Here is a 55,753-nt window from a genome sequence, read left to right on the forward strand (position 1 = left end):
CAGCCAGCGGCGGCCCGCCGGCGTCCACCACTGGGCGCGCTCGTAGCCGGCATCCTCGACGAACTCGAGGAACTGCGCGTTGCTGACCGGCGCGGCGTCCATCTCGAAGGCGGGCACGTAGGTGGACTGCGGCGGCAGCTCGTCGGGCAGCGCGAAGCCGTCCGGCTCGGCCCAGCCCTGCACGAAGCGCCCGCCGGGAAACTGCAGCGTGCCGCCGTGCGGCACCGACAGCGAAGGCAGCGCCACCGCGGGTTCCACCGGCGCCACGCCGAGCGCCTGCAGCAAGGCGGCGATGGCCTCGCCCTGGCGGTCTTCGTGGAACAGCGCGCGGCGCCAGGCGTAGAGCGTGGCGTCGCTGTCGTCGGGCAGCACCGCGAGGCGGCGCAGCGCGGCGTCGAGCACGTCGGCGGCATAGCGCTTGACCACCGCCACGTCGGGCAGCGCGGCTTCCCAGCGCGCCTCGGGGCCGATGCGCTCGGGATCGAACCACGCATCGGCACCGTCCAGCAGCGAGGGCGCGCCGGCCACCTGCAGCGGCAGCCCGCCGTGCTCGCGCACGCGCCAGTCGCGCAGGCACCACCATTCGGCATGCCAGGCGACATGGCCCAGGGTCCACAACGGCGGATCGGCGAACGCCTCGCGCGGCACCTCCCAGCCCCGGCGGGTCTGGCCGAAGGCAGCGAGCCAGGCCAGCGTGCGGCTGCGCGCATCCACCAGCGCCTGCGCCAGGCCTTCGCGCGGCAGCCGGCGGGCGTCGGCCCAGGCAGTCTTGCCGCCGTTGAAATGCAGATCGGGAAGCATGGAAAAGCCGCTCATCGCAAACCCTGCCGGTGTGTGGGATCAGCCACGGTTGCACGGCCTCCGCGCAGGCGGCGCGCGCCTGCCCGGCGCGCCGCTCCGCTGCCGGAGGGGGACGCGGGCATTATGACACCCGCGCGCCCGGTACCCGGCGCGGCTCAGGCGCGCGCGTGGAACACCGCGAACCAGCCGCGCGGGTCGGTCCACCAGACCGGATCGTGGAAGCCGGCGTCCCGCAGCAGCTCGGCGAAACCATGCGGGTGGTACTTGTAGGAATCCTCGGTGTGGATCGCCTCGCCCGCGCGGAACGCGCGGCTGCCTTCGGCCCAGCGCACCGTGACGTCGCGCTCGGCGCGCAGGTGCATCTGGATGCGCGAGCCCGCGCGGTCGAAGCTGGCGGCATGGCGCCAGTCCTCGAGCGCGAAGTCGCTGCCGACGATGCGGTTCAGGTTGCGCAGCACGTTGCGATTGAACGCGGCGGTCACGCCCAGCGCGTCGTCGTAGGCGGCCACCAGCGCGGGCTCGTCCTTGAGCAGGTCCACGCCGATCAGCACGCCGTCGCCGCGGCCCGCGGCCGCGTGCAGCTGCTGCAGCAGGGCCCGCGCCTGGGCCGGCGCGAAGTTGCCGATGCTGGAGCCGGGGTAGAAGAACAGCCGGCGCCCGTGCCTGACCTCGGGCGGCAGGTCCAGCGGCGCGCACAGGTCGGCGCCCAGGCCCAGCATGGGAATCTGCGGATGCTGCTGCTGCAGGCAGAACAGGGTGCCGCGCAGGAACTCCACCGAGATGTCGAGCGCGACGTACTGCGAAGGCTGCAGACTGCCGAACAGCCGCGCCGCCTTCTGGCAGTTGCCGGCGCCGAGGTCGATCAGCACGCTGCCGCTGCCGGCGCGCGCCGCCATCGCCGGCGCGAAGGCGGCAAAGACCGCGGCTTCGGTGCGGGTCGGGTAATACTCCGGCAGGTCGGTGATGGCCTCGAACAGGCGCGAGCCGAGCACGTCGTAGAAGAACTTGGGGCTGATGCTGGCGGCCTCGGCCAGCAGGCCGCGCGTGATCTCGCCGCGCAGCGCGCCGTTGTCTTCGTGGTACTGCTGGATGAAGTCCAGGCGCGGCACCGGATTGGACAGGGCGATGCCGTGGGCGGCGGCCTGGCTGCCGTTGGGTCTCAAGGATGCGTTGGGGGTGCGCTTGGCCTGGGGGTGATCGTGTCGTGGATGCAGCGGGGTCGGGACAGCCGGCATGACGTTTCCTTATTGGTCTGTGGGCGATGCGTAAAACCCCCGGCCCGCACGTCACGGCATGCGCGGGACCGGCATGGAACGCGCCTCCGGTGACGTCTGGGGCGCATCGGCCGATGCCGGTCTTCTAGGATAGGACGCAAACCGCGGCCGGCGGCGTAAAAATGCCCGGGCCGCGGGCCACCGCGCCCGCATGTGCGCCGGCGCGCATATTTATTTACCGCACGGCCATCCGGGCTTCGTTTATAATCCGCGTCAGCGTATCGCCAAGGGGGCAGCCCCACGGCGGCACGTCCCTCAAAGGGGAGTAGCTCCGGGGCCCAGCCCTTAGCACAATCGTCATTCCGAGACCTGTCCCCGACAGCCTCCGGTTGTGCTGACCGCCAACGCAAATCGATGCACAATGGCGGTCGAGCAAGACCTTTGCAACCTGGTTTCATGGTTTGCAAAGGCGCCCCCAAAGCTCCCGAACTTCATGTCTCCAGGCGAACCCTGCGCAAGCGCAACCTTTGCTTACGGCTATTCGTTTTTCGAGGAGAGTTCATGGAATGGTTCACCGATCTGTTCACGATGCAGTTCCTGACGGCGCTGCTGTCCATCGTCGTCATTGACCTGGTGCTCGCGGGCGACAACGCCATCGTGATCGCGCTGGCGGCGCGCAACCTGCCGTCCCACCTGCAGAAGAAGGCCATCATCTGGGGGACCGTCGGCGCGGTGGTGGTGCGCTCGGCGATGACCATCGGCGTGGTCTGGCTGCTCAAGATTCCCGGCCTGCTGCTGATCGGCGGCCTGGCCCTGGTGTGGATCGCCTACCGGCTGCTGTCCGACGACGGCGACGGCGACGAACACGGCGCCGGCGCCACCACGCTGGTGGGCGCCATGAAGACCATCATCATCGCCGACGCGGTGATGGGCGTGGACAACGTGCTGGCCGTGGCCGGCGCCGCGCACGGCAGCTTCCTGCTGGTGGTGCTGGGCCTGCTGATCAGCATCCCGATCGTGGTGTGGGGCTCGAGCCTGGTGCTCAAGCTGATGAGCCGCTTCCCCGCGATCATCTACGCGGGCGCCGGCGTGCTGGCCTTCACCGCGGTCAAGATGATCGTCAGCGAACCGCTGGTCAAGGCCTTCTTCGACGCCAACGCGGTGGTCTACTACGGCCTGTTCGTGCTGATCATCGGCGGCGTGCTGGGCGCGGGCTACCTCAAGCAGAAGCGCCGCGCGCCCGAGACGGCGCACCAGTGACGGCGCGCGCGCGCCACCCCGGGTGACACCGGGCGGCGCCGGACGACACAGACGGGGAACGGGCCGCCACGAGGCGGCCCGTTTTTTTGCTTTGCGATAAAATGCCAACCCTCCGGCTGCCGCGCGCGTCCCGCCGCGCGGATGGCCGTTCCACGCGGAATGCCGCTGCCGCATCACTTTCCCCAACACCCGCGCCGATGAAACAGTACCTCGACTTCATGCGCCATGTGCAAGAGCATGGCACCGAAAAGGCCGACCGCACCGGCACCGGCACGCGCTCCGTGTTCGGCTACCAGATGCGCTTCGACCTGCGCGAAGGCTTTCCGGTGGTGACCACCAAGAAGCTGCACATCAAGTCGATCGTCCACGAGCTGCTGTGGTTCCTGCAGGGCTCGACCAACATCAAGTACCTGAAGGACAACGGCGTCAGCATCTGGGACGAGTGGGCCGACGAGAACGGCGAGCTGGGCCCGGTCTACGGCTCGCAGTGGCGCGCGTGGCCCACGCCGGACGGCCGCCACGTCGACCAGATCAGCGACCTAATCGCGCAGATCCGCAGCAACCCCGATTCGCGCCGGCTGATCGTGTCGGCCTGGAACGTGGGCGAGATCCCGCAGATGAAGCTGCCGCCGTGCCACGCGTTCTTCCAGTTCTACGTGGCCGAGGGCCGCCTGTCGTGCCAGCTCTACCAGCGCAGCGCCGACATCTTCCTCGGCGTGCCGTTCAACATCGCCAGCTACGCGCTGCTGACGCACATGATCGCGCAGCAGACCGGGCTGGACGTGGGCGACTTCGTCTGGACCGGCGGCGACTGCCATATCTACAGCAACCACGCCGAGCAGGTGCGCACCCAGCTCGCGCGCGAACCGATGGCGCTGCCGCGGCTGAAGATCCTGCGCAAGCCCGACAGCATCTTCGGCTACAAGTACGAGGACTTCGCGCTGGACGGCTACGAGTCGCACCCGGCCATCAAGGCGCCGGTGGCCGTATGACGCTGCTGACGCTGATCGTGGCCAAGGCCCGCAACAACGTGATCGGCCGCGACAACGCGCTGCCGTGGCGCCTGCCCGAGGATCTCGCGCACTTCAAGCGCACCACGATGGGCGCGCCCATCATCATGGGCCGCAAGACGTGGGAGTCGATCGGCAGGCCGCTGCCGGGCCGCCGCAACATCGTGGTGAGCCGCAACCGCGACCTGCGCATCGACGGCTGCGACGTGGCGGGCTCGCTCGAAGAAGCCCAGCGGCTGTGCGCGGGCGCGGCGCAGGTGTTCCTGATCGGCGGCGCGCAGTTGTACGCCGAGGCGCTGCCCAGCGCCGACCGGCTGGTGGTGACGGAGATCGACGCGGACGTCGAGGGCGACGCGCACTTCCCGCTGATCGACCCGCGCCGGTGGCTGGCCACCAGCCGCGAGACGCACCGCTCCGAGGCCAACGGCTTCGACTACGCGTTCGTGACCTACGAGCGCCCGCCGTCCGGCGAAGAATAGGAAACCAACAGGAAACCGGCAGCCGGAAACGAAAAAACCGCGCGGCGGCCCTGGCAACAGGCCGCCGCGCGGTCGTTTGAAGCACCCCGGCTCAGTTGCCGGCGATGGTCATCTGCTCGATCAGGATCGAGCCGGTTTCCTTGGTGCCGCGCACCAGCGCGTCGGCGCCGACGGCGACGATCTGCCTGAACATCTCGGCCATGCTGCCGGCGATCGTGATCTCCTCCACCGGGAACTGGATCACGCCGTTTTCCACCCAGTAGCCCGAGGCGCCGCGCGAGTAGTCGCCGGTGACGTAGTTCACGCCCTGCCCCATCAGCTCCGTGACCAGCAGGCCGGTGCCGAGCTTGCGCAGCATGCCGGCGAAATCGTCCGCGGGCGTGGTCAGCTTGCTCGACAGCGTCAGGTTGTGCGAGCCGCCGGCGTTGCCGGTGGTCTTCATGCCCAGCTTGCGCGCCGAATAAGTGGACAGGAAATAGCCTTCCACCACGCCGCCGCGCACCACGTCGCGCGCGTGGGTACGCACGCCTTCCTCGTCGAACGGCGCGCTGCCCATCGCGCCGGGCAGGTGCGGCTGCTCGTGGATGTGGATGTGCGGGGCGAACACGGCCTTGCCGAGCGTGTCGTGGAGGAAGGTGGACTTGCGGTACAGCGCACCGCCCGACACCGCCTGCACGAAGGCGCCGAGCAGGCCGGCGGCCAGCGGCGCCTCGAACAGCACCGGGCAGCGCCGCGTGGAGAGCTTGCGCGAGTTCAGGCGGGCCAGCGCGCGCTCGGCGGCGTAGCGGCCGATGTCCTCGGGCGCGGCCAGCGCGCCGGGCGCGCGCTTGGACGAGTACCAGTCGTCGCGCTGCATGCCGCTGCCGGTGCCGGCGATGGGCGCGCACGAGATGAAGTGGCGCGAGTACGGGTAGCCGCCCATGAAGCCGCGCGAGGTGGCCAGCACGAACTGCGAATGCTGCGCCGACACGCTGGCGCCGTCGCTGTTGCGGATGCGCGGCGAGACCGCGAACGCGGCCGCCTCGGCCCGGCACGCCAGTTCGATGGCCTGCGCGGCGTCGATGTCCCACGGGTGGAACAGGTCGAGGTCGCGCGGGTTGCGCTCGAGCAGCTCTTCCTCGGCCAGCCCGGCGCAATCGTCCTCGGCCGTGAAGCGGGCGATGTTGTAGGCGGCCTCGGCGGTGGCGCGCAGCGCCGCCGGCGAGAAATCCGAGGTGCTGGCATTGCCGCGCCGCTTGCCGATCATCACCGTGACGCCGACCACCTTGTCGCGGTTCTGCTCGATGGTCTCGACCGCGCCCTTGCGCACGGTGACCGACAATCCGCTGCCTTCCGAGATCTCGGTGGCCGCGTCGGTGGCCCCCAGCTCGCGTGCCACCCGCAGCACATCGGCGGCCATCGCGCTGAGCTGGGCCTGGGTATAGGTGAAATGGGCGGTCTGGTCTGCGGATTGATCCATTGTGGGCGCGGTCATCAAAAGTCCAAACAAGAATCATAGCAAGATAAAATGGTCCCCATGACGCGAAACTCCCGCACCTCCCCCCGGAATGCCTCCGGCTTCCCCGGCCAGTTCGCCCCCGAACCGGACGAAGACGACCTGCCCAAGAGCAAGTCGCAGAAAAAACGCGACATGCTCGCCCTGCAGGACCTCGGCGTTGAGCTCGAAGCGCTGCCCCGCGACCGCCTGGCGCGCGTGCCCATGCCCGAAGCGCTGGCCGACGCCATCCGCGACGCGCGCCGCATCACCAACCACGAAGGCAAGCGCCGCCAGATGCAGTTCGTCGGCAAGGTCATGCGCAAGCTCGACGACGCCGAGGTGGAAGCCATCCAGCGCGTGCTGGAGGCCTTCAAGGGCGCCAGCAAGGCCGAGACGGCCCGGCTGCACCTGGTCGAGCGCTGGCGCGAGCTGCTGCTGGCCGACGACGCCGCGCTGACGAAATTCCTCGCCGAGCACCCCGCCACCGACGTGCAGGCGCTGCGCAACATCATCCGCAATGCCCGCAAGGAACGCGAGATGAACAAGCCGCCGCGCTATTTCCGCGAGCTGTTCCAGGCCGTCAAGAATGTGCTGGACGGCACCCGCGCCGCCGCCGGCGAGGACGAGGCGGCCGACGCCGGCGCCCACGACGCCGCCGACGCCAACGACGACTGATGCCGCAACCGACCACCCCGGAGCCGACATGACCCAGCCCGCGACCACCCATCCCATTGCCCGCAAGCATCCGGACGAGCTGCTGGTCGGCCTGGTCTCGATCTCCGACCGCGCCTCGGCCGGCACCTACCAGGACGAAGGCATCCCGGCGCTGCGCGACTGGTTCGGGCGCGCCCTGACCTCGCCCTGGCAGACCGTCGAGCGGCTGATCCCGGACGAGCAGCCGCTGATCTCGCGCACGCTCATCGAGCTGGTAGACGTGGCCGGCTGCGACCTGGTGCTGACCACCGGCGGCACCGGCCCGTCGCGCCGCGACGTCACGCCGGAGGCCACACTGGCGGTGGGCACCAAGGAAATGCCGGGCTTCGGCGAGCAGATGCGCCAGATCAGCCTGCATTTCGTGCCGACCGCGATCCTCTCGCGCCAGGTGGCGGTGATCCGCGAGACCGCCAGCCGCGCCGCGCTGATCGTCAACCTGCCGGGCCAGCCGCGCGCCATCCGCGAGACGCTCGAAGGCCTGCGCGGCGAGGACGGCAAGACCATCGTGCAGGGCATCTTTGCCGCGATCCCCTATTGCGTGGACCTGATCGGCGGGCCGTACATCGAGACCGATGCGGCGGTGGCGCCGTCATGGCGCCCCAAGAACGCCGTGCGCGCCAAACCCGCGGCCTGATGCACGCGGCCCGATACACGCGGCCCGATGCGCGCGGCCTGAAGCGCGCGGTCTGAAGCGACGCCGCCCCGGCCTCAGCGCAGGCCGAGGTAAAGCCCCAGCGGCACGAACACCACCGCGCCGATATTGCCGAGCAGCACGATCGAGGCCACCTGGTCGGGCTCCTGGCGGAAATGGTCCGCCACCAGGAAATTGAGCACCGCCGGCGGCAGCGAGGCGAACACGAACAGCAGCCCGCGCTGCAGCTGGCTCAGCGGCACCACCTGCACCAGCAGCAGCGCGCAGGCGATGCCCGTGAGCGGGCACACCGCGGCGCCGATCACGCCCATGCTCCAGTTGCGCAGGCTCACGTCCTTCATGCGCACGCCCAGCGCGAACAGCATCAGCGGCACGGTGGCGTCGCCCAGCAGCTTGACCGACTCCAGCACCGGCTCTGGCAGCGCGAACCACGGCCGCGCCAGCGACAGCCCCACGCCGGCCACGGTGGCCAGCACCATCGGGTTACGCGCGATCTGCGCGATCCGCGCGTGGCGGTTGACGATCTTCATGCCGATGGTGAAGTGCATCAGGTTGGACGCCGCGAACAGCGCCACCGCCGGCGCCAGCCCCACCGGCCCGAACGCGAACACCGACAGCGGCAGGCCCATGTTGCCGGAGTTGTTGAACATCATCGGCGGCACGAAGGTGCGCGGGTCCACCCGCATCGCGCGCGCGGCCAGCCACGCCAGCAGGCCCGAGCCCAGCACCACCGCCACCGCGCAGCCGAGCAGCGCGAGCTGGTCGGCCAGCACGAAGTCCTTGCTGACGAAGGCCGACACCACCAGCAGCGGCGCGATCACGTCGAGCGTGGCGCGGTTGATGCCCGCCATGTCGGGATGCGCGCGGCGCCCGTACAGCCAGCCCACCAGGATGATCAGGATGACGGGGGTGATGATCGAGACGATGCGCGCGAACATGGCTGGGCGATGAGTGGGCTGCGGGGGACCGCGGTAATGGAACGAGGCGCCCCGCGGGGCGCCTCGTGCGTGGCATGGAGCCGGCGTGTCAGGCGTGCCCGCGCGTCAGGCCGCGGGCGCCGCCGGGGCGGCGGGGGCTGCCGGCGCGTCGGCGGCAGCAGCGTCGGCGGCGGCCGGATGGCGGATGAAGTGCGTGCGGTAGTAGCGCAGCTCCTCCACCGACTCCAGGATGTCGGCCAGCGCCGTGTGCAGCTGGCGCTTGACGAAGCCCTTGTGGATGGCCGGCTCCCAGCGCTTGCACAATTCCTTGAGCGTCGACACGTCGAGGTTGCGATAGTGGAAGAACGCCTCCAGCTTGGGCATGTAGCGCGCCATGAAGCGGCGGTCCTGGCAGATCGAGTTGCCGCACATGGGCGACTTGCCGGCCGGCACCCAGCGCTTGACGAAGGCCAGCAGCTCGGCCTCGGCCTGCGCTTCGGTCAGGGTCGAGGCCTTGACCTTGTCGATCAGGCCGGAGCGGCCGTGGGTGCCCTTGTTCCAGTTGTCCATGCCGTCGAGCACGGCGTCTTCCTGGTGGATCACCAGCACCGGGCCTTCGGCCAGGATGTTGAGCTCCGAGTCGGTCACGACGAGCGCGACCTCGATGATGCGGTCCTGGTCCGGCAGCAGGCCGGTCATCTCCATGTCGAGCCAGATCAGGTTGTTTTCGCTCTTGACGGATTTGGCGCCGGCGCCGGCGTGGGTGTTTTGGCTGGTCATCTGGACTGCTATCGAAGGAGGGGCGGGAAAGGGCGCGCCCGGCCCCGGACGAGGAACACGGGGCGACAGGCACGAACAACTTATAATTCTCGCATATCCGCCGCCGCGGCCGCTCTGCGGCGCGGCGCGCAACGCTTCACACGACAAGGCCCCGCCCGATGTTCACGTATCTGTTCCTCGCCGCACTGATGCTGATGGTGCTGACCAAGCTCTGGCTGGCCGCGCGCCAGGTGCGCCATGTGGCGCGGCACCGCCACGCGGTGCCCGGCCGCTTCGCCGACACCATCACGCTGGACTCGCACCAGAAGGCGGCCGACTACACCATCGCTCGCACCCGGCTGTCGATGCTCGAGGTGCTGGCCGGCGCCGCGCTGCTGATCGTGCTGACCATGCTGGGCGGGCTGCAGTGGCTCAACCTGTTCTGGCTCGACGCCTTCGGGCCCGGCTACCGCTACGGCGTCGCGCTGATCGCCAGCGTGGCCGTGCTCGGCGGCCTGGTCGACCTGCCCTTCTCGCTCTACGGGCAGTTCGTCATCGAGCAGCGCTTCGGCTTCAACCGCATGACGTGGCAGTTGTACGTCGTGGACATGCTCAAGATGGCCGGCGTCGGCATCGCGCTGGGCCTGCCCCTGCTGCTGGCGGTGCTGTGGCTGATGGAGCATATGGGCCAGTTCTGGTGGGCATGGACGTGGCTCACCTGGATGGCCTTCACGATCTTCGTGCAGATGATCGCGCCGTCGGTCATCATGCCGCTGTTCAACCGCTTCGAGCCGCTGGCCAACGCCACGCTGGAAGCGCGCATCACGCGCCTGCTGCAGAAGTGCGGCTTCCGCAGCCGCGGCCTGTTCGTGATGGACGGCAGCAAGCGCAGCGCCCACGGCAACGCCTACTTCACCGGCTTCGGCGCGGCCAAGCGCATCGTCTTCTTCGACACGCTGATGGAGCGCCTCGCCGACGACGAGATCGAAGCGGTGCTGGCGCACGAGCTCGGCCACTTCAAGCGCCGCCACATCCTCAAGGGCATGCTGGTCAGCTTCGCGCTGAGCCTGGCCTTCCTCGCGTTGCTGGGCTGGCTGGCCGGGCGCACGTGGTTCTACACCGGCCTGGGCGTGCTGCCCAACCTCGGCGCCAGCAACCATGCGCTGGCGCTGGTGCTGTTCTTCCTGACCCTGCCGGTGTTCACCTTCCTGCTCGGGCCGCTGGCCAGCCAGACCTCGCGCCGCCACGAGTTCGAGGCGGACGCCTTCGCCGCCGGGCAGACCGATGCCGGCCGCCTGGTGTCGGCGCTGGTCAAGCTGTACAAGGACAATGCCTCGACCCTGACGCCCGATCCGCTCTACAGCGCCTTCTACTACTCGCATCCGCCCGCGGCACAGCGGATCGACCGCCTGCTGGCGCACGCATGAGCCGCGCCGGCAGGACGGGCCCGCAGCGCGCCGCGAGCGCCGGCAAAGGCAATGGCGCGGCCACGGCCGACGCGCTGGTGGTCGCCGCGCACGGCCGCCACTACGTGATCGAGTTCGACGACGGCAGCCGCCTGCACGCGTTTCCGCGCGGCAAGCGCAGCGAGTGCGCGGTGGGCGACCGCGTCGCGGTCGAGTACGCCTCGGCCGACCAGTGCGTGATCGCCGGCGTCAAGCCGCGCAAGAACCTGCTGCACCGCTCGGACCAGTTCAAGTCCAAGCTGCTGGCCGCCAACATCGACCAGGTGGTGATCGTGCTGGCGACCGAGCCCGGCTTCTCGGAAGACCTGCTCGGCCGCGCGCTGGTGTCGGCCGAGGCGATGGCGATCAAGCCGCTGATCGTGCTCAACAAGGTCGACCTGAGCGCGCGCCTGGACGAGGCGCGCGCGCGCCTGGCACCCTACCAGGCGCTCGGCTACGAGGTCCTGTTCCTGTCCGTGCACGGCGCCCCGGACGACGCGCTGGCGCAGTTGCGCCCGCGCCTGGCGCAGCGCGCCAGCATCCTGATCGGCCAGTCGGGCATGGGCAAGTCGTCGCTGCTGAACCTGCTGATCCCGGGCGTGGAAGCGCAGACGCGCGAGATCTCGGCCAAGCTCGATTCGGGCAAGCACACCACCACCTTCACGCGGCTGTACCACCTGCCGGCCAACCTCGGCGAGGGTGAGCACGCCGGCGAGCGCGAAAGCGGCTGCCTGATCGACTCGCCGGGCTTCCAGGAATTCGGCCTGCACCACCTCAGCGAAGGCATGCTCGAGCGCGCCTTCCCCGAGTTCCGCGCGCGCCTGACCGAATGCCGCTTCTACAACTGCCATCACGTCAACGAGCCGGGCTGCGGCGTGCTGGCGGCCATCGAGGCCGGCGAGATCTCCGAGCGCCGCCACCAGCTCTACACGCAGTTGCTGCACGAATCCCGCCAGCAAAAACCGTGGTGAGCCGTGGTAACGTAGCCGGGTGCCCGCGCGGGCACGCCCGGCTGCCATGAAACTACTGCTCTCGACCCCTTCGCTCGTGCACGCGGCGCATTGCCGGAACCTGCTGGAAGCCGCCGGCATCCGCGCCGACCTGCGCAACACCTGGCTGGCCGGCGCGATGGGCGACATCCCGTTTCGCGAAAGCGCGCCGCAGGTCTGGCTGGTCGACGACGAGATGGAAGCCCAGGCGTGGGCGGTATTGCGCGCGGCCGACAACCCCGCGCCGGGGCCGCGCTGGCGCTGCGCGTCCTGCGGGGAATGGCACGAGGCGCAGTTCGGCTCGTGCTGGCAATGCGGCGCGGCGCGCCAGCCCTGAGCGACTCGGGCGGCGCGGACAGCTGGCTCAGCCCACCCAGAGCGCCAGCGACAGCATCGCCAGCAGCAGCATCCACAGCACCACCGCGCGCCACACCAGGCCGATGGCCGACTGCAGCGTGCGCACGCCCGGCTCGGCGCCGAACTCGGGCGCGGCCGGCTCGGGCTCGCTGTCGTCCTCCATGCCGGGGGCGTAGTCCACCGCCGGGCCGGCCATGCTGATGCGCAGCACCACGGCGGAATCCTCTTCCGCCAGCGGCACGCCGAGGCGCACGCCGAGCGCGCCGCCGCCGCTGGCCAGCAGGATGCCGTTGACGGCATCGTTCCACTTGCGCGCGTGGTTGCGCCAGGCGTAGACCGCGTCCTCGAAATTGCCGACGATGGCAAAGCCCACCGCGGTCAGCCGCGACGGCACCCAGTCCAGCAGGTAGAACGCGCGCGCGGCGAAGCGCCCGAGCGCCGGGCTGCGCTCGGTGGAAGGCAGGTTCCAGTGGCGCGCCAGGTATTCGGCGATGCGGTACAGCACCACGCCACCCGGGCCGATCGGCACCAGGAACCAGAAGAACACGCCGAACACATGCCGGTGCACCGCCACGATGGCGGCCTCCAGCGTGTGGCGCACGATCTCGGTGACGGGCATCTCCACGGTGTCGAGCCCGGTCCACTGGTGCAGCAGCGCGCGCGCGCGCGGCAGGTCGTCGCGGTTCAGGGCCTCGTGGATGTCGGTGAAGAAGTGGCTGAACTGGCGAAAGCCCAGCGTGAGGTAGAGCAGCAGGACGTTCCATGCCAGCGTCAGCGCCACGCTGATGGACGCCAGCAGGTAATGCACGATCACCACCGCCAGCGTGAGCGGCAGCACCACGGTGCACCAGGCCAGCGCGGCATCGCGCGGGCGGCCGGTGTCGAAGGCATGCTCGGCGCGCTCGGCAAGCACGCGCACGATGTCGTAGATCGGATTGTTGCGGCCCAGGGCACGGAACTGCTCGGCGATCAGCGCGAGGAGAACGGATACAAAAGTCATCTCTGGTCTGGGGGTCGTAGGCCTGGGCGCGCCCGGAGCGGCATGTGCCGGCCCGGGCGCTTATCTATAGCGAGAAGATAGCACACGGCAAACCCGCCAAGACAAAGCCCCGCGCGGCCGCCGCGACGATGGCGGGCTGCGGGGCTTGCCGGGCGCGCCTGTTGCGCGAGGCGCGCGACAGGCGCGAGGCGCGCGCCGGGCCTCAGGGCAGGTCGAACACCAGCACCTCGGCGCCGCTGCCGCCGGACAGGCTCACGGCGTCCTCGCCTTCGATCCTGGCGGCGTCGCCGGCCTCGAGCGCGCGGCCGTTGACCGTGACGCGGCCGCGCGCCACGTGCACATAGGCGCGCCGCTGCGGCGCCAGCGCCAGCGTGGCGGACTCGTCGCCGTCGAACAGACCGGCATAGAGGCGCATGTCCTGGTGGACCACCACCGAGCCGTCGGCGCCGTCGCGGCTGCCCACCAGGCGCAGGCGGCCGCGCTTGTCGGCGGCCTCGAAGTGCTTTTCCTCGTAGCCGGGCTGCAGGTTGGCCTGCTCCGGCAGCACCCAGATCTGCAGGAAATGCGTGGTGTCGTGCGCCGCGTGGTTGTACTCCGAGTGCCGCACGCCGGTGCCGGCGCTCATGCGCTGCACGTCGCCCGGGCGGATCACGCTGCCGTTGCCCATGCTGTCCTTGTGGGCCAGCTCGCCTTCCAGCACGTAGCTGATGATCTCCATGTCGCGGTGGCCGTGCGTGCCGAAGCCCATGCCCGGCGCGACGCGGTCCTCGTTGATCACGCGCAGCGGTCCGAACTGGACGTGCTGCGGGTCGTAGTAGTCCGCGAAGGAGAAGCTGTGGTAAGACTGGAGCCAGCCGTGGTCGGCATATCCGCGTTCGCCCGCCTTTCTGATTTCAATCATTTTGACGGCCCTCCTTGAGGCCACATCGGCGGGAAAACTCACAAAGACCGAGTTCCTGCCTTGCATTACGTTTCGATGCTAGGCAGTTTATGGCGGCAGGAGTATATTGGGCAGGACGATCTTAGTAGCATTCATTCAGAATTTCTGAACATGGCTCTCTCACTAGAATCCCTGGAAGTCCTGGACGCCATCGAGCGCAAGGGCAGCTTCGCCGCGGCCGCCCACGAGATGGGCAAGGTGCCCTCGGCGCTGACCTACGTGGTGCGCAAGCTCGAGGAAGACCTCGACGTGCTGCTGTTCGACCGCCGCCGCCACCGCGCCGAGCTGACCCCGGCCGGGCGCGCTCTGCTCGACGAAGGCCGCCACCTGCTGCACGCCGCCGACGACCTCGCGCGCCGCGTCAAGCGCCTGGCCACCGGCTGGGAAGCCACGCTGACCATCGTGGTGGACGACCTCATCAACTTCCGCGCGCTGCTGCCGGTGATCCAGGATTTCTACGCCGAGAACACCGCCACCCGGCTGCGCTTCGCCAAGGAAGTGCTGGGCGGCGCCTGGGACGCGCTGGTCAGCAACCGCGCCGACGTGGTCATCGGCGGCGCCTACGACGCGCCCAGCACGCAGGGCTTCCAGGTGCGGCCGCTGGGCACCATGCCCTTCGTCTTCGCCGTGGCCGCGCATCACCCGCTGGCCAGCGAGGCCGGCCCGCTCACCACCATCCAGATCGCCAAGCACCGCATCGTGGCGGTGGGCGACACCTCGCGCAACCTGCCCGCGCGCACGCACGGCGTGCTGGCCGGGCAGGACGTGCTGGTGGTGCCCACCATGCGCGACAAGCTCGAGGCGCAGATCCGCGGCCTGGGCTGCGGCTGGCTGCCGGCGCCGATGGCGCAGCCCTTCATCGAAAGCGGCGTGCTGCAGGCGCGCGAGACGCTCGAGGTGCGCGCGCCCGGCAACTTCAAGGTGGCCTGGCGCACCAGCACGCGCGGCAAGGCGCTGCAATGGTGGGCCAGCAAGCTGGAGGACCCGCGCCTGGCGCAGGCACTGCTGCAGCAGCTGCCGGGACAACCCGACTGACCGCCGCCGCCCTTCCGCCCGCACCCCGATGACGTTCCAAGCTCCGGACCCGGCACCCGGCTACCGCGGCCGCTTTGCGCCCTCGCCCACCGGCCCGCTGCACATGGGTTCGCTGGTCACGGCGCTGGCCAGCTGGCTCGACGCGCGCGCGCACCGCGGCCGCTGGCTGGTGCGCATCGAAGACATCGACTACCCGCGCTGCGTGCGCGGCGCCGACCGGCAGATCCTGGACACGCTGGCGCGCCTCGGCCTGCATGCCGACGAGCCGCCGCAGTGGCAGAGCCGCCGCGAGATGCTGTATGCCGAGGCGCTGCGCCGGCTCGACGCCGGCCACCACACCTACCCGTGCGGCTGCTCGCGCAAGGAGATCGCCGACTCGCTGCTGCACGCGCGCGAGCGCCACCAGACGCTCGGTTATCCCGGCACCTGCCGCGACGGCCTGCACGGCAAGCCGCCGCGCGCGTGGCGCGTGCGGGTGCCCGACGGCGACGCCGCCGTGATCTGCTTCGACGACCGCTGGCAGGGACGGCAATGCCAGGACCTCGCCACCGAGGTCGGCGATTTCGTGCTGCGCCGCGCCGACGGCCTGTGGGCCTATCAGCTTGCCGTGGTGGTGGACGACGGGCAGCAGGGCATCACGCACGTCGTGCGCGGCGCGGACCTGCTCGACTCCACGCCGCGCCAGATCCACCTGCAGCATCTGCTCGGGCTGCCCACGCCGTCATACCTGCACGTGCCAGTGGTGACCAACGCCGACGGGGAAAAGCTCAGCAAGCAAAGCGGCGCCGAGCCCGTCGACGCGATGGCGCCGCTGGACGCGCTGCGCGCGGCGGGCGCGCACCTGGGCCTGGCGAGCGGAGCGGATGCGGTGGAAAGCTGGCTGGCCGAGGCGACGGCCGGATGGCAGGCGCTGCTCGGACGGCTGCGCCGGAACGACTGAGACTGGCCGGCGGCCCGCTGCGCGCGGGCCTCGCTGGATGTGCTTGCTGGATGTGCTCGCTGGATCCGCTCGCCGGCTGTGTCAGACCGGCTGTGTCAGGCCAGATGCGGCTCGCGTGGGCGCGGCGCGCCCCGGCGGATCAGGACTTGCGCGGCACGCCGCCCAGCAGGGCCGCGAGCGGGCGCTTCGGCGCGGGACGGCCGCGGCCGAACGCGGCGGCATTATTGTCCACCGCCTCGGGCTGCGCGGCGGCGCCGCCACTCGGCTCGTAGGGCCGCGAGAAGAACGGGTCGTCGGACGGACGGAACGCATTGCGCGAGCTGGCCGGGTCGTGCCGGCGCGGACGCGGCTCCCCGTCGTCGCCGTTGCGGGGGCGGCGCACGTCGGCGCGCCCATCGGCACGCGCGTCGGTGCGGCTGTCGGTGCGGCCATCGGCACGCCCATCGGGACGGCCGCGGCGGCGCTCGCCTTCGTCGGCGCGGGCACGGGAGCCGGTGGGATCGAAACCGTCGAGCGTGCCGCGCGGGATGCTGCGCTTGAGCAGCTTCTCGATGTCCACCAGCAGGCGCTCGTCGCTGGGCACGTAGATCGACAGCGCGTCGCCGCTGGCGCCGGCGCGGCCGGTGCGGCCGATGCGGTGCACGTAGTCCTCGGCGCTGAACGGCAGGTCGAAGTTGATCACGCACGGCATGTCGGGGATGTCCAGGCCGCGCGCCGCCACGTCGGTGGCGACCAGCGCGTCGATGGTGCCCTGCTTGAAGCCTTCGAGCGTCTGCATGCGCTCGGTCTGGGTCTTGTCGCCGTGGATGGCGGCGGCGTTGATGCCTTCGCGCTCCAGGTGGCGGGCCAGCCGCGAGCAGCCGATCTTGCTGTTGACGAAGACGATGCACTGGCGCGACAGGCCTTCGCCGGCGCGCTTCTTCAGCAGGTGCACCACGGCGGCCTGCTTGTAGCCGTCCTCGACCTGGAACACGGACTGGCGCACGTTCTCGTTGGCCGAGTTGCTGCGCGCCACTTCGATGGTGACCGGCTGGCGCAGGTAGCTCGACGCCAGGCGCTTGATCTCGGCGGAGAAGGTGGCCGAGAACAACAGCGTCTGGCGCTGCGCCGGCAGCAGGTTGATGATGCGCTGCAGGTCGGGCAGGAAGCCCATGTCGAGCATGCGGTCGGCCTCGTCGAGCACCAGCATCTGCACCTGCGACAGGTTCACCGACTTCTGCTGCACGTGGTCGAGCAGGCGGCCCGGGGTGGCCACCAGGATTTCCACGCCGCGGCGCAGAGCCTCGGTCTGCGGGTTCATGTCGACGCCGCCGAACACCACCGTGCTGCGCAGGTCGGTGTGCTTGGCGTAGCGGGCCACGTTGTCGTAGACCTGGTCGGCCAGCTCGCGCGTGGGCGTCAGCATCAGCGCGCGCACCGGGTGGCGCGCCGGCGACGCGCTGGCGCTCGACAGCGGCAGCAGGCGCTGGATGATCGGCAGCGCGAAGCCGGCGGTCTTGCCGGTGCCGGTCTGGGCCGCGCCCATCACGTCCTTGCCCAGCAGCACCACGGGAATCGCCTGCGCCTGGATCGGCGTGGGCTTGGTATAGCCCTGCTCGGTCAGCGCGCGCAGGATGCGCGCGTCGAGCCCGAAGCTGTCGAAGGTGATCTCTGGGGTGGTCTGGTCGGCTGAGGTGGTCTGGCCGGCGGTCTCGGTGGTCGTAGTCGTCATGGTTTCCGTGTCTTGCAATAGGCGAACCCGGCGCCAACGGACACGCGTCTTGAACCGAGCGGGGTAGATCTGCGCATGGATTCGGGGCCCGGCCAGACGACATCATCGCCGCCGCTTGCCGCGCTGCCAGTGCCTTTCGCGGGGGAATTCTCCCGCGAGATCAATAGCTCATGTAAATCAAAGACTTAGATTGTAGCACCAGAGCCCCTCGGATGGGTAGTGCGGGTGTGGCGTATCAGGCAGTCTAGGCAAGGCGGATTTCAGGCGCGTGTCAGCGGGCCAGGCAGCCCGGCGCGGGCGCGGTACCGCGCGCGGCACAGGCGATCGAAGCCGTGCCGCGCGCGCTGAAGCGCCGGATGGCGGCACGCGGGCGCCGCCATCCGTGCCCCGTCGCGCTCTTGCCGCACGCTTATTGCGCGCGCTCCACCAGCGACGCGAGCACCGTCTGCAACGGCACCGTGCCCTTGCGCGTATCCGCCTCGGCGGCTTCGAAGCGGATCCAGCCGGCGTTGAAGCCGTCGAGCATCTGCATGCGTGGCAGGGGATTGTTCATGCCTTGCGCGCGGAACAGGGCTTCCCAGGTGTCGCGCGGCACCACCTGCGCCCGCACCTCGCGGCCCAGCACCGCCGCCAGCGCGGCGGCCTGCTCCAGCGGCGTGACGCGACGCGGGCCTTCCAGCTCCACCACGCGCGTGCCCTCCCAGGTCTGCCGCAGCAGTTCCGCCGCGACGCGGCCGACGTCGGCGGTCGCCACCATCGGCACCGGCCGGTCCAGCGGCTGCAGGAAGCTGGCCATCACGCCGCCCGCGCGCGCCGGCTCGATGTCCCACTGCGCGTTCTCCATGAACCAGCCCGCGCGCAGGAGCGCCACCGGCACCGGCAGCGTGCCCAGCTCGCGCTCCATGTGGGAAAGCTGCTGCAGCAGGTTGGGCTCGCTCGCCTGCGCGCCGATGGTCGACAGGCACACCACGCGCGGCGGGCGCGCGGCCAGCAGCGCTTCGCGCAGCGCCGCCACCACGCGGCGCGACTCCGACAAGTCCGGCGACGGATCGAACACCGGCGGCAGCAGCACGAACACGCCCTCGGCGCCGCTGAACGCGCGCCGCAGCGCCTGCGCGTCGCCCATGTCCGCCAGCGCCACCTCGCAGCCCTGCGCGGCCCACTCGGCACCCTTGTGCTCCGAACGCACCACCGCGCGCACGTCCCTGCCCGCGGACAACAGCGCGCGCGCCAGCACGCCACCCACTTGTCCGGTAATCCCAGTCACAGCAAACATCGTCATCTCCGGTCGGTTGCGGCGCCTGCCGCGGTGACTGGATTGTGGTCGGCGGCGCGGGATTTCGCGATAACATGACCGTCACTTGATTGATGACTGCGGAGCATCGATGAGCTTCGACGAGCGCATCCTGGACGGCATCGGCGTGCTGCTGGCGGTGGTCGACAACGGCGGCTTCGCGCGCGCCTCCGAGACGCTGGACATGACGCAGTCCGGCGTCAGCCGCGCCATCGCGCGGCTCGAGGCGCGACTCGGCATCCGCCTGTTCGACCGCACCACGCGCTCCGTCACCCTGACCGACGACGGCCGCCGCTTCTACGAGGAAATGCTGCCGCTGCTGGCGCAGCTCGAAGAAACCACCGCCTCCGCGGCAAAGGGCGTGAGCGCCGTGCGCGGCCGGCTGCGCGTCAACATCGACCCGCTCTTCTCGCGGCTGGTGATCGCCCCGCGCCTGGGCGCGTTCGTCGAAGGCCATCCCGACCTCACGCTCGACCTGGTCACGCGCGACAACCTCGGCGACATGATCGGCGACGGCTTCGACCTCGCCTTCCGCTTCGGCTTTCCGCGCGCCTCCACGCTGGTGGCGCGCAAGCTGCTCGACATCCCCGTGCTGACCGTGGCGGCGCCGTCCTACCTCAAGCGGCACGGCGCGCCCGCCACGCCGGCCGACCTCGAAAGCGGCGCCCATGCGTGCATCCACTTCCGCGACCCCGAGACCGGCCGGCCCTTCCAGTGGGAATTCCATCGCGGCGACGAGCGCATCCTGATCCAGGCCAAAGGCCGGCTGACCGTCAACGACGTCGGCACCATGCACAGCGTGTGCATGGCCGGGCACGGCATCGCGCAGATCCTCCAGCTCGGCGCCGAAAGCCTGCTGGCCGAAGGCCGGCTCGTGCCGGTGCTGGCCGACTGGCCCGACGAGCGCTTCCCGCTGTACGCGCTCTACCCGTCGCGGCACCACCTGCCGGCCAAGGTGCGGGCCTTCATCGACTTCGTGGCGTCATTGTGCGAGCGCTAGCGCGCTGCGCGCGCCAAGCGGCGGCGGCATAATCGACGTCCCGGCTTCCACCCCCGCCGCTCCAGAAGGACTAACGACGTGCCATTCATCCTCGCCGGCCTCGCCCTGATCGGCGCCCTCATCTACGGCGCGGTCCGCCTCTACGCCACCGTGGCCGCCCTGTCCGGCCCGCTCGCCGGCGCCGCGGCCGTCGCCGCCGGCGCGGCGCTGCTGGCCGCGCTGGCCGCCGGCCTGCTGCGCCGCTACCGCGCCATCCACGGCAGGAAAGTCGACGGCGAACGCATCGTGGCCGTGGCCGGATCGTGGGGCAGCCTGCGCATCGAAGCCGACAACAAGCGCGGCTACCTCGACCTCGGCGGCCAGCAGGCGAAATTCCTGTTCGCGGACATCGCCGGCGCCACGGCAGCGGACAACGGCGGCACGTGGATGCTGGGCCTGGCGCTGGAGCACAATGCGCAAGCCCGCTGGGACATACCGATGGCAAGCCGCAAGGAAGCGCTGCGCTGGGAGAAGATCATCGGGCTGGCGGCGGCGCAGAGGTTGTAGGCGGGGGGCTTGCCGTGCTTGTCCAGTGTTTCCGATACCGTTCGCCCATATTGATGCATCGAAGTCCACGCCAAGCGTATCGTCGGTTTCGATGCCAGCAATATACTGAAATTCGTTCGCGAAATTTATTGCTCCGAACTTCGTCATCCGCGAGCCGAGATCATTGATTCCTGATCGTACTGTTTTCCCTTGATGGCATAGACAACATCGCATCGGCAAGCCGTACCCATCTGTACAGTTCGGAGATTGATGTCATTCGACTATTCCGTTCTGATGTACTTCAGGTTGTGCTTCGAGGAAAACCGAATTCGTTCCTCATTGCTATCGCAGCTCCCATTGAACAACAAAGGGCCGTTTGTCTCCGATATTCCGATTAAGCGGATCAACCATCCACCCTCCGCATCAATCCTGTTTGCCTCAAAAAGCGGCGCCCTGTCTACGGAATCCGCCGCCACATAGCGCAAGAGGTGCATTGGCACGATCGCCCGGGAAATCGATTCCGCCGGACTGTAGATTGCCACGTAACTTCGGTCTGGTCTCAAACCTTCACGTGGAGTGACTATTGCGTAACGGCCGCATAAATAGTCGAACTGCACCGCGCCGATCAATTCATCGGCAATCGGAATCAATACCAGAAAAATAAAAACCGACCACTTGGACAGCATGCGCTCCCAGCGATATTTAAAAAAATGATTCGTCAGCTCATCGACCCGCTTCGAAAAAGATATCATCGCACTTGCGACGACCCAAGCTACAATAACGCTCAGAAAAATTAACCCCGTCAAGATCGCCCCCAATCGATTTATCCGGCAAGGCCAAAGCTGATCGTCAAGACACGGCCTGATCACTCGTCGTGATAGCCATGATACTGTGGCTGAGGTCTGAGGACTGCCCCGAGCTGACCACGGCAGATCCTATTCCGGCGCAGCTGGTGAATTCCAGCGCCACGCGAGGAAACATCGCCAGATCGCCCCGTGCCAGATAGCGGCGGCAGTACGTATCGAGGCGCCGACGTATCGAGACAGCTGGCCAAATACGACAACCCCGCGCCTGCTTGCCCTTGCCGGCCTGAAGCGGTGCATAGCAGGGCATCCGACATTCGCGCTATGCCTGCCGGGATGCCGGCCTCGCCGCCGTGGCATGGCGCTCCGGCGCCGGAGATGGTGGATCGGAACGCATGACCGAGGCCGCAGGATCCCAATGCGCTCCTGGCACCGATGCGATCAACATGCGCGTGTATGCATGGGAAGGCGCGTGGAAAATGCGATTCCGCGTGCCATACTCCACCACGATGCCGTCCTTCATCACGGCAACGTGGTCGCACAATTGCGCGGCTACGCGCAGATCGTGCGTGATGAAAATCATCGACAAGCCAAGCTCGGCTTTCAGGCGGCCGAGCAATTTCAGCACCTGCGCCTGGACCGAGACATCCAGTGCCGATACGGGTTCGTCCGCAACCAGCACCTTCGGGTCCAGCGCCAGCGCCCGGGCCAGCCCGATCCGCTGGCGCTGCCCGCCGGAAAATTCGTGAGGAAAGCGAATGATCGCATCCGGATCCAGGCCCACCAGCAAGAACAGCTCCCGGGCGCGGCGATAGGCCTCGTCGCGGGGAACCCCCTGGGCGATGGGACCCTGCGTGACGATGTCGCCGACCCGCCGGCGTGGATTCAGCGAGCCAAAAGGATCCTGGAACACCATCTGCAGATGCAGGGCCAGCTTCCTCGCGCGAGGGCCATCCAGGCGTCCGGCCAGGTTGACGCCGCCGTACAGGGCCTCGCCGGCATCGGGCGCCACCAGCCGCATGATCGTGCGTGCCAGCGTGGATTTTCCCGATCCGCTCTCGCCCACGATGCCCAACGTCTCGCCCGCAGCAAGATCCAGCGACACATCCCGCAGGGCTGTCGTGGCGCCTTGGGCGTGGCGCAACCAGTTGCGCGAACGGTAGGTTTTCGTGAGTCCCCGCATCGACAGCACCGCAGACCTGCCCTGTGCGGGCGGATCCGACGGTGATGCCTCCTGAACGGGGAGAGAGAGCACAGGCACCGCCGCGATCAGCGAACGCGTATAGGGATGCCGAGGTCTGTCGAGCACCTCGCGGGCCGATCCCGATTCGACGATTTCACCATGCCGCATGACGGCGACCCGATCCGCGATCTCGGCCACGACCCCGAAGTCGTGCGTAATGAACAGCACGGCCGTGCCCTTGCGCCGCTGCAGTTCCCGGATCAGGCTCAGGATCTGCGCCTGCGTGGTGACGTCGAGCGCGGTGGTGGGTTCGTCGGCGATCAGCAAAGCCGGCTCCAGCGCCAGCGCCATGGCGATCATCGCCCGCTGGCGCTGGCCCCCGGACAATTCATGCGGCAGCCGCTTCGCCGCCGCGGCCGGCAATGGAATCTGCACGGCGTCCAGCAACTCCCAGACCTTGCGCCGGATCACGCTGCCGGACAAGCTGGTGTGGGTGCGGAACACTTCGGCAATCTGGTCGCCGATGCTCCTGAGCGGATTCAGCGCGGTCATGGGCTCCTGGAAGATCATGCCGATGCGCCTGCCGCGCCAACGTCGCATTTCCGATTCCGGCAGCGCGATCAGGTCCTGGCCGCCCTCCCAGAGCGCGCGCCCCGACGCCGCGCGCACGCCATCCGGCAGCAGGCCGAGCAACGCGCTGGCGCTCATCGATTTTCCGGAACCACTCTCGCCCACCATGCAAAGGATCTCGCCCGCATCAAGCGAAAAAGACACATTGCGAAGCGCGTGGGCGCGATCGGCGCCCGGCGGCAATGCGATCGTCAGGTCCTGGACGTCAAGAAGCCTAGTCATGGGAATCGGATCCGCCTCGCTGTTCAAAGACGTTGCCCGCCGCTGGCATCGATCTTCTGCCCCGTCACCCAGCGGCCTTCCGCGCTGGCGAGGAACGCCACGATATCGGCGATGTCCTGCGGTTGCCCGACGCGTCCGAGGGCCACGGTCCTGGCGATCGCCTCGCTCGCAACCGGATCGCTCGCCCGCTTGTTCAGGTCGGTGGCGGTCGCGCCGGGCAGGACGGCATTCACGGTGATGCCGCGCGCGCCAAGCTCGCTGGCGAGCAGCAGCGTGAGCGCTTCGAGCCCGGCCTTGGCCGGCGCGTAGACGCTCATCTCGGGGTAGGCGGCGCGGGTCCCGATCGAGGAAATGTTGATGATGCGCCCGCCGTCGCGCAACCACGGCAAGGCTTGCTGGATCAGGAAGAACGGCGTCTTGAGGTTGACCTGCATGACGCGGTCGTAGTCCGCGGCGGTCACCTCCCCGATCCTGGCGCGCAGCCCCACCCCCGCGTTGTTGACCAGAATGTCGAACGATGCCTCGCCCGTGCGTTGGCGAAGCGTCTGCCGCAGCGCGGCGACCAGCCCAGCCGCGGCATCGGCGTCGCCGAGGTCCGCCTGCAATGCAAAGGCCTGTCCACCGGCTTCCTCGATGCGGGCGACCACGTCCTCGGCCTGCGCGAGGGCGCGATGGTAGTGCACGGCGACGGTGGCGCCGCGATGCCCCAGCGCCAGTGCAATGGCGCGCCCTATCCCCCGGCTCGCACCTGTCACCAATGCGACCTTGCGATGCAGGTCCTGCGATGCGGCAGCGACATGGCTCATCGTGCGACACCTCCCGCGATGGCGGCATCCGCACTCCAGCCCTGCGTTGCCTCCAGGGCGCCGGCGCGCGCCAGCAACGCATGCCGATCCACCTTGTTGGTGCCGGCCCAGGGCAGTTCGGCCAGGAACTCGATGCGCCGCGGATGCTGGTAAGCCGGGCCGTGCCTCAATGCGTGCTGCTTGAGGGCCGCCACGGTGAGATCGCTGCCGGGCTGAAGCACCACGAAGGCAACCGGCACCGCTGCCCGCTCCTCGTCGGGCAGCGGCACCACGCTGGCCTGCCGCACCGCGGGGTGCGATTCGAGCAGTTTCTCGACCTCGACCGGATAGATGTTCTCGCCGGCACAGACGAACATGTCGTCCGCCCGCCCGACGAAATGGAAAAAGCCATTCTCGTCGCGCCGCATCACGTCGCCGCTGTAATACCAGCCATCCGCGAGCACGCTGGCGGATTTCTCCGGCAGCCGGTGATAGCCATGCATGACGGCGGGATTGCGCATGACGAGCACGCCGTGGTCGTCGTCCGGCCCGTCGACCAGCCGCACGGCATCCAGCGACAGCGGATAGCCGAGCGCCAGCGGCGGCGTGGGCAGCCCGTCCGGATGCGGGCCGAAGATGCTCGGGCCCGCCTCCGTCGTGCCGTAGCCGTGGGTGATACGCGCTTGCGGAAACGCCGCCTCGATGCGCGCGAGCAGGCCCGCGCTCATCGGCGCCGAGCCGAGCATCACGCGCTTGAGCGCCGAGAAATCGCGCCCCGCCAGCCGGCCCGGATCCTTTATCAGGCGCGCGAACATCGTCGGCACCGCGGTCAGCACGGAAATGCGATGGCGCTCGAGCGCATCGATGTAAGTCTCGACGTCGAACGACGGCAGGATGACCAGCAGGCTGTTGGTCGAGAACGCGCGCTTGGCCATGAACAGGCCGTTCATGTGAAACAGCGGCTGCGCGAGCAGATAGCGCTCCGCCTCCGGGCCGGCCGGCTTGGCATAGGTCGCGCCCAGCGCCCACAGCTGGCCTGCGTGCGTCAGCGGCACGCCCTTGGGGCGTCCGGTCGAACCGGAGGTGTACAGCATCTGGGCGACGGCCCCGGCATCCGGCACCACCGCGGCAAGGTCCGCGGGCCGGACCACGGCGGCGAAGCCGCTCGGGCCGCCGTCGTCGAAGTCGATTACCGGCACGCGTGCCGCGAGGCTGTCATGACGCTGCCGGTCGACAAAGGCCAGGACCACGTCGGCGTCGTCGAGCACGAAGTCGAGCACCTCCGCCGACTGCTTGATATTGACCGGCACGGCCACCAGACCGGCGCGCATGATGCCGAAGTAGGCAATCAGGTATTCGGCGCGGTTCAGCGACGCAATGGCGACATGCGCGCCGGGAGGGAAACCGCGCGCGCGCAGCGCCGCGGCGACGCCGTTCGCCAGCCGGTCGACCTCCTCATGCGAATACGATCGGGGGTGCGCGGCGTCGCGCAGGTCGACGATAGCGGCCGAGGTCAGATCGAGAGAGCGGTCGATCAGGTCGCCGAGATTGGTCCATTGCCGTGTCATGGGATGTGGAAGAATGAGGTTAGCGCCGGCGGAACGCCGGATTGAGCGCGTCGTTGAGACCGTCGCCGATGAGGTTCAGCGCGAGTACCGCCAGCATGATGGCGAGGCCCGGCACCGCGCAGATGTACCAGGAGGTGCGGATCAAGGTGCGGCCCTCGCCGATGAGGCGCCCCCAGCTGGCGACATTGGGATCGCCCAGGCCGAGGAAGGACACCACCGACTCGTAGAGGATCGCGCCCGCGACGACCAGCGAGCCCATCACCAGCACGGGCGGCAGAGCATTGGGCAGGATCTCGCCGAAGGCGATGCGCCAAGGCCCGAGGCCGTTCGTGCGGCACGCCTGCACGAACTCGCGGCCCTTGAAGGACAGGAACTGGCCACGCGTCAGGCGCGCGATTCCCGGCCAGGACACCAGCGCCACGGCAATGGTCGTGTTCTCGATATGGGGCCCGAGTATCGACACCACCGTCAGCACGAAAACCACATTGGGGATGATCTGGAACAGCTCGGTGACGCGCATCAGTATCTCGTCGATCCAGCCGCCGAACCAGGCTGCCGCGGCGCCCACCAACACCCCGAGCACGGTCGCCGCCAGGCTGGCGGCGACGGCTACCAGCAGCGTGGCGCGGGCGCCATGCACGAGCATGGCTGCCATGTCGCGGCCAAGCGAGTCGGTGCCAAGCGGGAACAGCCGCGATTCGAACGGCCATAGTTCGGGCGCCCCCACGATGCGCAGCGGCTTGGCCGGGTACCACAGGCCCGCGCACAGCGCCGCCGCCACGATGGCGAGAAGGATGATCGCGCCCAGCATCGCGCCGCGATTGCGCGCGAACTGGCGCCATGCGCCGCTGCCGGCAATGCGGCCGGTGTCCGCCGGCGCCAGCGGGGAACCGGCGGCCGTCATCGGATCTCCTTCGCCATGCGTGGGTCGAGCCGCGTGTAGAGGATGTCGACAACGACGTTGGCGACCACCACGAACACGGAACACAGCAACAGCATGCCCAGCACCACCGGATAATTCCGGCTCATGACGCCGTCGAACAGCACGCCGCCGATCCCGGGCCAGCTGAACACCGCTTCGACGACGATGCTGCCGCCGAGCAACGCGCCGATCTGCAGGCCAAGCAAGGTCACCACCGGCAGGATGGCGTTGCCCACCATGTGCCCGACGATCACGCGGGCGCGCGTCAGGCCCTTCGCGTAGGCCGTGCGCACGAAGTCGTTGCGATGCACTTCCAGCATCGACGCGCGCATCACCCGCGCATAGGTGGCGGCGTAGAAAAGACCCAGCGTGACGGCGGGCAGCACCAGGTGGCGCAGGATGTCCAGCGCGGTGCCGAGCGGGCCGAGGTCGGCGCCGATCGTCGTCATGCCGCCCACCGGAAACCAGCCGAGCCTCACCGAGAACAGCACGATCAGCATGATGCCGAACCAGAAGCTGGGCGCGGCGAAGCACACCACCGCGGCGACCGAGACCAGCGTGTCCCACCACGTATTGACCTTGACCGCCGCGACGATGCCCGCCGTCACGCCCACCAGCACCGCAATCGCGATGCTGCTGAGCATCAGAATCAGCGTGGCGGGCAGGTGCGCCGCGATCACGTCGAACACCGGGAGATTGTGGCGGTACGAGTAGCCGAGGTCCAGGTGCGCGACGGCGCCGATATAGTGCAGCAGTTGCTGCCACACCGGCTTGTCCATGCCGTAGGTGACGCGCAGCCGTTCGATCAGGGCGGGGTCCGTGACCTGCTGCTCGGCGGTCATCACGTCCAGGAAGCTGCCGGGCACCAGCTGAATCAGGACAAAATTGAGCACCACCACGCCGAGCACCAGCGGCACGGCCTGCAGCAGGCGGCGCAACAGCAGACGCGCTACCATGTTCGCCCCACCTTCATTGCGCCAGCCACACGTCGTTCAGGGATTCGCCCTGGACATTGGCGCCGGTGGAGAAATCGCGCACCTTCGTACCCGCCAGCGTGAACGACTCGATCTCGACCAGCGGCACGATCGGCACATCGGTCGACGCCAGCCGCGCGAACTCGTGCGCGAGCTTCTTGCGCAGTTCCGGATTGGTTTCGATGCTGAGCTTTTCGACCAGCGCATCCATGGCCGGGTTCGAGTAGCCGGTGGCGTTGCGGAAGGCGGCGCCCTTGACGATGCCGTCGCTGGTGAAGAACTGCGTGACGACCGGCACCAGTTCCAGCGGCGCGGTGAAATTCGACACGGCGATATCGTAGTCGTAGTCGCCGTATATCCGCTTCAGTGCCGTGGCGCGGTCGACGGAGTCCAGGCGAACGGCAATGCCGACGTCTTCCAGGGCCTGCTTCAGGTATTGGCCAAGCTTGGCGTTTTCCTCGAACCATGCCGCCGCCAGCAGATTGATCGTGAAACGGCTGCCGTTCTTGCGAGGCAGTCCGGCGGCGTCGAGCAGCGCCTCCGCCTTCTTCGGATCGAACGGATACTTCGGCACATCGTCGGTGAAAAAGATCGGGTTGCTGCGGAAGATCGGAGACACCGCCGGTTTGCCGCGGCCGAAGTAGATTGTGTCGACGATGAACTTGCGGTCGATGGCGTGCAGGATCGCCTGCCGCACTTCACGGCGCTTGACGATCTCGCGGCGCTGGTTGAACTCGGCGGTGACCGTCCATGCCGAGTTCTCGTAGCCCTTGGTATCGGCGACGACCTTGCCGGTCTTGAGCAGCCGCGCGACGTCGCGCGCGGGCACCGGATTCGAGTAGGCAAGGCCGAGCTCGCCCGTTTCCAACGCCGCCGCGCGCGACGCGGGGTCGCCCCACCAGCGCACGATCAGCTTGTCCAGGTAGGGCTCGCCACGGTTCCAGTACTGTTCGTTGCGCTTGTACTCGACATGGCTGCCGCGCACCCATTGCCCGTACTTCCAGGGCCCGGTACCCACCGGCGCGTTGTTGAGCGGATTGGTGATGAGGTCGCGTCCCGCGTACAGGTGCCTGGGCACCACCAGCTGGTACTGGCCGGCCAGCACGGACTTGAGGAAGAACTCGGGCACCGGCTTGCTGAAGATCAGCTTCACGGTGTAGGCATCGGGTGCCTCCACCGTTTGCAGCGCCTTCAGGGCGATGCCGGCCGAAATCGGCTTCCAGTGTTCCTGCACGTTGTACACCACGTCGGCCGAAGTGAACGGCTTGCCGTCGTGCCAGCTCACGCCCTGGCGCAGTTTGATGGTGTAGGTCTTGAAGTCGGCCGAGGCATTTACCTCGGTCGCCAGCACCGGCTGGAACGACAATTGGCTGTCGATCTTGAGCAGGCGCTCGAGAATCTTGGTGGAGGTCTGGAACGGGCTCGACCCGCCGCCGCCCGGCACGAACAGGGCTTGCGGCTCCAGGCCGCCCCAACTGGCCACCAGGGTGCCGCCGCGCCGGGCCTGCGCCGCCGCGGCCCATGCGGCCGTGGGCATGCCCAGTCCGACCAGCATCGTGCCGGCCGTATTGGTAAGAAACGAACGTCGGGACAGGCCCGTGATCTTGCTCATGGAACACTCCGAATCATGCATGCGTTGCGGTGCCGCTACCGGGCGGCCGGCAATGTTGAATAGCTGGCGCGTCCGATCGCGAGAAGGACGCCCTCCCCGTTGAGCAGCTCGACGTCGGCCACGCCGACGCTGCGGCCATGACGCCGGACGGTGGCCACCGCGACCAGATCGGTCTGGATTGCCGGACGCAGGTAGTCGACGCGAAAGTTGATGGTGGGCAGGCCGCGGCCGGCGAGCATGCCGACGGCGAAGTCGCCCACCGTATCGATGATCGCGGCGAGCGGTCCGCCATGCCATTGGCCGGTGCCGGCGCCGCGCTCGAACCCGGGCTGGAAAGGCACGCTCACCGTGAGCGTCTGCGCCGCATGGTCGACGCGGGTCACCGTCATCCCCAGCGAGGCGATGAACGGCGAATCGTCAAAGGCGCGCTGGATCTGCGCTTGCGTGAGAAGCGTGCTCATGCGCCCACCAGGACCTTGCCTGTCACCTGGCGGTTCTCCAGCGAGGCGAGCGCCTGGGCACCCGCTGCGAGCGGCCATTTGCGGTCGATCAGGACGCGCAGGCGCTTGCGCTGGACGAGGTCGAGCAGTTCGTGCAGGTCTTCGCGCTCCCAGCCGTTGGAGCCGCGGATCTGCAGCTCGAAGGTCCAGATATAGCGGATGTCTTCCTTGGGATCGAAGCCGGCCGTCGCGCCGCACGTCAGCAGGCGCCCGCCGAGGCGCAAGGCGCGCAGCGACCTGACCCAGGTATCGCCGCCGGTGAAGTTCACCACCACGTCCACGCCGCCCCGGTTGGCGGCGCCGCGGCGGCGGGCTGGCTTGCCGAACTTCTGCTGGATCGCGGTGAGGAAGTCCTCCTCCGTATAGAGGATGACGTGGTCGGCGCCGAGTTCGCGCAGGCGTTCGGCTTTCTCCGCCGAACCGGCGCAGGCAATGACCTCCGCTCCCGCGAGCTTGGCAAGCTGCACGGCGCAGACCCCCACGCCGCCGCTGGCGCCGAGGATCAGCACCCGTTCGCCCGGGGCCACCTGCCCCACGCGATTCATCATGCGCAGCGCCGTGCCGTAGGCCACCGGCAGCGCCGCGGCTTCGTCGTAGCTCACGCCTTCCGGCAGGCGGATCAACTGGTGCTCCGGCACGCGGCATAGCTCCGCCAGCCCGCCGTGGATGGTTTCGCCGACCAGCCCGCCGTTTACCCGGTCGATGGGATCGACCAGCACGCGATCTCCCGGTTGCCAGTCCGTCACGCCGGGCCCGACCGATGCGATCTCGCCCGCCACGTCCAGGCCGATGATGACGGGAAATGGCAGATTGATGCCGGGCATGCCGCGGCGAGTAAACACGTCGTGATAGTTGAGCGAGGACGCCCCGACGCGCAGCACCACTTCGCCGGGGCCTGCAACCGGGTCGGGGAATTCGGTTTCGAGCCGCAGCTTGTCGTTGCCGCCATGCTCGCGCAGTACGATGGCTTTCATAGGATGGGGATGAGAAGGAAAGAGGGAAACCGGGCTCGCCGCCCTGCCGCCTGGCGATCGGCCTATTGCCAGCCGGCGAGCCCGTCCAGCGCCTGCGCCGTGATCTGCAGGCCGTGGCGGACGACGCTGCGGCGCCACACTGCGGAGTACGGCACGAACGCGTCGCGCAGGTCGTCGCGCAACAGCGCGTCGCGCTGCGCATCGGGCGCGAGCGGCGCCTTGAAGCGCAACCACTGATCCAGCCGCGTGGACAGCGACGTATTCGGTCCGCGCGTGCCGAACTCCACCACCGCGCCTACCATCGGCCGCCCACCCAGGAAGCGCTCGACGCCGTTGAAGACGAGTCCCTGGTAGTTCGGACGCGCGAGGCCATGGGGCCGTTGGCGCAAGATCCGGTCCCCGCCCCACCAGCGCGCGGCTTCCCGCTGCAAGGCACTGCCTTCCTCGTTGAAGCAGAGGAAGAACGGTTCGGCATAGTCGCCGATGCCCGTGTGCCAGTCGATGAAACCAACGCGTTCCGCCTGCGCCAGCTGGGCATCGACGATCTGCTGCAGCACGCGGTTGGACCATTCCCGCCCGCTGCCGCCATACACCAGGCCCTCGGGATGGGTGTACTGGCCGCTTGCCAGCACGTTGAACAGCGCGTCGGCGCCGTGCCTGTCCCGGAATGCCTCGGTGGCAAGGACGGCGTCGGCGAGAGCATCGCGGTCCCATTGCCCCGGAATCAGCCGCTCGTGCAGCTCGGCATAGTCGGCATTGCCGGGATAGGGCGCATCGTGGTCGACGAAGTTGCGGTTCAGGTCCACGTTGTTCTCCGTGGTCCGGGTCGCGTGGGCAAAGCCGTATGGGTTCAGCCCGTGGATCAGCGTCACCGCGACACCGGCCGGCAGCTGCCGCGCCGCCGTCGCCAGCCAGGCCACCTGCACCGCCGACCCGGCGGCGCCTTCAAGACCGTGCGTGCCGCTGATCGCCAATAGCTGGCGAGGCGCGCTCGCCGCCCCTATGCGGGCCACGTCGATGCTCAACACCTCGCCGCCGGGGCCTCTGGCGGTCGGGTGCGCATGGGTGGTCTGCTCGGCCTCCGCACGAGACGCCGCCTCGCGGAAGCGTTCGCGAGCCGCCACGTAGCCGGTGGCGAAATAGTGCCAGTAATCGAGCTCCGTGCTCATCGCGCGGCCTCTTCCACGAACTGCAGGGCGACGCCGAACGCGTCCCCGGCCAGCACGCGCACGGAGCCATCGGCAAGCGTGGCCGACGGCACGCCATTCTCCGCCAGCGTGGCGCGCAGCCGCGCGAGCGAACTGGTCTGCAGGATCAGCGCCACATTGCGTTCGCTGCCGTCGTCGGTCGTGGCGACCGGGCCGAAGCGCCGCTCGGCCTGCGCCGGCGTCACGAACTCCACGCGCGCCCGGCCCGCCTGGAAGACGCGGCCACCGGCTTCGGCAGCCGATACCGCCTTGCGGTCGAACAGCGTTTCGTAGAGCGCGACGGTCTGCTCCGGCGACGCCGAGGCAATCACGAAACCGACGATGTCGGTGACCCCGTTGGGATGCGCGCGCCATTCATCGCGCCAGACCAGTTCAGGGGTGAAGTGGTGGCAGAAGAAGGTACGGCCGTTGCGCACGAGTTCCACGCCAAGGCGCACGGTGCGAAAGCGCGCTTCCCGCACCGCATCGGGAAGGTTGACTGGCCGGCCGAACTCGGCCGGCGGCTCGACCGCGAGGCCTCCGGCGCGGATCGCGTCATACAGTCCCAGCGAGTCGGTGGTCTTGAACACGAGACCCGTGAGACCCAGCGGCGCTTCGACTACCTCTGGACGCTGGATCGTCTTGCCGGTCTCGTAGCCAAGCAGTTCGAGGTAGTTCTCGCCAAAGATGGCGAGATGATTGCTGCTGCCGAGCGAATGGTGCCCACGCTCGGTCGGCGCAAAGCCGAGCTTGCGATAGATGGCCAGCGCGTCGTCGAGCTGCTCCTTGACGTTGATGACGACATGATCGAGCACGGGAGCGGGAATCTTGCTCATTGCGCGCTCCACGCCAATGGGGAAAAGAACACAGGACGATGCGACACGGCGGCTCCGGGACGGCGGACAGAATTTCGAATGCTACGAGCCCCGGCCGTTCTGGCGAACTGACCATTTTCTCTATGTTTATCAAGCCGGCGCGGCACTTGGGCCGCCCAGCTGACCTGCCTAGCTGAGCCGCCCAGCCGGCGCGCGGCCAATGCGCGGTGGGCGGCCCAGACCACGCGGCGAACAGATGTGCTTTTGACAAAAACTTCGTTGGCCGCCCCTGTCGGCGGAACTAAGCTTTGCTGCTCACCGTGGGCGCCGCAGTGCCAATCTGTAAGCCGCTCACAAGTCAGGGAGCTGCACGCCAATGACCGCAATGACCGGAATGACTGATCTGCCAGCGAGGCCCGCTCGCGTCGCCATGCCCGCGTCGCGGGACGACACCGATGCGGGCAGCCAGGGCCTGGCCGCGTACACCAGCATCCGGCGCGATATCTTGTCGTGCCGCCTGATGCCGGGCGCCACGGTGACCGAAGCGGAGCTGATGGCCGCCTATGGGTTCGGCAAGAACAGTTGCCGGATCGCATTGACGCGCCTGGCCCACGAGCGCCTGGTGCGATCCCGCCCGCGCAAGGGCTACCAGATCGCACCGATCACGGTGAAGGATGTGGAGGAGGTCTTCGCGCTGCGCGTGCAACTGGAGCCGATGGCCGCCCGGCTGGCGACCCGCCGCGTCGACACCCGCCTGCTGCACCGCCTGGAGGCGGCCTGCCGGGTGGAGCACGTGGGGCCGCTGCCGGACCGCATCGATGTCTTCATGGACGCCAACAAGCAGTTTCATCTCGCCATCGCCACGGCGACGGGCAACGAGCGGCTGCTGCGCACGCTGTCCGGACTGATGGATGAAATGTCCCGGCTGGTTGCGCTCGGGTTCAACGTGCAGCGCGTCAAGCCTGAAATCAAGCATGACCACAACGCCATGATCAAGGCCTTCGAGGACCACGACGAAAAGGCCGCGGAGACGATTGCGCGCCGCCATATCGAGACGTTCCGCGCGCAAACGCTGGAGAAGGTCTACGCCAGCCTGTCGCAGGCGGGCACCTACCTGCCTCTGCTGGCGGTGAGGGATGGCAAATGATCGCCGTGCCCGAAACATTGCCCGATGCCCTGCTGCGTGCCGGCCCGGCACCGGCCCTCGAAACCGCGGGCGTCGCCAAGCGCTTCGGCGCCGTCACCGTGCTGGAGAGCATCGACCTCACCGTGCGCACCGGGGAAGTGCTGGCGCTGGTCGGTCCTTCGGGCTGCGGCAAGAGCACGCTCCTCAACATCCTGTCGGGCCTGCTCGCGCCGGACGCGGGGCGCTTCACGGTCGGTGGCGTGCCGGCCGCGCAGATCGCCGACTGGCGCCGTATCGCCTACATGTTCCAGGAAGACCGCCTGCTGCCGTGGCGAAGCGTGCGCGACAACGTCGCCTTCGGCCTGGAAGGCACGAATCTGTCCCGCGCCGCGCGCCATGCGCGCGCCCGCGAGATGCTGCGCCTGGTCGGCCTCGAATCGCATGCCGGCGCATGGCCGCACGAACTGTCGGGCGGCATGCGCAGCCGGGTGGCCCTGGCCCGCAGCCTGGCGGCGGAGCCGTCGGTGCTGTTGATGGACGAGCCCTTCTCCAAGCTCGATCCGCAAACGCGCTCGCAGATGCATGACGAACTCCTGCGCATCCAGGCAGGCAGCGGCATGACGGTCGTGTTCGTGACCCACGACATGGAGGAAGCCGTCGTCCTGGCCGACCGGGTGGTGCGGCTCGCGGCGTGGCCGGGGCGCGTGATCGACGTGATTGCGCTGGACCGCCTGGCCCGGCCGCGCGTGCCGACCTCCCCCGCGGTTGCCGAGCAGATCCGCGTACTGCGGTCCAGGCCCTGAAGGAGAAAGACTACGATGCCCAGGAGATTCGCGACCCTGTTGGCCCAGCGCCTGCTGCTTGCCGGCGTCATCCTGCTGGCCTGGTGGATCGGCGCGGCGCGCCTGCCGTCGTTCGTCCTGCCCGGCCCCGGAAAGGTGGCCCTGGCGCTGGTATCGCTATGGCACAGCGATACCTTCGCGCAGGACGTGGCGGCCACTTGCCAGCGCGTGATGCTGGGTTTTGCCATCGCCACCGTCATCGGCACGCTGCTGGGACTCGCGCTGGGCGCCAGCCGCGTGCTCGCCCGATTCTTCGATCCGCTGCTGACGCTGTTCAATACCGTTTCCTCCGCCATCTGGGCGATCTTCGCCATCATCTGGTTCGGCATTTCCGACGCAACCACGATCTTCGTGGTCTTCATGACCGCCATGCCGCTGATCCTGACCAACGTCTGGCAAGGCGCGCAGACCGTGGACATGCAGTACGTGGACCTGGCGCGCAGCTTCCGGATGTCGCGCGCCCGGATATTGCTGAAGATCTACGGCCCGACCATCCTGCCGCACTTCTTCGCCGGTGCCCGGCTGGCCTTCGGCTTCGGCTGGCGGGTGTCGCTGGTGGCCGAGACCATCGGCGCGTCCAGTGGCATCGGCTACCGGCTGCGCCAGGCCGCCGACCTGGTGCAGACCGACCAGGTCTTCGCCTGGACCGTCCTGCTCGTCGCCCTGATGCTGCTGCTCGAAGGCGGCGCGCTCAAACCCCTGGAGCGGTGGCTGTTCCGATGGAAGTTTCCGTCGCGTCCGGCGCCCGCCCTGACCCCATTTCCCGTCCCACAAGGATAACCATCGTGCGCAAGCTCTTCGCCGCGGCCCTGGCCGCCACCTCAATGATCGCCGCGTCCGCCATCACGGCTGGCCCGGCTCGCGCCGCGGATACCGTGCGCATCGGCTACTGGACCAGCGGCGTCAGCCTGGGCTACGGCTCGGTGCTGGAATCGAAGGACTTCCTCGCCAAGCGCGGCATCAACGCCGAGTTCGTGCATTTCCCGGACGTCAACGCGCCGCTGCGCGCGCTGGCCTCCGGCTCGATCGACCTGGCCTTCGGGGCGCCGGTGGCCGGCGTGTTCGGCACCGCCGCCTCGGGCGTGCCGATTCGCATTTTCGCCGCGACCCAGCCAGCGGACGTGCAGTTCGTGGTGCCCAAGGACTCGCCGATCCGCACGCTCGCGGAGCTCAAGGGCAAGAAGATCGGCATGTCGCCCGCGGGGTCCTCGGTGGCCGTGATCGCGGGGGCCATACTCGCCGGCAACTACCAGATCAAGAGTTCGGATTTCTCGCTGGTGGGCGGCAACGAATCGCGCCTCGCCCAGTTCCTGGTGCAAAAGCAGGTGGATGGCGCCGCGCTGCGCTCGGTCACCGTGGCCCAGCTGGGCGACGAACTGCCGGTGCGCCGGCTGAGCAGCTTCGCCGAGGAATGGAAAAAGCTGACCCGCTCCGATGCGGTGCCCTATATCGGCGTTGGCGCGGTGCGCGCCGAATTGGTGGAGAAGCAGCCGGAGGTGGTCGCCCGCGTCATCGCCAGCCTGCGCGACACGCTGGCGTGGGGCAACACGCACCGCGAAGAGGTGGTGCAGATCCTGCGGAAGAAAGCCAACCTGCCGGAAGACGACGCCAGGACCTATGTCAGCCTGTGGAACGAGATGAATCGCGTGGCGTTCGAGCCGGCGGACATCGCCACGCTCAAGCGCCAGCATGCCGTGTTCACCGAGTCGGGGCTGGTCAAGGGCGACATCACGGACGAACTCTTCGCCACCAGGCCCTACCAGTTGGCCAACGGGCTCAAGTAGGCGGACGCGGCGCAGCGCGGACGAGACACACAACGCAAGAACACACGACACCAAGAGAAAGGAAACATCGCGTGAGTCAGACAATGCAAGCCCTTGTGCTGGAGGCACACGGCACTCTGGAACAACTGCAACTGGTGCATGACAAGGCTGTGCCGCAGGCCGGCCCGGGCCACGTCGTCATCCGGGTAGGCGCATCGTCGTTCAATTACCACGACGTCTTCACCGTCCAGGGCATGCCGGGCATCAAGGTCCCGCTGCCCGTGGTGATCGGTCTCGACCTCGCCGGCACCATCACCGAGGTCGGCGACGGCGTGGCCGGCTGGAAGGCCGGCGACCGCGTCCTGGTCAACCCGTTGAAGCCGGGCGTCGGCCTGATGGGGGAGATGGTGGACGGCGGCATGGCCCAGTACGCCCGCGTGGACGCGGCGCAGTTGATCGCCCTGCCGGATGCGGTGACGTTTGCCCAGGCGGCCGCCTTGCCGGTGGCCTACGGCACCGCCCATCGCATGCTGTTCACGCACCGGACCGTGAAGGCCGGCGACAAGGTGCTGGTGCTGGGCGCCAGCGGCGGCGTCGGCACAGCGACGGTGTTGCTGGCCAAGTTGCTGGGCGCCGAGGTCATCGCCGCGGCTGGCAGCGACGAGAAGGCGCAGCGCCTGCTGGAGCTGGGCGCCGACCATGTCATCAACTACCGCGAGACCGACTTTGCCAAATGGGTGATCGCCAGGTACGGCAAGCCGCAGCGCCGCACCCACGAAGGCGGCGTGGACGTGGTGGTGAACTTCACCGGTGGCGATACCTGGCTGCCTTCGGTCAAGAGCCTCAAGCGAGGCGGCACCCTGCTGGTCTGCGGCGCCACCGCGGGTCACGACCCGAAGGAAGACCTGCGCTATGTGTGGAGCTTCGAGTTGAACATCAAGGGCTCCAACAGCTTCTACGAGGCTGACCTGAAAGCGCTGCTGGAACTGGTCGCCGCGGGACGCCTCGACCCGGTGATCGATCGCGTGCTGCCGCTCGCGCAGGCCGCGGCAGGACTAGCGCTGATCCGCGACCGCGCCGTGCTGGGCAAAGTGGTGGTAGCACCCTGAACCGCCAACGCGCCGTCAAGGCGATGCGCCTGCCCTCCTGAATGCCAAGAAAATCATCATGAACGACACCGTTTCCCCGGCGCTGCCCAGCGCCGAAGCCATCCAGGCCAAGCTGCTGCGCGGCCCCTATCATCAATGGCTGGGCCTGCAGGTCCTCTCCGTCGGCCACGGCGAAATCACGCTGAGCGCAAAGTTCCGCGACGAGTGGGTGGTCAATCCCGATCTGGGCTACATCCACGGCGGCATTCTTGCCGCGCTGGTGGACCTGGCTGCCGACTGGGCCCTGGTATCGCATACCGGCAAGGGCGTGCCCACCATCGACTTGCGCGTGGACTACCACCGTGCCGCACGCGGCGACCTCAAGGTGGTAGGGAAAGTCATCAAGAACGGCCGGCAGGTCTGCGTGGCGGAAGCCAGCGTCTTCGACACCAACGGCGAACTGGTTGCCAGCGGCCGGGGCGTCTATGCCACGCCCGCACCCGCGGCACGTACCGGCGATGCCTGATGGCGGCGCCAATGGACATCCCTCGCGCAAACGCATCGGCGCAATGCGCGTCCGCCCTGGAGGCACCGCAATGAGCGATAGTGAAAGCCGGAACCTGGGCCGGGTCATTGCCCGCCAGGCCGACCGTGACAGCATTGCCTTGATCGGCGTGAATGCTGGCCAGCAGGACACACTGCACAGCTTCGGCGAGATCGACGACCGCGCCGATGCGCTGGCGCGAGGCCTGCTCGCCCGAGGCTATGCCCCGGGCGAACGCATCGCGCTGCTCGGCGTGAACTCGGTGGACTATGTGGTCTGCCTGCTCGGCATCCTGCGCGCCGGGCTGGTGGCCGTGCCGGTCAACTTCAAGCTCCCGCAGGACCTGATCGGCTACATCCTGGCGGATAGCGGCGCCCGGCTGATCCTGTGCGATGCCGAGCGCAGCGCCCGCGTGCCGGCCGGCGTGCCCGCGTGCGTGTTCGGCACGCCGGACTTCGCGGCGCTGCCGAATCCCGGGCCGTTCACGGCGGTCGAACCGGAAGCGCGGGACGTTGCCTTCCTGCTCTATACCTCGGGTTCCACGGGGCGGCCCAAGGGCGTGCTGCTCAGCCATGCCAGCCATCTCTGGGTGGTGCGCACGCGGCAACAGGCCACGCCGCTGGAGCGCGAGCGCGTGCTGATCGCGGCGCCGCTCTATCACATGAACGCGCTGGCCCTGATCCTGCTCACGCTGGCCAGCCATGCGCCCGCGGTGCTGTTGCCGCAGTTCGACGCGCGCGCCTACGTAGCGGCCATTGGCCGTTACCGCTGCACGTGGCTGACCGCCGTGCCGCCGATGATCGCCATGATGCTGCGCGAGCAGCAGGCGCTGGCCTCGACCGACCTGGGTTCGGTGCGCGTGGTGCGCATGGGCTCCGCGCCGGTCAGCGCCAGCCTGCTGGAGCAGATCCGCGACCTGCTGCCCAATGCCCGCGTGCTCAATGCCTATGGCACCACCGAAGGCGGCCCGGTGGTATTCGGCCCGCATCCGGCCGGACTGCCGACGCCGCCGCTGGCCGTGGGCCATGCCCACCCGGCCGTGCGCCTGCGGCTGGTCGACGAGCAAGGCCGCGAGGCCGACGAGGGCGTACTCCAGATCCGCAGCCCCGGCTTGATGCTCGGCTATCACCGGCGCCCCGGGCTTGCCCCGTTCACAGACGATGGCTACTACGTGACGGGAGACATCTTCCAGCGCGACGCCGACGGCTTCCATACCTTCGTCGGCCGCCGGGACGACATGTTCGTCAGCGGCGGGGAGAACCTCTATCCCGGCGAGATCGAGAAGGTGCTGGAACGCCATGCTGCCGTCCACCAGGCCAGCGTGGTGCCGGTGCCCGACGACGTCAAGGGCACCAAGCCGGTCGCCTTCGTGGTTGCGCGCGCCGGCGTTCCCGCTCCCTCGGAGCAGGAGCTCCGGGCGTTCGCGCTTGCCAACCTGGCGGCGTACCAGCACCCGCGCCGCATCTGGTTCATCGACTCGCTGCCGCTGGCGGCAACCCAGAAGATCGATCGCCGGGTCCTGACGGACGAGGCGCTACGCCGCCTTGGCAAGGACTGATACCGCGCCGCCGCGCCATCCACGGAGAAGCGGCGCGCCGACCACTACACGAGGAATCAATCGATGCACACTCCGACAGCATTCGCAGCCACCGCCGCGGCCATCTTCGCCGGCCTGCTGCTGGCCGCCACGCCCAGCCACGCTCTGGACGAAGTCACGGTCGCGCTGGCCATACCGCCGGCCGTGCACGACGGCGCGCCGTACGCCGCGGCCGAGGCACTCGGCTTGTTCAAGGACGCCAACCTCAGCGTCAAGACCATCGTGTTCCAGGGCGCCGGCGCCCTGCTGCCCCAGGTGGCGGGCAAGCGCGTGACCTTCGGCTACCCCACGTCGGAGCCCGTGATCGCAAGCTACTTCTCCGGCAAGGACCCGCTGCCGCTGCGCTATTTCTACAACGGCGTACCGGCCAACACGATGGAATTTGCCGTGCTCGCGGATTCGCCCATCCGCACGCTGGCCGACCTGAAGGACAAGAAGATCGGCGTCGGCGCGCTGACCTGGGGCACCATCCCCGGCGGACGCGCGGCGCTGCGGGTGGCCGGGCTGGAGCCGGGCAAGAACGTGGAATACGTCGCGGTCGGCGCGCTCGGCGCGGGGTTCCAGGCCCTGCGCTCGCACCAGATCGACGCGCTGAACTTCAACAGCAGCTGGGATGACCTGCTGGAGCTCTCCGGCACCAGGATCCGCCGCCTTGCCTATCCGGCGGTGTTCCAGGAGGCCGCGGGCAACGGGTTCATCGCGCACGTGGACACCCTGCGCGACCAGCCCGACCTGGTGAGACGCTTTGGCCGCGCCTACACGCAGGCACAGTACGCATGCGAGGCCAATCCGGTGTTCTGCGTGAAGGCGTTTTGGAAGCAGAACCCGGAGGCGAAGCCGGCAGGCGACGAAGCCAGGAACCTGCGTGAGGCGGCCGAACTGCTGAGCCGCCGGCTGCAGCGCGTCCTGCATACACCGGCCGGCACCGCGCGCGTGCCGGGACAGTACGACGTGGCCGCCATTCAGCGGGGCATCGAGGCAATGGCGAAGGCCGGCGAGTACCCGAGCGCGGACGTGCCCCTGCAGAAAATATTCTCCAACGAGTTTGTGCCCGCCTTCTCCGATTTCGACCATGCCGCGCTCATTCGCCGGGCAAAGGCGGCACAATGAGCGCCGCCGCCCGCATCGAGATCACCCCGGCCGATGGCCTGGTGGACCAGCCGCGCCGCATCGTGGCATACGGCTTCGCGCCCGCGGCCGAGGTTGTGGTGCAGGCCTCGCTCGCCCCCGCTGACGGCAGTCTCTGGCAAAGCCGCGCCACCTTCGTGGCCGACGCGCGGGGGACCGTTTCCGTGGCGGACACCGCCCCGATCGCCGGCGACTGGCAGGAAGCCGATCCCGCCGCCCCGGTCTGGGCCATGCGCCGCACGCGGCTGCCCGCGCGGCCGGAACTCGGCGAGGATACCGCGCCGCTTCGGGTCGCCGTGTCTGCGAGCGCCGCCGACGGAACCGTCGCCCGGGCCGAGTACCTGCTGCGCTTCGTCGCGCCCGGCGTGACCCGCCGGGCCGTGGCCGAGGATGGATTGAGCGGGACGCTGTTCCTTCCCTCCGGCGCGGGTCCGCATCCCGCCGTGGTGGTGCTGGCCGGTTCCGGTGGCGGCATGCACGAGCAGCGCGCCGCGCTGTATGCCGCGCATGGTTATGCCGCGCTGGCACTCGGTTATTTCAAGGCTCCGCGCAGGCCGGACCACATCTCGGATACGCCGCTGGAGTATTTCGAAGCGGCACTGCGCTGGGTGCGCGACCACCTGCGGCCGGCAAACGGATTCATCGCGGTATCGGGTGTCTCGCGCGGGGGAGAACTGGCGCTGCTGCTGGCTTCGCGGTTTCCCGAACTGGTTTCGGCGGTCGTCGCCTACGTGCCGAGCGCGGTGGTCCATGGCACGCTGCGCGCCGGCCGCCCCGGCCAGCCGCCCGACGACACCGCCTGGACCTGGCGCGGCGAGGCGCTGCCCAACATCTGGCGCGGCAACCCGCAAGCCGACTGGACCGCATTCAACGCGGCACCCGCGCCCGGCCAGGCCGTGCGCCAGGCGGCCGCCTTCCTCAGCGTGCTGCGCGACCCGGCCCACGCCGCGGCGGCGCGGATCCCGGTGGAACGCATCCGCGGGCCGGTATTGCTGATTTCGGGCACTGACGACGGCTTCTGGCCATCGACGCTCTACTGCGAGCAGATCGCGCGGCAGCTACGCGAGCACGGGCATGGCTGGCCGGTGGAACACGTCGTGGGCGACGCCGCGGGACATGCCATCGGCCTGCCGCAGTTGCCCGCCACGCTGATCGCCAAGCCACACCCGGTAGCCGGGCTGGTACTGGACGGCGGCGGGACGGCGGCAGCCAACGCACTAGCCAGCGCGCGATCGTGGACCCGCGTGCGCGCCTTCCTGGCGCAGGCGGCAAGCGCCACGGCACAGCCATGACGGTATCCCCGACGAGTGCGCCCGCGCTGGAATTTTCCGGCGTCGGCGTGACATACCCGACCCGGCGCGGCCATACCGAGGCGCTGGCCGACATCGATCTCACCATCGCTCACGGAGAATTCGTCGCGCTGCTCGGCCCGTCCGGTTGCGGCAAGTCCACGTTGCTGCGTCTCGCCACGGGGCTGCTGGCGCCGACAAGAGGCACCATCGGACTGGCCGGCCATCCGGTCAAGGGACCGAGCCGCGGGACCGGCGTCGTTTTCCAGAAACCGCACCTGCTGCCATGGAAGAGCGTGCGCGACAACGTGCTGTTGCCAGCCAGCACGCTCGGCCTGGACCCCCGGGCGAGCCGCGCCCGCGCCAACGAACTGCTCGAGCGCGTCGGCCTGACGGCGTTCGCCGATGGCTTCCCCTTCGAGTTGTCGGGCGGCATGCAGCAACGCGTGGGCATTGCGCGCATGCTGCTGCCCGATTCCGCCCTGCTGCTGATGGACGAGCCCTTCGCCGCGCTCGACGCGCTCTCGCGCGAGACGCTGACCTTCGAATTGCAGAAGATATGGAGCGTGCAGCGCAAGTCGGTCCTCTTCATCACGCACAGCATCCCGGAGGCCGTGTTCCTGGCCGACCGCGTTCTGGTGATGTCGCCCCGGCCGGGCCGCATCGTCGAGTCGCTTGCGATCGACCTGCCCAGGCCGCGCACGCTCGACACCTTCGATACGCCCGAATTCGTGGCACTCACCCAGCATTTGCGGAGACATTTCAATGCCTCGCCCGTCTAGCCTGCCACGCCTGCCCGCCCTCGCCTATCCGGCCATCAGCCTCGGCTTGCTGCTGCTGGCCTGGGATCAGGCGGTGCGCTGGTGGCGGATACCCGACTACCTGCTGCCACCGCCCGCGGCGGTATTCCAGGCCCTGGCGTCCGGCTTCGCCAGCGGCTCGCTGTGGCCCCACATCGGCGCCACGCTCGCCAACACCGCGGCCGGCTACGCTTCGGGCTGCGTGATGGCCGTGCTGCTGGGCGCGCTGCTGGCGGAATCGGCAACCTTCGAACGCTTCGTCTATCCGCTGCTGATCGGCCTCCAGGCAACGCCAAAGGTGGCATTGGGACCCATCATCCTGGTCTGGTTCGGCTTCGGCGCCGCCTCCAAGGTGGTGCTGGTTGCGCTGGTCTGCTTCTTCCCCTTGTTCGTCAACACGGTCAACGGCATCCGCCGCACCGACCCCGAACTGCTCGACGCGTGCCGGGCGTTCAGCGCTTCACGCTTGTTCCTGCTATGGCATGTCAAGTTGCCGGCGGCACTCGGCGACATCTTCGGCGGACTGCAGATCGGTGTCTCGCTGGCATTGATCGGCGCGGTGGTCGGAGAATTCCTTTCGGCCCAGCGCGGGCTGGGCTACCTGATCGCCTCGTCTTCCGTCAGCATGAGCCTGGCCACCATGTTTGCAGGCGTGATCTTGCTCGCCCTGACGGGACTGGCCGGCGCCCAGACGGTACGCTGGCTGCAGCGACACGTGGTGTTCTGGGAGGCGCGACATCGCGACGGCTAGAACCTCGGCCAGGATTTGCGTAGCCAAGAAATAAAAAGGGGTTACGCCAAATGCAATGACGTAACCCCTTTTCTTCAATGGTGGGCCTCCCGTGAGTCGAACACGGCACCAACGGATTATGAGTCCGCTGCTCTAACCAGGCATGAGCTAGAGGCCCTGGAAAGTCAGACCGGCGCGCTGGGCGCGCTCCGGTCAGCTACCTTCGAGGAAACTCTTGAGCTTGTCGGAGCGGCTCGGGTGGCGCAGCTTGCGCAGTGCCTTGGCTTCGATCTGGCGGATCCGTTCGCGGGTGACGTCGAACTGCTTGCCGACTTCTTCCAGCGTGTGGTCCGTGCTCATTTCGATGCCGAAGCGCATGCGCAGCACCTTGGCTTCGCGCGGCGTGAGCGAGTCCAGCACGTCCTTGACGACGTCGCGCATGGAGCCGTGCAGCGCCGCCTCGGCCGGGGCCAGCGTGTTGGTGTCTTCGATGAAGTCGCCCAGGTGGGAGTCGTCGTCGTCGCCGATCGGCGTTTCCATGGAGATCGGTTCCTTGGCGATCTTCATGATCTTGCGGATCTTGTCTTCCGGCATCTCCATCTTCTCGGCCAGCGTTGCCGGATCCGGCTCGTTGCCGGTTTCCTGCAGGATCTGGCGCGAGATGCGGTTCATCTTGTTGATCGTCTCGATCATGTGCACCGGGATACGGATGGTGCGCGCCTGATCGGCGATCGAACGGGTGATGGCCTGGCGGATCCACCACGTGGCGTACGTGGAGAACTTGTAGCCGCGACGGTATTCGAACTTGTCCACCGCCTTCATCAGGCCGATGTTGCCTTCCTGGATCAGGTCGAGGAACTGCAGGCCGCGGTTGGTGTACTTCTTGGCGATCGAGATCACGAGGCGCAGGTTGGCCTCGGTCATTTCACGCTTGGCTTCGCGGGCGCGCTTCTCGCCTTCGGACATCTTGCGGTTGACGTCCTTCAGTTCCTTGAGCGGCAGCACCACGCGCGCCTGCAGGTCGATCAGCTTCTGCTGCAGTTCGTGCACGGCCGGCACGTTGCGCTCGACGATGGTGCTGTAGCCCTTGCCGTCGTCGATGATGGTCTGGATCCAGTCGAGGTTGGTCTCGTTGCCCGGGAAGCGGGCGACGAAGTCCGCGCGCGGCATGCCGCACTTGTCGACCACGATCTTGAGGATGGAGCGCTCGAGCTTGCGCACTTCGTCCACCTGGCCGCGCAGCGTGTCGCACAGGCGCTCGACGTTGCGCGCGGTGAAGCGGATGCTCATCAGCTCGGCCTGGATGGCTTCCTGGGCCTTGACGTAGGCCTTGGACTTGTAGCCTTCCTTCTCGAACGAGCGGCGCATCTTGTCGAACTGCTCGGCGATCACGCGGAATTTCTCCAGCGCGGCCTGCTTCAGTTCTTCGAGCTGGCGGGCCGAGGCAGCCAGGCCGCCGGCGTCGTCGTCCTCGTCCTCGTCGGATTCCTCGTCGTCGTCCGATTCCACGTCCTCATCGTCGGCCGCGGCCGCCGCGACCGGCGCGCTGGCGGCGGCGGGCACGTCTTCGGCGTTGGGGTCGATCAGGCCGTCGACGAATTCGTCGATCTTGATCTCGTCGCTGGCGACGCGCTCGGCCAGGGCCAGGATCTCGGAGATGGTGACCGGGCAAGCCGAGATCGCCATGACCATGTCCTTCAGGCCGGCTTCGATGCGCTTGGCGATCTCGATTTCGCCTTCGCGCGTGAGCAGCTCCACCGTGCCCATTTCGCGCATGTACATGCGCACGGGGTCGGTGGTGCGGCCGAACTCGGAGTCCACCGTGGAGAGCGCGGCCTCGGCTTCTTCCTCGGCTTCTTCCTCGCTGGTGGCCGACGGTGCGTTGTCGTTGAGCAGCAGGGTTTCCGCGTCGGGCGCCTGTTCGTAGACGGCGATGCCGATGTCGTTGAGCGTGGCGACCAGGGTGTCGATCGTCTCCGAATCGACCATGTCGTCCGGCAGGTGATCGTTGATTTCCGCGTAGGTCAGATAACCACGCGACTTGCCCAGCTTGATCAGCGCCTTGAGCTTCTGGCGGCGCGCTTCCAGTTCTTCCTCGGTGCCCTGCTGGGTCGAGGCGAATTCCTTGAGCAGGGCCTTTTCCTTGGCCTTGCGGTCACGGGCCTTCTGCTTTTCGGTCTTGGGCGCCGCGGTGGCAACGGGTGCTGCCGCGGGCATATCGTCTTCGTAAAGCTCTTCAGTCACGTCGTCTGTGGTGCTGTCGTCGTGCTGCATGCCGGCCTTGGGCTTGCGGCCACGCTTCTTCGGCTCCGGCTTGACTGCCGGAGCGGCGGGACGCTCGGATGCAACGGGGGCGGAAGTGGTGGCGGGCGCCTTGGCCTCCGACGCGGCGGCGGCCGTCCTGGCCGTTCCGGTCTTGGCGCTGGTCGCTGCCGTTCGCTTGCTCTCGACTTCGGTAATCTGCTGTTTCGCCACGGTGATACTCTTGCCTTTCACTGGTACAGATGCGGCGTGCATGCCGCTTGCATTGGCGCTATTGCCGCTCTCGCGTGCCGAAGTCGAGGGCCTCAAATTTTCGGATAGACGGGTTCCGGAGGAAGTGCTCGCTGCGGGCGCCTTGGCGCTCCGAGCGGTCTTAGCTGGCACAGGCTGGGCGGGCGTCCTGACTGACGCGGCTGACTTCGCAGCCGCCGTTGATTTCACGGACGCCTTGCCGCTCCCCGCTTGGGGAGCTTTAGTGGAAACCTTTTCGGTTGCTTTGGCCTTTGCCATTGGCACGCTCACTTTCACCAGAACTGGAGAGAAAGATTTCGCTATCCAAACCGGCTATTGTAGCACGTTGCAGCTAGCCGGCTTCCCAACAGGTGAGGTTTTCACCTGAAAAATCAAGGCTTAAGCTCAATACCGCCGGGCCAAGCCTCCATCTCTGCTTCACAAATCCACCGCCATGCCCGCTGCGGCGCACCTCGCGCCGCGCGCCGGGCCGGCCTTCAGCCCAGCTGCCGGCGGCGGTTGATCTCGCTGACCAGCCAGCGCATGCGGCTCTTGGCGGCCTCGTCGGCCGTGCCGGCGATCACCGCCGCCTGCAGGCCGTCGAGCTCGCGCCGCAGCGGCTCGGCCAGCAGCTTGGCGATGGCCGCCTCGAATTCCTGCCCCGCCGGCTCCTCCTCGATCTCCTCGCGCAGTACCGCGGCCCGCACATTGGCGTAGACCTCGGCGTGGGGCGACTGCGCCAGGTGCTCGCTGAACGCGGCGAAGTTCACCTCGCCCCGCAGTTCGTCGCAGGCGGACACCAGGTGCGTCAGGACCTCGGCGCCGGCCTGCTCGTCCTCGAGCAGCAGCACGCGGCTGTCGGCGTCGAGCCGGGCCGACAACTGCGGATAGCACATCAGCAGCTGCAGCACGCGCTGTTCCAGCCCGGTCGGCGCCTGGCGCTTGGCGCGCGGCCGCGGCTGGGCGAAGCGGCCCACCCGCGCCGGGTCGCTGGCCAGGCCGCAGACCGCCTCGATCTCGGCCGGCGTGGTGCCGGTGGCGTCGGCCAGCTCGCGCACGATCTGCAGCCGCAGCCCGCCGGCCGGCATGGCCTGCAGCAGCGGCTTGGCCTCGTACTGGGCACGCGCGCGGCCTTCGGGCTGGCGCAGGTCCTGGCCTTCGGCCACCACCTGCAGCAGGAAGCGCGACAGCGGCATCGCATCGCGCACCTGCGCGGCGAAGGCATCGGTGCCCTGCTCGCGCACGTAGCTGTCCGGGTCGTGCTCGGCGGGCAGGAACAGGAAGCGGATGGTCTTGTTGTCCGCGATATAGGGCAGGCACGCTTCCAGCGCGCGCCGCGCGGCGCGGCGCCCGGCGGCGTCGCCGTCGAACGAGAACACCACGGCGTCGGTCTGGCGCAGCAGCTTCTGCACGTGCACCGCCGTGCACGCGGTGCCGAGCGTGGCCACCGCGTTGGCAAAGCCGAGCTGGGCCAGCGCCACCACGTCCATATAACCTTCGACCACCAGAACGTAGCCGGTTTCCCGGATCGCGTGGCGGGCCTCGAACAGGCCGTACAGCTCGGTGCCCTTGCTGAACAGCGGCGTTTCGGGCGAATTCAGGTACTTGGGCTCGCCCTGCCCCATCACCCGCCCGCCGAAGCCGATGACCTGGCCCTTGGTGCTGCGGATGGGGAACATGATGCGGTCGCGGAAGCGGTCGTAGCGGCGCGGCTTGCCGTCGGCGTCGCGCTTGTCGCTGCTTTCGATCAGCAGGCCGGCTTCCACCAGCGGGCCGGCGATGGCGTCGTCGCGGTAGCTGCCGAACACGGCTTCCAGGCCCTGCCAGTCGTCGGGCGCGTAGCCGAGCCCGAAATTCGCCGCGATCTCGCCGGTCAGCCCGCGGCCCTTGAGGTACTGGACCGCCTGCGGGGCGCCGCGCAGCTGCTTGCGGTAGAAATCGGTGGCGCGCGTCATGGCCTCGGACAGCGCCAGCGAGCGCGCCTGCTGCTCGGCGCGCTGGGCCGGCGGCAGGCGGTCGCGCTCCTCGGGCACCGACAGGCCGACCGACTGCGCCAGCTCGCGCACAGCGTCGGGGTAGGACTGCCCGGAATACTCCATCAGGAAGCCGATGGCGGAACCATGCGCGCCGCACCCGAAGCAGTGGTAGAACTGCTTGGTCGGCGACACGGTGAAGGACGGTGACTTCTCGTTGTGGAAGGGGCACAGCCCCATGAAGTTGGCGCCGCCCTTCTTCAACTGCACGTATTTGCCCACCACATCGACAATGTCGACACGGTTGAGCAGGTCCTGAATGAAGGATTGCGGAATCACCCGGCTTGTCGTCCTCGTGCCGGAACGCCCGTCGGGGGCGGGCGGCGGCGATATGATCGTGTTGGAAGGCGTGACCGGAACTGCGCTTTCCCGGTCCCTAACAATACATTGTAGTGCAGACGCAACGGATTGCAGGCAGTTCCGGTGAGCGATGTCCGGCGAAAGCAGCGCAAGACAGACTTTCATGCCGGCGGGCGGCGCACAGGCCGCCCGCGAAACCCATGCCACCCGTCACCGGCAATCACCGGCAGGCGCCGGCGTACGCTCAGCGCGGCGCCAGCGCGGCCTTGACCAGGCCGGACACCGCGGTCATGTCGGCGCGCCCGGCCAGGCGGGGCTTGAGCACGGCCATGACCTTGCCCATGTCCTGCGGGCCCGCCGCGCCGCTCTCGGCCACGGCCTTCTGCACCTCGGCCGCCACTTCGGCGTCGGACAGGGCTGCCGGCATGTAGACCTTGAGCACTTCCACTTCCGCGCTTTCCTTGTCGGCGAGGTCGGTGCGGCCGGCCTGCTGGAACTGGCTGATGGAGTCCTTGCGCTGCTTGATCAGCTTGTCGATCACGGCCTGCACGGCGGCGTCGTCGAGCTCGATGCGCTCGTCCACTTCCCGCTGCTTGATGGCTGCCAGCAGCAGGCGGATGGTGCCGAGGCGCTCGGACTCGCGGGCGCGCATGGCGGCCTTCATGTCTTCGCTGATACGGGCTTTGAGGGACATGGCTATCTTCCAGAAATAGTGATGCGGGGCGCCGCGCGGGCGCCAATGCAAAAACCCGCCGGAGCCTTGCCCACAGCGGGTTCTGATGCGAAGAACGAAGCAGCGTTCAGTACAGCTTCTTCGGCAGCATCTGGCTGCGGATGCGCTTGTAGTGGCGCTTCTCGGCAGCGGCCTTCTTGCGCTTGCGCTCGGCCGTCGGCTTTTCGTAGAACTCGCGAGCCCGCAACTCGGTGATCAAGCCGTTCTTTTCGATGGTGCGCTTGAAACGACGCATGGCGACTTCAAACGGCTCATTGTCTTTAAGGCGGATGGTAGTCATTGCTGAAATAAGTAGCAGTGGCAGTGCCGCGGATGAACGCAGCGGTTGAGCGGTCTTGCGAGGATTTTACGAAAACGCCAAGTCTATCACAGCTTTTGTCAAGCCCGCATTGCAGGAAATCCCCCTATCGGAGCTATGGCGCCGCCGGCGCGGCCGCGCGTGCCATTTCCGCCACAGAGCGGCCCGCGGCCACGCCGGACGCCCAGGCCCACTGGAAGTTGTAGCCGCCCAGCCAGCCGGTCACGTCGACCACTTCGCCGATGAAATAGAGGTTCGGCACCGCGCGCGCCATCATGGTGGCCGACGACAACGCCCGCGTGTCCACCCCGCCCAGCGTGACCTCGGCCTTGCGGTAGCCCTCGGTGCCGGACGGCACCAGTTCCCAGCGGTTGAGCGCCGCGCCGAGCCGGCGCAGGGCCTTGTCGGGCATGTCGTGCAGCGGCTGGGCGCCGTTCAGGCCCGCCGCCGCGCACCAGGCATCGGCCAGCCGCGCCGGCAGGCGCTCGGCCAGCAGGTTGGCCAGGTGCCTGCGGCTGGTGCCTTTGTGCTCGAGCAGCCAGTCGCTGGCGTCGGCGCCGTCGAACAGGTCGATGGCGATGGGCGTGCCGGGGCGCCAGAAGCTGGAGATCTGCAATACGGCGGGCCCGGACAGCCCGCGATGGGTCCACAGCAGGTCTTCGCGGAAGGCGCCGGCGGCCTTGCCGCTGCCGGCGGCGATGTCGACCTCCATCGAGACCCCGGCCAGCGGCGCGAACGGCGCCCAGCCCTGGCCGTCGAAGGTCAGCGGCACCAGCGCGGGGCGCGTCTCGACCATGCCCAGGCCGAACTGGCGGGCGATGCGGTAGCCGAGGTCGGTGGCGCCGATCTTGGGGATCGACAGGCCGCCGGTGGCCACCACCAGCGCGCCGGCGCGGATCGGCCCCTGCGTGGTCGCCAGCAGGAAGTCGTCGCCTTCGCGGCGCACTTCCTCCACGCCGCAGCCGGTGCGCCAGGCCACGTTGCCGGCGCCGCACTCGGCGCGCAGCATCTCGATGACCTGCTCGGCGCTGTCGTTGCAGAACAGCTGGCCGCGGTGCTTTTCGTGCCAGTCGATCTCGTGGCGCCGCATCAGGCCGAGGAAGTCCTGCGGCGTGTAGCGCGCCAGCGCCGAGCGGCAGAAGTGCGGGTTGGCGGACAGGTAGTTGGCCGGCCCGGCCTGCAGGTTGGTGAAGTTGCAGCGGCCGCCGCCGGAGATGCGGATCTTCTCCGCCAGCCGCGTGGCATGGTCGACCAGCACCACGCTGGCGCCGCCCTGGCCCGCCACCGCGGCGCACATCATGCCCGCGGCGCCGGCGCCGAGCACCGCCACGTCGAAGCGCGCGGCGCGCGCGCCGCCCGGCGCGGCTCCCGTGGTGTGCCTGCTGCTCATGTCCGTCCTGCCTGCTGAAGAAGCGGCGATTGTAGCGAAAAGGTGGCGAAAGGCCGCGGAAGGCGGGGCCGGCGCCGCTGTGCTACCCTGCTGGCCTTGCGCCAGCGCGCCGGCCGGACGGCCCGCGCGCCGGCGCCAACCGATTGATTTGCCGGCCCGCTTCCGGGCCGGCGCTGCCTGTTCCCATGCTTGTCCTCGGCATCGAATCCTCCTGCGACGAAACCGGCCTGGCCCTCTACGACACCACGGCCGGCCTGCTCGCGCACGCGCTCCATTCGCAGATCGCCATGCACCGCGACTACGGCGGCGTGGTGCCCGAGCTCGCCTCGCGCGACCATATCCGCCGCGTGCTGCCGCTGCTGCGGCAGGTCCTCGGCGAGGCCGGCCGCACCCGCGCCGACATCGACGCGATCGCGTTCACGCAGGGCCCCGGCCTGGCCGGCGCGCTGCTGGTCGGCGCCTCGGTCGCCAACGCGCTCGGCTTTGCCCTCAACGTGCCGATGCTCGGCGTGCATCACCTCGAAGGCCATCTGCTGTCGCCGCTGCTCACGCGCGATCCGCCGCCGTTCCCATTCGTCGCGCTGCTGGTCTCCGGCGGCCACACGCAGTTGATGGAAGTGCGCGGCATCGGCGATTACGCGCTGCTCGGCGAGACCCTCGACGACGCCGCCGGCGAGGCGTTCGACAAGACCGCCAAGCTGCTCGGCCTGAGCTATCCGGGCGGGCCGGAAGTCTCGCGCCTGGCCGAGTTCGGCACGCCCGGCGCCTACGCGCTGCCGCGGCCGATGCTGCATTCGGGCAACCTGGATTTTTCGTTCGCCGGCCTCAAGACCGCGGTGCTGACGCAAACCCGCAAGATGGGCAACGTCTGCGAGCAGGACCGCGCCAACCTCGCGCGCGCGTTCGTGGACGCCATCGTCGACGTGCTGGCCGCCAAGTCGATGGCCGCGCTCAGGCAGACCGGGCACCGCAGGCTGGTGGTGGCCGGCGGCGTGGGCGCCAACCGGCAGTTGCGCGAGCGGCTCGACCAGCTCGCCGCGCAGAGGAAGATCGAGGTGCACTACCCCGACCTGGCGTTCTGCACCGACAACGGCGCGATGATCGCCTTCGCCGGCGCGATGCGCCTGCAGGCCGCGCCGGAACTGGCGCGGCACGACTACGGCTACGGCGTGACGCCGCGCTGGGATCTGTCGGACATCCGCCTGCCGGCGTAGCCGCGGGCACCCGGGCGCGCCGCCGGCGCAAGGCCGGCGGCGGCAGCCCGGATCAGGCGACGCGCTTGTCGCGCTCGATCACGGCGTAGGCGCTGTGATTGTGGATGGACTCGAAGTTCTCCGCCTCGAGCACGTAGGCCACGATGCGCTCGTCCGCGTTGAGGCGCATGGCGATGTCGCGCACCAGGTCCTCGACGAACTTCGGGTTTTCGTAGGCGCGCTCGGTGACGAACTTCTCGTCCGGTCGCTTGAGCAGGCCCCACAGCTCGCACGAGGCTTCTTCCTCGGCCATGCGCACCAGCGCCTCCACCGGCAGGTCGCCCGCCAGCTCGACGTTCATGGTGATGTGCGAGCGCTGGTTGTGCGCGCCGTACTGCGAGATCTTCTTCGAGCACGGGCACAGGCTGGTGACGGGCACCAGCGCCTTGAGAAACACCTTGGCCGCGCCGCCGCGCACTTCGCCGACCAGCGTGACCTCGTAGTCCATCAGCGACTGCACGCCCGACACCGGCGCGACCTTGTTGATGAAATACGGGAAGGTGACTTCGATGCGGCCGGCCTCGGCTTCGAGCTTGAGCAGCATCTTGTCGAGCAGGCGGCGGAAACCGGCGAGCTCGAGCGGCTCGCGCTCTTCCTCGAGCAGCGCCACGAAGCGCGACATGTGCGTGCCCTTCTGGTCCGCCGGCAGGTGCACGTCGAGGTTGAAGGTGCCCACGGTGGCCTGCACGCCGGCCGGCGTCTTCAGCGACAGCGGATAGCGCACGCCCTTCACGCCGACCCGCTGGATGGGGATCTGGCGGGTGTCGAGGCTCGACTGCACGTCGGGCATCACGAAGGCGGGATTGATGTCATTCATACCGGATTCCTAGGTTTCCTCTACGGTCGCGGCATTTTTCGCAGACAACACTGCCGCGCAACGAGTGTGAAACCGCGGGCGACGGCAACCGATGCCTCCCGCAGCTGCGAACACAGAACTTCGGATTTTAAGGGAAATCGCCCGGGGCTGCCGGGAGGGCGGCGATACCCGCACACCAAGCGCGGGATGCCCGGAAGACGGGAGGCGGGAGAAAGGCGGGCCGCGCGGGCGGCATCGCGGAGAACACCGCATGCCCGCCGGCGGCGGGCATGCGTGGCGCGCAGGTCAGGCCGCGCGCGTGGCGACCGTGGCCTGGGCCAGCTTGAAGCGCTCGCGCACCGACTGCTCGATGCCCGGCGCGTCGAGCCCGCACTGCGAAAGCAGGAAGGCGGGGTCGCCGTGGTCGATGAAGCGGTCGGGCAGCCCGAGCTGCAGCACCGGCACGGCGAGGCCGGCGGCGGCCAGCGCCTCGAGCACCGCGCTGCCGGCGCCGCCCATCACGCTGCCTTCCTCGACCGTGACCAGGTAGTCGTGCTCGTGCGCCAGCTTCTTGACCAGCTCAACGTCGAGCGGCTTGATGAAGCGCATGTTGGCCACCGAGGCGTCGAGCGCCTCGGCCGCGGCCAGCGCCGGGTGCAGCATCGAGCCGAACGCCAGGATGGCCACGCGCTGGCCGGCGCGCGCGCCGCTGGCGCGGCGCATCTCGCCCTTGCCCACCGGCAGCGCGGTCAGCGCCGCCTCGGTCGCCACGCCGGCGCCGGCGCCGCGCGGATAGCGCACGGCGGTCGGGCAGTCCTGCTGGAACGCGGTGGTCAGCAACTGGCGGCATTCGTTCTCGTCGGCCGGCGCCATCACCATCATGTTGGGGATGCAGCGCAGGAAGGCGATGTCGTAGGCGCCCGCGTGGGTGGCGCCGTCGGCGCCGACCAGGCCGGCGCGGTCGAGCGCGAACACCACCGGCAGGTTCTGCAGCGCCACGTCGTGGATCAGCTGGTCGTAGCCGCGCTGCAGGAACGTGGAATAGATCGCCACCACCGGCTTGAGGCCCTCGCAGGCCAGGCCGCCGGCGAACGTCACCGCGTGCTGCTCGGCGATGCCCACGTCGTAGTAGCGGTCCGGGAAGCGCTTCTCGAACTCCACCATGCCCGAGCCTTCGCGCATGGCCGGCGTCACGCCCACCAGGCGCGGGTCGGCCGCGGCCATGTCGCACAGCCAGTCGCCGAAGACCTGGGTGTAGGTCTTGCGCGCGGGCTTGGCCGACGGGCGGATGCCTTCGGCCGGGTTGAACTTGCCCGGGCCGTGGTACAGGATCGGGTCGGCCTCGGCCAGCTTGTAGCCCTGGCCCTTCTTGGTGACCACGTGCAGGAACTGCGGGCCGCCGCCTTCGAGCGCGCGCTTGCGGATGTTCTGCAGCGTCGGCACCAGCGATTCGAGGTCGTGCCCGTCGATCGGGCCGATGTAGTTGAAGCCGAACTCCTCGAACATGGTGGCCGGCACCATCATGCCCTTGGCATGTTCCTCGAAGCGCTTGGCGAATTCCAGCACCGGCGGCGCCACCGACAGCACGCGCTCGATGTGCTTCTTGGTCGAGGCGTAGAACTGGCCGCTCATCAGGCGCGCGAGGTGGCGGTTGAGCATGCCGACCGGGGGCGAGATCGACATGTCGTTGTCGTTGAGCACCACCAGCAGCGGCAGGTCCTTGTAGACGCCGGCGTTGTTCATGGCCTCGAAGGCCATGCCCGCGGTCATCGCGCCGTCGCCGATCACGGCGATCGACACGCGCTGCTCGCCCTGCGTGCGCGCGCCCAGCGCCATGCCGAGCGCTGCCGAGATCGAGGTGGACGAGTGCGCGGTGCCGAAGGTGTCGTATTCGCTTTCGGCGCGGCGCGGGAAGCCCGAGATGCCGCCCCACTGGCGCAGCGAGTGCATGCGGTCGCGCCGCCCGGTCAGGATCTTGTGCGGGTAGCTCTGGTGGCCCACGTCCCATACCACGCGGTCTTCCGGGGTATCGAACACATAGTGCAGGGCGATGGTCAGCTCGACCGTGCCGAGGTTGGACGACAGGTGGCCGCCGGTCTGGGACACGGATTCGAGCACGTAGGCGCGGAGTTCGTCGGCCAGCGTCTGGAGCTGGCGCCGGTCCAGCCTGCGAAGGGCGGCGGGGTCGTCTATGGTTTTAAGCAGTGCGTAGGTCATGATGTCCGTTCGGCGGCCGGATTCTTGTGCCCGGTTATCGGTTTTCTACTTATCATTTCAGTTCGAGCGCAGCACGATCAGATCGGCCAGTTCGCCCAGGCGTTTGGCGCGCGCGCCGAACACCGCCAGCGCCTCGTGCGCCGAGGCGCGCAGTTTCGCGGCCAGCTCGCGGGCGGGCTCGAGGCCCATCAGCGAGACGTAGGTCGGCTTGTCGTTGGCGGCGTCCTTGCCGGCGGTCTTGCCCAGCGTGGCGGTATCCGCGGTCACGTCGAGGATATCGTCCACCACCTGGAACGCCAGCCCGACCGCCGCGGCATAGCGGTCGAGCGCGGCCAGGCCGGCCTCGTCCACGCTGCCGCAGCAGGCGCCCATGCGCACGCTGGCGCGCAGCAGGGCACCGGTCTTCATGCGGTGCATCGCCTCGAGCTCGTCGAGCGACATGGCCAGGCCGACGTGCTGCAGGTCGATGGCCTGCCCGCCGGCCATGCCGACCGAGCCCGAGGCCCGGGCCAGCTCCGCCACCAGGCGCATGCGCGCGGCGGCATCGAGCGAGGCCAGCGAGGCCGATTCGGCCAGCACCATGAACGCCTGGGTCTGCAGCGCGTCGCCCACCAGCAGCGCCGTCGCCTCATCATAAGC

At 68.7% G+C, this 55,753-nt stretch carries 53 protein-coding genes and 1 tRNA gene (1 of these 54 cut by a window edge); 25 read left to right on the plus strand and 29 right to left on the minus strand.

All coding sequences use genetic code 11. The features are described 5' to 3' along the window. Both K206_RS0102535 and egtD read right to left on the minus strand, forming a co-directional pair. Positions 1-816, minus strand: an 816-nt coding sequence (locus K206_RS0102535; RefSeq protein WP_020200833.1) for an SUMF1/EgtB/PvdO family nonheme iron enzyme, incomplete at its 3' end; no start/stop codon positions are given. A gap of 140 nt (positions 817-956) precedes the next feature. Beyond that, on the minus strand, positions 957-2,036 hold the full coding sequence (egtD, locus tag K206_RS0102540) for an L-histidine N(alpha)-methyltransferase (protein WP_029043154.1): 1,080 nt from the start codon (positions 2,034-2,036) through the stop codon (positions 957-959). Between the two features lie 540 nt (positions 2,037-2,576). Here egtD and K206_RS0102545 point away from each other — a divergent pair. From K206_RS0102545 to K206_RS0102555, 3 genes are all read left to right on the plus strand, one after another. Continuing rightward, a complete protein-coding gene (locus K206_RS0102545) occupies positions 2,577-3,275 on the plus strand; it encodes a TerC family protein (protein WP_020200835.1) in 699 nt (232 codons plus the stop codon). Positions 3,276-3,472: 197 nt separating this feature from the next. Beyond that, positions 3,473-4,267, plus strand: a complete 795-nt coding sequence (locus tag K206_RS0102550; RefSeq protein WP_020200836.1) for a thymidylate synthase — start codon at positions 3,473-3,475, stop codon at positions 4,265-4,267. Next, complete coding sequence (locus tag K206_RS0102555) at positions 4,264-4,764, plus strand: dihydrofolate reductase (protein WP_020200837.1); 501 nt, start codon at positions 4,264-4,266, stop codon at positions 4,762-4,764. The genes K206_RS0102550 and K206_RS0102555 overlap by 4 nt, the downstream gene beginning before the upstream one ends. Positions 4,765-4,855: 91 nt before the next feature. Here the strand turns inward: K206_RS0102555 and pmbA are convergent, their stop codons facing one another. After that, positions 4,856-6,223 carry a metalloprotease PmbA gene (pmbA, locus tag K206_RS0102560; protein ID WP_020200838.1) on the minus strand — a complete coding sequence of 456 codons (1,368 nt, stop codon included), beginning with the start codon at positions 6,221-6,223 and terminating at the stop codon, positions 4,856-4,858. Positions 6,224-6,280: 57 nt separating this feature from the next. On the opposite strand from pmbA, the gene yjgA reads away from it, so the two are divergent. Together yjgA and mog are read left to right on the plus strand one after the other, a co-directional pair. Continuing rightward, on the plus strand, positions 6,281-6,916 hold the full coding sequence (gene yjgA, locus K206_RS37380) for a ribosome biogenesis factor YjgA (RefSeq protein ID WP_020200839.1): 636 nt from the start codon (positions 6,281-6,283) through the stop codon (positions 6,914-6,916). 28 nt (positions 6,917-6,944) lie between these two features. Next, entirely contained in the window at positions 6,945-7,589 is a 645-nt protein-coding gene (gene mog, locus K206_RS0102570; protein ID WP_020200840.1) for a molybdopterin adenylyltransferase, read from the plus strand. Positions 7,590-7,663: 74 nt separating this feature from the next. Here the strand turns inward: mog and K206_RS0102575 are convergent, their stop codons facing one another. After that, entirely contained in the window at positions 7,664-8,545 is an 882-nt protein-coding gene (locus K206_RS0102575; protein WP_020200841.1) for an AEC family transporter, read from the minus strand. Between the two features lie 105 nt (positions 8,546-8,650). Then, positions 8,651-9,304: an oligoribonuclease gene (gene orn / locus K206_RS0102580; protein WP_020200842.1), complete on the minus strand. Its 654-nt coding sequence runs from the start codon at positions 9,302-9,304 to the stop codon at positions 8,651-8,653. Between the two features lie 158 nt (positions 9,305-9,462). On the opposite strand from orn, the gene K206_RS0102585 reads away from it, so the two are divergent. From K206_RS0102585 to K206_RS0102595, 3 genes are read left to right on the plus strand one after another with little or no spacing between them, the layout of a single operon-like run. Then, positions 9,463-10,710 carry a M48 family metallopeptidase gene (locus tag K206_RS0102585; RefSeq protein ID WP_020200843.1) on the plus strand — a complete coding sequence of 416 codons (1,248 nt, stop codon included), beginning with the start codon at positions 9,463-9,465 and terminating at the stop codon, positions 10,708-10,710. Further along, the gene (gene rsgA, locus K206_RS0102590; RefSeq protein WP_020200844.1) at positions 10,707-11,699 is read left to right on the plus strand and encodes a ribosome small subunit-dependent GTPase A; all 993 of its coding nucleotides are present in this window, start codon (positions 10,707-10,709) and stop codon (positions 11,697-11,699) included. Before K206_RS0102585 ends, rsgA begins: the two co-directional genes overlap by 4 nt. Before the next feature lie 46 nt (positions 11,700-11,745). Next, positions 11,746-12,054, plus strand: coding sequence for a putative signal transducing protein (locus K206_RS0102595; RefSeq protein ID WP_029043156.1), 309 nt, complete (start codon positions 11,746-11,748; stop codon positions 12,052-12,054). 27 nt (positions 12,055-12,081) lie between these two features. Here the strand turns inward: K206_RS0102595 and K206_RS0102600 are convergent, their stop codons facing one another. Together K206_RS0102600 and K206_RS0102605 are read right to left on the minus strand one after the other, a co-directional pair. Then, positions 12,082-13,074: a CobD/CbiB family protein gene (locus K206_RS0102600; protein WP_020200846.1), complete on the minus strand. Its 993-nt coding sequence runs from the start codon at positions 13,072-13,074 to the stop codon at positions 12,082-12,084. Positions 13,075-13,276: 202 nt separating this feature from the next. Further along, positions 13,277-13,975, minus strand: coding sequence for a pirin family protein (locus K206_RS0102605; RefSeq protein WP_020200847.1), 699 nt, complete (start codon positions 13,973-13,975; stop codon positions 13,277-13,279). 150 nt (positions 13,976-14,125) lie between these two features. Between K206_RS0102605 and K206_RS0102610 the strand changes: the two genes are divergently transcribed. Both K206_RS0102610 and gluQRS read left to right on the plus strand, forming a co-directional pair. After that, positions 14,126-15,049, plus strand: coding sequence for a LysR family transcriptional regulator (locus tag K206_RS0102610; RefSeq protein WP_020200848.1), 924 nt, complete (start codon positions 14,126-14,128; stop codon positions 15,047-15,049). 28 nt (positions 15,050-15,077) lie between these two features. After that, positions 15,078-15,989: a tRNA glutamyl-Q(34) synthetase GluQRS gene (gene gluQRS / locus K206_RS0102615; protein ID WP_020200849.1), complete on the plus strand. Its 912-nt coding sequence runs from the start codon at positions 15,078-15,080 to the stop codon at positions 15,987-15,989. A 139-nt stretch (positions 15,990-16,128) separates the two neighbouring features. Here gluQRS and K206_RS0102620 read toward each other — a convergent pair whose 3' ends face one another. Both K206_RS0102620 and K206_RS0102625 read right to left on the minus strand, forming a co-directional pair. Continuing rightward, the gene (locus tag K206_RS0102620; RefSeq protein ID WP_020200850.1) at positions 16,129-17,700 is read right to left on the minus strand and encodes a DEAD/DEAH box helicase; all 1,572 of its coding nucleotides are present in this window, start codon (positions 17,698-17,700) and stop codon (positions 16,129-16,131) included. Positions 17,701-18,109: 409 nt separating this feature from the next. Then, positions 18,110-18,976 carry an NmrA family NAD(P)-binding protein gene (locus K206_RS0102625; protein ID WP_029043157.1) on the minus strand — a complete coding sequence of 289 codons (867 nt, stop codon included), beginning with the start codon at positions 18,974-18,976 and terminating at the stop codon, positions 18,110-18,112. Between the two features lie 109 nt (positions 18,977-19,085). On the opposite strand from K206_RS0102625, the gene K206_RS0102630 reads away from it, so the two are divergent. Together K206_RS0102630 and K206_RS0102635 are read left to right on the plus strand one after the other, a co-directional pair. Next, positions 19,086-19,994 carry a LysR family transcriptional regulator gene (locus tag K206_RS0102630; RefSeq protein ID WP_020200852.1) on the plus strand — a complete coding sequence of 303 codons (909 nt, stop codon included), beginning with the start codon at positions 19,086-19,088 and terminating at the stop codon, positions 19,992-19,994. A gap of 78 nt (positions 19,995-20,072) precedes the next feature. Further along, positions 20,073-20,540, plus strand: coding sequence for a hypothetical protein (locus K206_RS0102635; RefSeq protein ID WP_020200853.1), 468 nt, complete (start codon positions 20,073-20,075; stop codon positions 20,538-20,540). Between the two features lie 260 nt (positions 20,541-20,800). Here the strand turns inward: K206_RS0102635 and K206_RS42585 are convergent, their stop codons facing one another. The 11 genes from K206_RS42585 to K206_RS0102685 form a co-directional block, all read right to left on the minus strand. Beyond that, positions 20,801-21,337 (minus strand): hypothetical protein, encoded by a 537-nt coding sequence (locus K206_RS42585; protein ID WP_155887922.1) that lies wholly within the window; start codon positions 21,335-21,337, stop codon positions 20,801-20,803. A gap of 307 nt (positions 21,338-21,644) precedes the next feature. Continuing rightward, a complete protein-coding gene (locus tag K206_RS0102640; RefSeq protein WP_020423637.1) occupies positions 21,645-23,357 on the minus strand; it encodes an ABC transporter ATP-binding protein in 1,713 nt (570 codons plus the stop codon). A gap of 23 nt (positions 23,358-23,380) precedes the next feature. After that, positions 23,381-24,163: an SDR family oxidoreductase gene (locus tag K206_RS0102645; RefSeq protein ID WP_029043158.1), complete on the minus strand. Its 783-nt coding sequence runs from the start codon at positions 24,161-24,163 to the stop codon at positions 23,381-23,383. Further along, the gene (locus K206_RS0102650; RefSeq protein WP_020200856.1) at positions 24,160-25,710 is read right to left on the minus strand and encodes a class I adenylate-forming enzyme family protein; all 1,551 of its coding nucleotides are present in this window, start codon (positions 25,708-25,710) and stop codon (positions 24,160-24,162) included. The genes K206_RS0102645 and K206_RS0102650 overlap by 4 nt, the downstream gene beginning before the upstream one ends. Before the next feature lie 19 nt (positions 25,711-25,729). Then, the gene (locus K206_RS0102655) at positions 25,730-26,614 is read right to left on the minus strand and encodes an ABC transporter permease (RefSeq protein ID WP_020200857.1); all 885 of its coding nucleotides are present in this window, start codon (positions 26,612-26,614) and stop codon (positions 25,730-25,732) included. After that, entirely contained in the window at positions 26,611-27,588 is a 978-nt protein-coding gene (locus K206_RS0102660) for an ABC transporter permease (protein ID WP_020200858.1), read from the minus strand. Before K206_RS0102660 ends, K206_RS0102655 begins: the two co-directional genes overlap by 4 nt. A gap of 13 nt (positions 27,589-27,601) precedes the next feature. Beyond that, positions 27,602-29,218, minus strand: coding sequence for an ABC transporter substrate-binding protein (locus tag K206_RS0102665; protein ID WP_020200859.1), 1,617 nt, complete (start codon positions 29,216-29,218; stop codon positions 27,602-27,604). Between the two features lie 35 nt (positions 29,219-29,253). After that, complete coding sequence (locus K206_RS0102670) at positions 29,254-29,679, minus strand: PaaI family thioesterase (RefSeq protein WP_020200860.1); 426 nt, start codon at positions 29,677-29,679, stop codon at positions 29,254-29,256. After that, a complete protein-coding gene (locus tag K206_RS0102675; RefSeq protein WP_020200861.1) occupies positions 29,676-30,692 on the minus strand; it encodes a zinc-binding dehydrogenase in 1,017 nt (338 codons plus the stop codon). The genes K206_RS0102670 and K206_RS0102675 overlap by 4 nt, the downstream gene beginning before the upstream one ends. Before the next feature lie 62 nt (positions 30,693-30,754). Continuing rightward, positions 30,755-31,861, minus strand: a complete 1,107-nt coding sequence (locus K206_RS0102680; RefSeq protein ID WP_020200862.1) for a M14 family metallopeptidase — start codon at positions 31,859-31,861, stop codon at positions 30,755-30,757. Next, entirely contained in the window at positions 31,858-32,715 is an 858-nt protein-coding gene (locus tag K206_RS0102685) for a VOC family protein (protein WP_020200863.1), read from the minus strand. The genes K206_RS0102680 and K206_RS0102685 overlap by 4 nt, the downstream gene beginning before the upstream one ends. A 355-nt stretch (positions 32,716-33,070) precedes the next feature. Between K206_RS0102685 and K206_RS0102690 the strand changes: the two genes are divergently transcribed. From K206_RS0102690 to K206_RS0102740, 11 genes are all read left to right on the plus strand, one after another. Continuing rightward, complete coding sequence (locus K206_RS0102690; RefSeq protein ID WP_231401526.1) at positions 33,071-33,841, plus strand: GntR family transcriptional regulator; 771 nt, start codon at positions 33,071-33,073, stop codon at positions 33,839-33,841. Continuing rightward, entirely contained in the window at positions 33,838-34,623 is a 786-nt protein-coding gene (locus K206_RS0102695) for an ABC transporter ATP-binding protein (protein ID WP_020200865.1), read from the plus strand. Before K206_RS0102690 ends, K206_RS0102695 begins: the two co-directional genes overlap by 4 nt. A gap of 15 nt (positions 34,624-34,638) precedes the next feature. Next, positions 34,639-35,442: an ABC transporter permease gene (locus tag K206_RS0102700; protein ID WP_029043160.1), complete on the plus strand. Its 804-nt coding sequence runs from the start codon at positions 34,639-34,641 to the stop codon at positions 35,440-35,442. 5 nt (positions 35,443-35,447) lie between these two features. After that, positions 35,448-36,446 (plus strand): ABC transporter substrate-binding protein, encoded by a 999-nt coding sequence (locus tag K206_RS0102705; protein ID WP_020200867.1) that lies wholly within the window; start codon positions 35,448-35,450, stop codon positions 36,444-36,446. An 83-nt stretch (positions 36,447-36,529) separates the two neighbouring features. Then, on the plus strand, positions 36,530-37,534 hold the full coding sequence (locus K206_RS0102710; protein WP_155887923.1) for a zinc-binding dehydrogenase: 1,005 nt from the start codon (positions 36,530-36,532) through the stop codon (positions 37,532-37,534). Positions 37,535-37,592: 58 nt separating this feature from the next. Next, positions 37,593-38,039: a PaaI family thioesterase gene (locus K206_RS0102715; protein ID WP_020200869.1), complete on the plus strand. Its 447-nt coding sequence runs from the start codon at positions 37,593-37,595 to the stop codon at positions 38,037-38,039. Between the two features lie 70 nt (positions 38,040-38,109). Further along, complete coding sequence (locus K206_RS0102720; protein WP_020200870.1) at positions 38,110-39,615, plus strand: class I adenylate-forming enzyme family protein; 1,506 nt, start codon at positions 38,110-38,112, stop codon at positions 39,613-39,615. 63 nt (positions 39,616-39,678) lie between these two features. Continuing rightward, positions 39,679-40,764, plus strand: coding sequence for an ABC transporter substrate-binding protein (locus tag K206_RS0102725; RefSeq protein WP_020200871.1), 1,086 nt, complete (start codon positions 39,679-39,681; stop codon positions 40,762-40,764). Beyond that, on the plus strand, positions 40,761-42,074 hold the full coding sequence (locus K206_RS0102730; RefSeq protein ID WP_020200872.1) for an acyl-CoA thioester hydrolase/BAAT C-terminal domain-containing protein: 1,314 nt from the start codon (positions 40,761-40,763) through the stop codon (positions 42,072-42,074). Before K206_RS0102725 ends, K206_RS0102730 begins: the two co-directional genes overlap by 4 nt. Beyond that, a complete protein-coding gene (locus K206_RS0102735) occupies positions 42,071-42,853 on the plus strand; it encodes an ABC transporter ATP-binding protein (RefSeq protein WP_020200873.1) in 783 nt (260 codons plus the stop codon). The genes K206_RS0102730 and K206_RS0102735 overlap by 4 nt, the downstream gene beginning before the upstream one ends. Next, on the plus strand, positions 42,837-43,622 hold the full coding sequence (locus tag K206_RS0102740) for an ABC transporter permease (RefSeq protein WP_020423638.1): 786 nt from the start codon (positions 42,837-42,839) through the stop codon (positions 43,620-43,622). Before K206_RS0102735 ends, K206_RS0102740 begins: the two co-directional genes overlap by 17 nt. 78 nt (positions 43,623-43,700) lie before the next feature. Here the strand turns inward: K206_RS0102740 and K206_RS0102745 are convergent. Next, positions 43,701-43,779: transfer RNA gene (locus tag K206_RS0102745), tRNA-Ile, on the minus strand. Between the two features lie 35 nt (positions 43,780-43,814). Beyond that, positions 43,815-46,118, minus strand: a complete 2,304-nt coding sequence (rpoD, locus tag K206_RS0102750; protein WP_231401529.1) for an RNA polymerase sigma factor RpoD — start codon at positions 46,116-46,118, stop codon at positions 43,815-43,817. Between rpoD and K206_RS44210 the strand changes: the two genes are divergently transcribed. Beyond that, positions 46,117-46,482, plus strand: coding sequence for a hypothetical protein (locus K206_RS44210; RefSeq protein ID WP_029043164.1), 366 nt, complete (start codon positions 46,117-46,119; stop codon positions 46,480-46,482). The two genes, rpoD and K206_RS44210, sit on opposite strands and share 2 nt — an antisense overlap. A gap of 109 nt (positions 46,483-46,591) precedes the next feature. Here the strand turns inward: K206_RS44210 and dnaG are convergent, their stop codons facing one another. The 4 genes from dnaG to K206_RS0102775 all read right to left on the minus strand — a co-directional run bounded on the left by dnaG (position 46,592) and on the right by K206_RS0102775 (position 50,848). Then, a complete protein-coding gene (gene dnaG / locus K206_RS0102760; protein WP_020200877.1) occupies positions 46,592-48,406 on the minus strand; it encodes a DNA primase in 1,815 nt (604 codons plus the stop codon). A gap of 265 nt (positions 48,407-48,671) precedes the next feature. Then, positions 48,672-49,121, minus strand: coding sequence for a GatB/YqeY domain-containing protein (locus K206_RS0102765; protein ID WP_020200878.1), 450 nt, complete (start codon positions 49,119-49,121; stop codon positions 48,672-48,674). A 106-nt stretch (positions 49,122-49,227) separates the two neighbouring features. Next, a complete protein-coding gene (rpsU, locus tag K206_RS0102770) occupies positions 49,228-49,440 on the minus strand; it encodes a 30S ribosomal protein S21 (protein ID WP_017226050.1) in 213 nt (70 codons plus the stop codon). A 133-nt stretch (positions 49,441-49,573) separates the two neighbouring features. Then, complete coding sequence (locus K206_RS0102775) at positions 49,574-50,848, minus strand: NAD(P)/FAD-dependent oxidoreductase (protein ID WP_020200880.1); 1,275 nt, start codon at positions 50,846-50,848, stop codon at positions 49,574-49,576. Between the two features lie 185 nt (positions 50,849-51,033). Between K206_RS0102775 and tsaD the strand changes: the two genes are divergently transcribed. Further along, positions 51,034-52,062, plus strand: a complete 1,029-nt coding sequence (gene tsaD, locus K206_RS0102780) for a tRNA (adenosine(37)-N6)-threonylcarbamoyltransferase complex transferase subunit TsaD (protein ID WP_020200881.1) — start codon at positions 51,034-51,036, stop codon at positions 52,060-52,062. A gap of 52 nt (positions 52,063-52,114) precedes the next feature. Here tsaD and folE2 read toward each other — a convergent pair whose 3' ends face one another. The 3 genes from folE2 to K206_RS0102795 all read right to left on the minus strand — a co-directional run. Beyond that, a complete protein-coding gene (gene folE2 / locus K206_RS0102785; protein WP_020200882.1) occupies positions 52,115-52,918 on the minus strand; it encodes a GTP cyclohydrolase FolE2 in 804 nt (267 codons plus the stop codon). 285 nt (positions 52,919-53,203) lie between these two features. After that, the gene (gene dxs / locus K206_RS0102790) at positions 53,204-55,114 is read right to left on the minus strand and encodes a 1-deoxy-D-xylulose-5-phosphate synthase (RefSeq protein ID WP_020200883.1); all 1,911 of its coding nucleotides are present in this window, start codon (positions 55,112-55,114) and stop codon (positions 53,204-53,206) included. 57 nt (positions 55,115-55,171) lie between these two features. Then, a protein-coding gene (locus K206_RS0102795; protein ID WP_020200884.1) for a polyprenyl synthetase family protein crosses the window boundary here: on the minus strand, positions 55,172-55,753 show its 3' portion. 339 nt of this gene lie beyond the right edge of the window; only the last 582 of its 921 coding nucleotides appear in the window; the start codon falls outside the window, past its right edge; its stop codon occupies positions 55,172-55,174.

This window comes from Cupriavidus sp. WS (assembly GCF_000395345.1).
Classification (GTDB): Bacteria; Pseudomonadota; Gammaproteobacteria; order Burkholderiales; family Burkholderiaceae; genus Cupriavidus; species Cupriavidus basilensis_B.

What these genes read in the sequence shown, in the direction of transcription:
- K206_RS0102610 (WP_020200848.1), top strand. Translation starts at nt 14,126, where the DNA reads ATGGCTCTCTCACTAGAATCCCTGGAAGTCCTGGACGCCATCGAGCGC.
- K206_RS0102715 (WP_020200869.1), top strand. Translation starts at nt 37,593, where the DNA reads ATGAACGACACCGTTTCCCCGGCGCTGCCCAGCGCCGAAGCCATCCAG.
- K206_RS0102775 (WP_020200880.1), bottom strand. Translation starts at nt 50,848, where the DNA reads ATGAGCAGCAGGCACACCACGGGAGCCGCGCCGGGCGGCGCGCGCGCC.
- K206_RS0102735 (WP_020200873.1), top strand. Translation starts at nt 42,071, where the DNA reads ATGACGGTATCCCCGACGAGTGCGCCCGCGCTGGAATTTTCCGGCGTC.
- dxs (WP_020200883.1), bottom strand. Translation starts at nt 55,114, where the DNA reads ATGACCTACGCACTGCTTAAAACCATAGACGACCCCGCCGCCCTTCGC.
- K206_RS0102645 (WP_029043158.1), bottom strand. Translation starts at nt 24,163, where the DNA reads ATGAGCCATGTCGCTGCCGCATCGCAGGACCTGCATCGCAAGGTCGCA.
- rsgA (WP_020200844.1), top strand. Translation starts at nt 10,707, where the DNA reads ATGAGCCGCGCCGGCAGGACGGGCCCGCAGCGCGCCGCGAGCGCCGGC.
- K206_RS0102600 (WP_020200846.1), bottom strand. Translation starts at nt 13,074, where the DNA reads ATGACTTTTGTATCCGTTCTCCTCGCGCTGATCGCCGAGCAGTTCCGT.
- tsaD (WP_020200881.1), top strand. Translation starts at nt 51,034, where the DNA reads ATGCTTGTCCTCGGCATCGAATCCTCCTGCGACGAAACCGGCCTGGCC.
- K206_RS0102765 (WP_020200878.1), bottom strand. Translation starts at nt 49,121, where the DNA reads ATGTCCCTCAAAGCCCGTATCAGCGAAGACATGAAGGCCGCCATGCGC.
- K206_RS0102710 (WP_155887923.1), top strand. Translation starts at nt 36,530, where the DNA reads ATGCAAGCCCTTGTGCTGGAGGCACACGGCACTCTGGAACAACTGCAA.
- K206_RS0102740 (WP_020423638.1), top strand. Translation starts at nt 42,837, where the DNA reads ATGCCTCGCCCGTCTAGCCTGCCACGCCTGCCCGCCCTCGCCTATCCG.
- K206_RS0102665 (WP_020200859.1), bottom strand. Translation starts at nt 29,218, where the DNA reads ATGAGCAAGATCACGGGCCTGTCCCGACGTTCGTTTCTTACCAATACG.
- K206_RS0102685 (WP_020200863.1), bottom strand. Translation starts at nt 32,715, where the DNA reads ATGAGCAAGATTCCCGCTCCCGTGCTCGATCATGTCGTCATCAACGTC.
- K206_RS0102625 (WP_029043157.1), bottom strand. Translation starts at nt 18,976, where the DNA reads ATGTTTGCTGTGACTGGGATTACCGGACAAGTGGGTGGCGTGCTGGCG.
- K206_RS0102545 (WP_020200835.1), top strand. Translation starts at nt 2,577, where the DNA reads ATGGAATGGTTCACCGATCTGTTCACGATGCAGTTCCTGACGGCGCTG.
- K206_RS0102695 (WP_020200865.1), top strand. Translation starts at nt 33,838, where the DNA reads ATGATCGCCGTGCCCGAAACATTGCCCGATGCCCTGCTGCGTGCCGGC.
- K206_RS0102575 (WP_020200841.1), bottom strand. Translation starts at nt 8,545, where the DNA reads ATGTTCGCGCGCATCGTCTCGATCATCACCCCCGTCATCCTGATCATC.
- K206_RS0102655 (WP_020200857.1), bottom strand. Translation starts at nt 26,614, where the DNA reads ATGACGGCCGCCGGTTCCCCGCTGGCGCCGGCGGACACCGGCCGCATT.
- K206_RS0102700 (WP_029043160.1), top strand. Translation starts at nt 34,639, where the DNA reads ATGCCCAGGAGATTCGCGACCCTGTTGGCCCAGCGCCTGCTGCTTGCC.
- orn (WP_020200842.1), bottom strand. Translation starts at nt 9,304, where the DNA reads ATGACCAGCCAAAACACCCACGCCGGCGCCGGCGCCAAATCCGTCAAG.
- rpsU (WP_017226050.1), bottom strand. Translation starts at nt 49,440, where the DNA reads ATGACTACCATCCGCCTTAAAGACAATGAGCCGTTTGAAGTCGCCATG.
- folE2 (WP_020200882.1), bottom strand. Translation starts at nt 52,918, where the DNA reads ATGAATGACATCAATCCCGCCTTCGTGATGCCCGACGTGCAGTCGAGC.
- K206_RS0102670 (WP_020200860.1), bottom strand. Translation starts at nt 29,679, where the DNA reads ATGAGCACGCTTCTCACGCAAGCGCAGATCCAGCGCGCCTTTGACGAT.
- K206_RS0102555 (WP_020200837.1), top strand. Translation starts at nt 4,264, where the DNA reads ATGACGCTGCTGACGCTGATCGTGGCCAAGGCCCGCAACAACGTGATC.
- egtD (WP_029043154.1), bottom strand. Translation starts at nt 2,036, where the DNA reads ATGCCGGCTGTCCCGACCCCGCTGCATCCACGACACGATCACCCCCAG.
- K206_RS0102660 (WP_020200858.1), bottom strand. Translation starts at nt 27,588, where the DNA reads ATGGTAGCGCGTCTGCTGTTGCGCCGCCTGCTGCAGGCCGTGCCGCTG.
- K206_RS0102690 (WP_231401526.1), top strand. Translation starts at nt 33,071, where the DNA reads ATGACCGCAATGACCGGAATGACTGATCTGCCAGCGAGGCCCGCTCGC.
- K206_RS0102720 (WP_020200870.1), top strand. Translation starts at nt 38,110, where the DNA reads ATGAGCGATAGTGAAAGCCGGAACCTGGGCCGGGTCATTGCCCGCCAG.
- yjgA (WP_020200839.1), top strand. Translation starts at nt 6,281, where the DNA reads ATGACGCGAAACTCCCGCACCTCCCCCCGGAATGCCTCCGGCTTCCCC.
- K206_RS0102630 (WP_020200852.1), top strand. Translation starts at nt 19,086, where the DNA reads ATGAGCTTCGACGAGCGCATCCTGGACGGCATCGGCGTGCTGCTGGCG.
- K206_RS0102605 (WP_020200847.1), bottom strand. Translation starts at nt 13,975, where the DNA reads ATGATTGAAATCAGAAAGGCGGGCGAACGCGGATATGCCGACCACGGC.
- K206_RS0102730 (WP_020200872.1), top strand. Translation starts at nt 40,761, where the DNA reads ATGAGCGCCGCCGCCCGCATCGAGATCACCCCGGCCGATGGCCTGGTG.
- K206_RS0102550 (WP_020200836.1), top strand. Translation starts at nt 3,473, where the DNA reads ATGAAACAGTACCTCGACTTCATGCGCCATGTGCAAGAGCATGGCACC.
- K206_RS0102650 (WP_020200856.1), bottom strand. Translation starts at nt 25,710, where the DNA reads ATGACACGGCAATGGACCAATCTCGGCGACCTGATCGACCGCTCTCTC.
- K206_RS0102595 (WP_029043156.1), top strand. Translation starts at nt 11,746, where the DNA reads ATGAAACTACTGCTCTCGACCCCTTCGCTCGTGCACGCGGCGCATTGC.
- rpoD (WP_231401529.1), bottom strand. Translation starts at nt 46,118, where the DNA reads ATGCACGCCGCATCTGTACCAGTGAAAGGCAAGAGTATCACCGTGGCG.
- K206_RS0102675 (WP_020200861.1), bottom strand. Translation starts at nt 30,692, where the DNA reads ATGAAAGCCATCGTACTGCGCGAGCATGGCGGCAACGACAAGCTGCGG.
- K206_RS0102585 (WP_020200843.1), top strand. Translation starts at nt 9,463, where the DNA reads ATGTTCACGTATCTGTTCCTCGCCGCACTGATGCTGATGGTGCTGACC.
- K206_RS0102680 (WP_020200862.1), bottom strand. Translation starts at nt 31,861, where the DNA reads ATGAGCACGGAGCTCGATTACTGGCACTATTTCGCCACCGGCTACGTG.
- K206_RS0102725 (WP_020200871.1), top strand. Translation starts at nt 39,679, where the DNA reads ATGCACACTCCGACAGCATTCGCAGCCACCGCCGCGGCCATCTTCGCC.
- gluQRS (WP_020200849.1), top strand. Translation starts at nt 15,078, where the DNA reads ATGACGTTCCAAGCTCCGGACCCGGCACCCGGCTACCGCGGCCGCTTT.
- K206_RS0102620 (WP_020200850.1), bottom strand. Translation starts at nt 17,700, where the DNA reads ATGACGACTACGACCACCGAGACCGCCGGCCAGACCACCTCAGCCGAC.
- K206_RS0102640 (WP_020423637.1), bottom strand. Translation starts at nt 23,357, where the DNA reads ATGACTAGGCTTCTTGACGTCCAGGACCTGACGATCGCATTGCCGCCG.
- K206_RS44210 (WP_029043164.1), top strand. Translation starts at nt 46,117, where the DNA reads ATGCCGCTTGCATTGGCGCTATTGCCGCTCTCGCGTGCCGAAGTCGAG.
- mog (WP_020200840.1), top strand. Translation starts at nt 6,945, where the DNA reads ATGACCCAGCCCGCGACCACCCATCCCATTGCCCGCAAGCATCCGGAC.
- pmbA (WP_020200838.1), bottom strand. Translation starts at nt 6,223, where the DNA reads ATGGATCAATCCGCAGACCAGACCGCCCATTTCACCTATACCCAGGCC.